At 38.9% G+C, this 57,671-nt stretch carries 41 protein-coding genes and 1 pseudogene (2 of these 42 cut by a window edge); 16 read left to right on the top strand and 26 right to left on the bottom strand.

Features of this window, described 5'->3' with window-relative positions; genetic code table 11:
• Positions 1–4,284: the 5' portion of an RHS repeat-associated core domain-containing protein gene (locus AAV97_RS15870; RefSeq protein ID WP_046761058.1), read on the bottom strand. It extends 732 nt beyond the left edge of the window; the window shows 4,284 of its 5,016 coding nt (coding positions 1–4,284); the start codon lies at positions 4,282–4,284; its stop codon lies beyond the left edge, outside the window.
• A gap of 62 nt (positions 4,285–4,346) precedes the next feature.
• Positions 4,347–7,934 (bottom strand): type VI secretion system Vgr family protein, encoded by a 3,588-nt coding sequence (locus AAV97_RS15865; RefSeq protein WP_046761057.1) that lies wholly within the window; start codon positions 7,932–7,934, stop codon positions 4,347–4,349.
• Positions 7,935–8,238: 304 nt separating this feature from the next.
• Here AAV97_RS15865 and AAV97_RS15860 point away from each other — a divergent pair, with 304 nt between their 5' ends.
• Together AAV97_RS15860 and AAV97_RS15855 are read left to right on the top strand one after the other, a co-directional pair.
• Positions 8,239–9,921 (top strand): arylsulfatase, encoded by a 1,683-nt coding sequence (locus AAV97_RS15860; protein WP_046761056.1) that lies wholly within the window; start codon positions 8,239–8,241, stop codon positions 9,919–9,921.
• Complete coding sequence (locus tag AAV97_RS15855; protein ID WP_046761055.1) at positions 9,918–10,913, top strand: SUMF1/EgtB/PvdO family nonheme iron enzyme; 996 nt, start codon at positions 9,918–9,920, stop codon at positions 10,911–10,913. The genes AAV97_RS15860 and AAV97_RS15855 overlap by 4 nt, the downstream gene beginning before the upstream one ends.
• 131 nt (positions 10,914–11,044) lie before the next feature.
• On the opposite strand, the gene AAV97_RS15850 is transcribed toward AAV97_RS15855, so the two are convergent.
• The 8 genes from AAV97_RS15850 to dsdC form a co-directional block, all read right to left on the bottom strand.
• Positions 11,045–13,735, bottom strand: a complete 2,691-nt coding sequence (locus AAV97_RS15850) for a TonB-dependent receptor domain-containing protein (RefSeq protein ID WP_046761072.1) — start codon at positions 13,733–13,735, stop codon at positions 11,045–11,047.
• Positions 13,736–13,811: 76 nt separating this feature from the next.
• The gene (locus AAV97_RS15845) at positions 13,812–14,276 is read right to left on the bottom strand and encodes a YbaN family protein (protein ID WP_046761054.1); all 465 of its coding nucleotides are present in this window, start codon (positions 14,274–14,276) and stop codon (positions 13,812–13,814) included.
• Between the two features lie 4 nt (positions 14,277–14,280).
• Positions 14,281–14,859: a biliverdin-producing heme oxygenase gene (locus AAV97_RS15840; RefSeq protein WP_046761053.1), complete on the bottom strand. Its 579-nt coding sequence runs from the start codon at positions 14,857–14,859 to the stop codon at positions 14,281–14,283.
• A gap of 71 nt (positions 14,860–14,930) precedes the next feature.
• Complete coding sequence (locus AAV97_RS15835) at positions 14,931–15,902, bottom strand: FecR domain-containing protein (RefSeq protein ID WP_046761052.1); 972 nt, start codon at positions 15,900–15,902, stop codon at positions 14,931–14,933.
• A 1-nt stretch (position 15,903) separates the two neighbouring features.
• Positions 15,904–16,395 (bottom strand): sigma-70 family RNA polymerase sigma factor, encoded by a 492-nt coding sequence (locus tag AAV97_RS15830; RefSeq protein WP_046761051.1) that lies wholly within the window; start codon positions 16,393–16,395, stop codon positions 15,904–15,906.
• Positions 16,396–16,829: 434 nt separating this feature from the next.
• Positions 16,830–17,636: a hypothetical protein gene (locus AAV97_RS15825; RefSeq protein WP_046761050.1), complete on the bottom strand. Its 807-nt coding sequence runs from the start codon at positions 17,634–17,636 to the stop codon at positions 16,830–16,832.
• Positions 17,637–17,703: 67 nt separating this feature from the next.
• On the bottom strand, positions 17,704–19,974 hold the full coding sequence (locus AAV97_RS15820; RefSeq protein ID WP_046761049.1) for a TonB-dependent receptor domain-containing protein: 2,271 nt from the start codon (positions 19,972–19,974) through the stop codon (positions 17,704–17,706).
• Between the two features lie 432 nt (positions 19,975–20,406).
• Positions 20,407–21,336, bottom strand: a complete 930-nt coding sequence (gene dsdC / locus AAV97_RS15815) for a DNA-binding transcriptional regulator DsdC (protein WP_046761048.1) — start codon at positions 21,334–21,336, stop codon at positions 20,407–20,409.
• Positions 21,337–22,059: 723 nt separating this feature from the next.
• On the opposite strand from dsdC, the gene dsdA reads away from it, so the two are divergent.
• On the top strand, positions 22,060–23,406 hold the full coding sequence (dsdA, locus tag AAV97_RS15810; RefSeq protein ID WP_046761047.1) for a D-serine ammonia-lyase: 1,347 nt from the start codon (positions 22,060–22,062) through the stop codon (positions 23,404–23,406).
• A gap of 326 nt (positions 23,407–23,732) precedes the next feature.
• On the opposite strand, the gene AAV97_RS15805 is transcribed toward dsdA, so the two are convergent.
• From AAV97_RS15805 to AAV97_RS15790, 4 genes are all read right to left on the bottom strand, one after another.
• On the bottom strand, positions 23,733–24,599 hold the full coding sequence (locus AAV97_RS15805; RefSeq protein ID WP_042086672.1) for a metal-dependent hydrolase: 867 nt from the start codon (positions 24,597–24,599) through the stop codon (positions 23,733–23,735).
• 683 nt (positions 24,600–25,282) lie between these two features.
• Entirely contained in the window at positions 25,283–26,239 is a 957-nt protein-coding gene (locus tag AAV97_RS15800) for a 3-hydroxyacyl-CoA dehydrogenase NAD-binding domain-containing protein (RefSeq protein WP_046761046.1), read from the bottom strand.
• Positions 26,240–26,440: 201 nt separating this feature from the next.
• Complete coding sequence (locus AAV97_RS15795; RefSeq protein WP_046761045.1) at positions 26,441–27,226, bottom strand: 3-hydroxybutyrate dehydrogenase; 786 nt, start codon at positions 27,224–27,226, stop codon at positions 26,441–26,443.
• 34 nt (positions 27,227–27,260) lie between these two features.
• Positions 27,261–28,685 (bottom strand): GntP family permease, encoded by a 1,425-nt coding sequence (locus tag AAV97_RS15790; protein WP_046761044.1) that lies wholly within the window; start codon positions 28,683–28,685, stop codon positions 27,261–27,263.
• A 616-nt stretch (positions 28,686–29,301) separates the two neighbouring features.
• On the opposite strand from AAV97_RS15790, the gene AAV97_RS15785 reads away from it, so the two are divergent.
• The 3 genes from AAV97_RS15785 to AAV97_RS15775 all read left to right on the top strand — a co-directional run bounded on the left by AAV97_RS15785 (position 29,302) and on the right by AAV97_RS15775 (position 31,681).
• The gene (locus AAV97_RS15785) at positions 29,302–30,183 is read left to right on the top strand and encodes a LysR family transcriptional regulator (protein ID WP_046761043.1); all 882 of its coding nucleotides are present in this window, start codon (positions 29,302–29,304) and stop codon (positions 30,181–30,183) included.
• Between the two features lie 146 nt (positions 30,184–30,329).
• Positions 30,330–31,031, top strand: coding sequence for a CoA transferase subunit A (locus tag AAV97_RS15780; RefSeq protein ID WP_046761042.1), 702 nt, complete (start codon positions 30,330–30,332; stop codon positions 31,029–31,031).
• A gap of 2 nt (positions 31,032–31,033) precedes the next feature.
• A complete protein-coding gene (locus tag AAV97_RS15775; RefSeq protein ID WP_042086687.1) occupies positions 31,034–31,681 on the top strand; it encodes a 3-oxoacid CoA-transferase subunit B in 648 nt (215 codons plus the stop codon).
• Positions 31,682–31,769: 88 nt separating this feature from the next.
• Here the strand turns inward: AAV97_RS15775 and AAV97_RS15770 are convergent.
• Positions 31,770–32,393: pseudogene (locus AAV97_RS15770) on the bottom strand (glutathione S-transferase family protein).
• Positions 32,394–32,798: 405 nt separating this feature from the next.
• On the opposite strand from AAV97_RS15770, the gene AAV97_RS15765 reads away from it, so the two are divergent.
• On the top strand, positions 32,799–34,058 hold the full coding sequence (locus AAV97_RS15765; protein ID WP_009586021.1) for a mechanosensitive ion channel family protein: 1,260 nt from the start codon (positions 32,799–32,801) through the stop codon (positions 34,056–34,058).
• A gap of 279 nt (positions 34,059–34,337) precedes the next feature.
• Here the strand turns inward: AAV97_RS15765 and AAV97_RS15760 are convergent, their stop codons facing one another.
• The 3 genes from AAV97_RS15760 to AAV97_RS15750 all read right to left on the bottom strand — a co-directional run bounded on the left by AAV97_RS15760 (position 34,338) and on the right by AAV97_RS15750 (position 40,735).
• Positions 34,338–35,531, bottom strand: a complete 1,194-nt coding sequence (locus AAV97_RS15760; protein ID WP_046761041.1) for an LLM class flavin-dependent oxidoreductase — start codon at positions 35,529–35,531, stop codon at positions 34,338–34,340.
• Positions 35,532–35,550: 19 nt separating this feature from the next.
• Positions 35,551–37,884, bottom strand: coding sequence for a TonB-dependent receptor (locus AAV97_RS15755; protein WP_046761040.1), 2,334 nt, complete (start codon positions 37,882–37,884; stop codon positions 35,551–35,553).
• 238 nt (positions 37,885–38,122) lie between these two features.
• A complete protein-coding gene (locus tag AAV97_RS15750) occupies positions 38,123–40,735 on the bottom strand; it encodes a TonB-dependent receptor (protein WP_046761039.1) in 2,613 nt (870 codons plus the stop codon).
• 275 nt (positions 40,736–41,010) lie between these two features.
• On the opposite strand from AAV97_RS15750, the gene AAV97_RS15745 reads away from it, so the two are divergent.
• A complete protein-coding gene (locus tag AAV97_RS15745) occupies positions 41,011–42,594 on the top strand; it encodes an ABC transporter substrate-binding protein (RefSeq protein ID WP_046761038.1) in 1,584 nt (527 codons plus the stop codon).
• Between the two features lie 107 nt (positions 42,595–42,701).
• Here AAV97_RS15745 and AAV97_RS15740 read toward each other — a convergent pair whose 3' ends face one another.
• The 4 genes from AAV97_RS15740 to AAV97_RS15725 form a co-directional block, all read right to left on the bottom strand.
• A complete protein-coding gene (locus AAV97_RS15740) occupies positions 42,702–43,106 on the bottom strand; it encodes an ExbD/TolR family protein (protein ID WP_004829703.1) in 405 nt (134 codons plus the stop codon).
• On the bottom strand, positions 43,106–43,843 hold the full coding sequence (locus AAV97_RS15735; protein ID WP_046761037.1) for a MotA/TolQ/ExbB proton channel family protein: 738 nt from the start codon (positions 43,841–43,843) through the stop codon (positions 43,106–43,108). Before AAV97_RS15735 ends, AAV97_RS15740 begins: the two co-directional genes overlap by 1 nt.
• A 31-nt stretch (positions 43,844–43,874) precedes the next feature.
• Positions 43,875–44,702, bottom strand: coding sequence for an energy transducer TonB (locus tag AAV97_RS15730; RefSeq protein WP_046761036.1), 828 nt, complete (start codon positions 44,700–44,702; stop codon positions 43,875–43,877).
• A 191-nt stretch (positions 44,703–44,893) separates the two neighbouring features.
• A complete protein-coding gene (locus tag AAV97_RS15725) occupies positions 44,894–46,027 on the bottom strand; it encodes an LLM class flavin-dependent oxidoreductase (protein ID WP_046761035.1) in 1,134 nt (377 codons plus the stop codon).
• A gap of 313 nt (positions 46,028–46,340) precedes the next feature.
• On the opposite strand from AAV97_RS15725, the gene AAV97_RS15720 reads away from it, so the two are divergent.
• From AAV97_RS15720 to tatC, 7 genes are all read left to right on the top strand, one after another.
• On the top strand, positions 46,341–47,414 hold the full coding sequence (locus AAV97_RS15720; protein WP_046761034.1) for an ABC transporter substrate-binding protein: 1,074 nt from the start codon (positions 46,341–46,343) through the stop codon (positions 47,412–47,414).
• 3 nt (positions 47,415–47,417) lie between these two features.
• On the top strand, positions 47,418–48,257 hold the full coding sequence (locus AAV97_RS15715) for an ABC transporter permease (protein ID WP_046761033.1): 840 nt from the start codon (positions 47,418–47,420) through the stop codon (positions 48,255–48,257).
• Complete coding sequence (locus AAV97_RS15710; protein WP_046761032.1) at positions 48,257–49,045, top strand: ABC transporter permease; 789 nt, start codon at positions 48,257–48,259, stop codon at positions 49,043–49,045. Before AAV97_RS15715 ends, AAV97_RS15710 begins: the two co-directional genes overlap by 1 nt.
• Before the next feature lie 36 nt (positions 49,046–49,081).
• Positions 49,082–49,837: an ABC transporter ATP-binding protein gene (locus AAV97_RS15705; protein WP_046761031.1), complete on the top strand. Its 756-nt coding sequence runs from the start codon at positions 49,082–49,084 to the stop codon at positions 49,835–49,837.
• Between the two features lie 95 nt (positions 49,838–49,932).
• On the top strand, positions 49,933–50,148 hold the full coding sequence (locus AAV97_RS15700; RefSeq protein ID WP_046761030.1) for a Sec-independent protein translocase subunit TatA: 216 nt from the start codon (positions 49,933–49,935) through the stop codon (positions 50,146–50,148).
• A 13-nt stretch (positions 50,149–50,161) separates the two neighbouring features.
• Positions 50,162–50,578: a Sec-independent protein translocase protein TatB gene (gene tatB, locus AAV97_RS15695; RefSeq protein WP_046761029.1), complete on the top strand. Its 417-nt coding sequence runs from the start codon at positions 50,162–50,164 to the stop codon at positions 50,576–50,578.
• Positions 50,575–51,324 (top strand): twin-arginine translocase subunit TatC, encoded by a 750-nt coding sequence (gene tatC / locus AAV97_RS15690; RefSeq protein WP_046761028.1) that lies wholly within the window; start codon positions 50,575–50,577, stop codon positions 51,322–51,324. The genes tatB and tatC overlap by 4 nt, the downstream gene beginning before the upstream one ends.
• 36 nt (positions 51,325–51,360) lie before the next feature.
• On the opposite strand, the gene AAV97_RS15685 is transcribed toward tatC, so the two are convergent.
• Entirely contained in the window at positions 51,361–52,437 is a 1,077-nt protein-coding gene (locus AAV97_RS15685) for a sigma-54 interaction domain-containing protein (protein WP_046761027.1), read from the bottom strand.
• 314 nt (positions 52,438–52,751) lie between these two features.
• Here AAV97_RS15685 and AAV97_RS15680 point away from each other — a divergent pair, with 314 nt between their 5' ends.
• The gene (locus tag AAV97_RS15680; protein ID WP_046761026.1) at positions 52,752–53,840 is read left to right on the top strand and encodes an LLM class flavin-dependent oxidoreductase; all 1,089 of its coding nucleotides are present in this window, start codon (positions 52,752–52,754) and stop codon (positions 53,838–53,840) included.
• 93 nt (positions 53,841–53,933) lie between these two features.
• On the opposite strand, the gene AAV97_RS15675 is transcribed toward AAV97_RS15680, so the two are convergent.
• The 3 genes in view from AAV97_RS15675 to AAV97_RS15665 are tightly spaced (at most 14 nt apart) and all read right to left on the bottom strand, a layout consistent with a single transcriptional unit that may run on beyond the window.
• Positions 53,934–55,199, bottom strand: coding sequence for a lipase family protein (locus AAV97_RS15675; RefSeq protein ID WP_046761025.1), 1,266 nt, complete (start codon positions 55,197–55,199; stop codon positions 53,934–53,936).
• A 9-nt stretch (positions 55,200–55,208) separates the two neighbouring features.
• The gene (locus AAV97_RS15670) at positions 55,209–56,459 is read right to left on the bottom strand and encodes a lipase family protein (protein WP_052945868.1); all 1,251 of its coding nucleotides are present in this window, start codon (positions 56,457–56,459) and stop codon (positions 55,209–55,211) included.
• A gap of 14 nt (positions 56,460–56,473) precedes the next feature.
• A protein-coding gene (locus AAV97_RS15665) for a TonB-dependent receptor plug domain-containing protein (protein WP_046761024.1) crosses the window boundary here: on the bottom strand, positions 56,474–57,671 show its final stretch. Its footprint extends 1,295 nt past the window's final position; the window shows 1,198 of its 2,493 coding nt (coding positions 1,296–2,493); the start codon falls outside the window, past its right edge; it ends in the stop codon at positions 56,474–56,476.

The raw sequence follows: 57,671 nt of genomic DNA, 5'->3' as shown, positions 1-57,671 counted from the left end.
TTTTTTATTTTCTGCCATCAACCCCATCGGATCAATCCACTGATTTGGATCACTTACATAAACCGAGTTATTTAACCCACCAAACAGCCCAATCGGGTCTTTACTCACATACCTTGCACTATACGGCTCGTAATAACGATAACGGTTATAGTGTAAACCTGTTTCTTTATCGTAATATTGACCCTGAAAACGGATATTACTATGTCCAAATGGATTGTCGTGTTCGGTTGTCTTAATTTCTAAAGCTGTGCCCCATGTGTCCTGTTTAATTTCCCAAATACACTCGCCTAACTCGTTGCTTAAAGTTTGCGGAGTACCGACTTGATCACAGTGATAAAACGCAACACGTTCCAATTCAGCTTTGTTCTTTTGGGTGTCTGTTTTCCACACTGGATCTTTATAAATCGAATAAGGGACATCTTGAAATTGACGATAATCAGGTGTTTCTATCAGTTCAATAAAACGGGTATAGCCTGTTTGTAATAATGGTACAAAGCTATCTGGTTCATAGACATAATGTTTGGTGTAGTCTTGTTTGTTTGCTAGATTGGAGTTGGTTTTGTATGACTCCCAGATCATCAAGTCACCATCCCAACCAAATAAGGTCAGACTATCCTCAGTGGTATTTTTCTTAAATAATCGACGTCCAAATACATCATAACCATAGTTTGTAATTTGACCATTGTGATCGCTTTGTATCAGACGATTAAGGTTATCCCAAGTCAGTTTTAAGGTCTGACCTGATTGACTGGTTTCAATCACATTGCCTTGCGCATCATATTTGTAGTGCTTGCCTTGATATTGGGTGATCAGGTTATTTTTGACTTGTGATGTTTGTGTCGCAATCGGGTCGATTAAGTTCCCCGCAGGATCAAAACTAAAACTTTCAGAACTATACGGGTTTTGCGCTTTGATTAAGCGCCCAATTGGGTCGTATTGATAGCTTAACTTACCTAATCGGCTGTCATCCACCTGAGTCAGGAGGTAGTTGTTATCGTAGTGGTAATGTCGTTCTGCTTGATGTTTTGCTTGTTGTAATTGGGGTTGTTGTAAATGATCGAGTGTTTCTTGTTCATGTCGAATGATTTGTGAACTGAGTAAGCCCACATCATTATAGTTTTTGTTTTGTACCAAGCCATTGGCAAGTAGGCGTGTGGTTTCTCGGTGTAAATCATCTCGCTGAAATGCCACCATGTCTTGTTGGTTAAAAGCAATGCCATAAATATGCCCTGAGCCATAGCTGAGATTGGCTTGGACTTGTCCATCGGGTCGGATGGTTTGGGTCAAATTGCCCAATTCATCGTATTCGTAACGTAGCACTGCGCTCAGTGCAGGCAGATTCGGGACTTTGTAGTGTTGGTGTTCTCGTACCAATTGTCCAATTTGATTATAAAAATAATCAATTTGGCTTTCACTATTTTTTAATCGACTGTATTTTCCAGTCAGGTTGTATTCAAATTCTTCAACTTGACGATGTCGAGTCTGCAGATGGGTATAGGTTTTTGATGCAATCGCTCCACCCTGATGGTAGCTAAATTCAGTCAGAATATTCGGTTGGCGGATTTGCGATAGGAATCCATTCTCATCATAACTAAAGTGTTTTTCTTCTCCATCAAAGGCTTGTTCACGGATCAATTGCCCATAACGGTTGTAGTCAAATAAGTATTCAGCATGGTTTTGGTTGATCAGTTTTTGAATCCGACCTTGTTTGTCCCATTGGTAGCCGATTTGATGTCTATTGGCATCAATCCTTTGTTCTAATAACCCAACTGGGTTGTATTGGTATTGGGTGATTAAGCCTTTGCTATCGATATGTTTGAGTAGACGCCCTTCTTCATCGTGTTCAAATTGTTCTTTTAATCCATCAGGATAAATGATGGTTTGCAGCTGTCCTTTGTCTTTGCCTTGAGTGCTATATAGATATTGGACTTGTTGTGCATCCGCAGCAGCTTGTGCTGTCAGTGTTCCGTCTTCATCATATTCCCAAGCACTGCTTTTTCCTGAACAGTCGGTATAGGAGATCATTTGCCCAAGGTCGTTATATTGGATTTTCTTTGAGCCACCTTTGGCATCAATCACTTCAACCAATTGGTTGTCATTGTTATATTTATATTGGGTGGTCTGCCCTAATGGGTTAATGTCTTTGCTGACATTGCCATCAGCATCATATTCTTTCTTCCAGATATTGCCTTCAGGATCTTTGGTTTCGGTCAGGTTGCCTGCTTCATCATAGGCAAACAGGATGATGCCACCATTCGGTTGTACTATTTTTACCAGTTGATCTTGGTCGTTATAGACTTGCTCTGTTTCTAAGCCATTAAAGTCAATTTGTCGGGTAATGCGTTTTTGACGATCACGTGAAATCCACTTTTCTCGACCATCGGCTAAACGGGTACGGTAGGTAAAACCGTCTAAGTCGAAATAGTAATGGGTTGGCACATCATAGGCATCATAGACCGCAACTTGACGTAGGCGTGGATGCCATTCTAAGCGGGTTTTAAAGCTGCCATCATCTGCCCACTCTGCAATCGCTTTGGCTTTGGGCGAGGTCGATTCATAACGGATGTTTTGTCCACGCCCTGTACGATCGGTATAACGGGTCAATTGATGGGCTTGGTTATATTCATAACTGCGCGTATGCCCATTTTGATCCGTGGCTTTGATCAGGTTGCCTTGTGTATCGTATTCATAGCGTGCTAAGGGTTCTGCTTGTTCATCAACAAATGCAGCAATGATTTTGGCTTGTTCGTTAAAAGCAAATTTAAGTAAATGTTTGGCACGTTTCAATTGGAAATCGATGCCCTGCAAGTAGGCAAATTGTTCGTATAATAAATAGGTCAGTACGACTTTTTCATCGGTCTGTTCATTGAATTGTTGGACCAGATGGTAATGTTTTCCAGCATTAAAACTATGAAAATGAAAGTTCCAGTCTGAACCAAAGTTGAGTAATAAATCTCCCTGTTCATAGGGTGCGACACTAAAACCTTCAAAGGAAACTTGATAGCGTTCATCGACAATCGAGGCTGGTAGTTGGTGTTTGCGTCCATTGCTGTCGATAAATAAGTAGCCGTGTGCGTTGTGTATGATCACATTGGAGAATGGCATCATCCATCGTGCACCGATCATACTGTAGTCAAACTCATCCATCTGTGAGTTATATTGTCGGCTAAAGGCAAAACCCAGTTTAGGTAAATAGAAGTCTGCGTGATTGACCCGTTCAGCACCAATCGCATAGCTGATACTGTGTTCTGTTTTGGAGCTTTGATCTTCAATCAATGTTGCGCAAATCGGATCATTTAACGCATCAGGCTGTAAGGTCACAAACTCTAAAATATCACCATTGATGTGTTGTTCATGTTCGCCTGTTTGGTTGAGGGGGACGCTGGCTGTGGCTTTTTTTCCCTGTGTTTGAATGGCGTTTAGGGTTTCTTGAATCAGCCAAGCTAGGCTATATCGTGTACCCGCATTGCTTTGTTGTTGGATCGCTGTAGCAAGTAATGGGGCTGCTTTTTGAACTTCCGTTTGCAAAGTTAAATGAGGCGCTGAAATCTTTGCAGTCATGTCTGCTTGTGCGGGTGCGCCCAACAAATCAATCAATGGCTGCGCCCAATTGCTAAATTGTAGGTTGGGGTCTCGCTTTTCAGCTGTTGCACCTGCTGAAGCGATGCTTGGCAATCCACCTGCCACACTGGTGGTAAAGGCTTGCAAGATTGAAGACCCCAGTGTTGTTGCACTGGACAGTAAGCCTGTGAGTTTGGCTTGTGTTTCTTGTAGGAATTTTTCTAAATCTCCTGCCATCTGTGCATTTAAGTGCAACTGCATACGACGTAAGTCGGCTTCTTTGATTTTGCCATTGGCTGGGTATAAACACCCAGCCATTAACCCCAACATTGGACGTAATGCCATACGCACATGAGCTTCGGTGTTCGGTTGTAAAAATAAACCGATTAAGTTCATGCTCAACAATGCTGCTTGTTGTACACCGGCATCAGCTTGTTTGGGTTCTGCGGCAAATAGAATCAGATCTAAAACACTACCAGACAATGCAAAAATATTGGCAACTGTCGGGACATTGGCACTGGCTTTGATTTGTTCGAGGCTGGTATTTCCGCATGCTTGTAGATATTTCTGAATTTGATGCGCAATAAATTTATGGTCTTCTGTATGCGTCACACTGGCTAAGTTAAATACTGCCAATTCAACTGCTGGCTTTGTATTGTTTGTGCGAGATGTTTCTGTTGTATTGGACCCTGCGGTCTGGTTTTTACTGTCTATAAATGCCATGGGCTTAACCTTAATACGTTTTAATTTTTAATTTCAATCAAGAAAAATCTAGAAATACTCAATCACTTATTGCGTGCACTATATACATCTGGATCTTCAGGCGTAGTTTTGCGTACCGTCACTTGTTTGGTGACATAACGGGATTCTTCTAAATCCATACGCACCACATCTTTATCCATATTATAAATCGACTGCGGTTTTTTCACCTCTTGAGGGGATGAAACTGGCGAAGTGTTTTGAGTCAAGATCGGTGAAGGCTGACTTACAGTTTGAGGAATACTCTGTGCTATGGTCGGTGATGAAGATGCTTCGCCTTTGCGCGTGGTAATGCTATACGTCAAGAACCTAGAAAAATACTCGTCCTTTTTCACAAAATCATCGACCACTTTTACAGGCGTATCCGCAAGGTTTTGACCTGAGCCAAAAGATTCTGCGACAAAGCCTTGCCCTAATCCCGAACCGAAACCTGTTGCTGATGTTAAGTTGGAGAACAAACCACTGCTCTTTTGAGCGAAGGCAGCTGAAGCTTGATCTTTAAAGAAATCGATACCTTGGTCTTTGATGTTTTGTAAGGTTTGGCTTGGATTGGCAATCATCTGTCCAACATTCATCATCTGAGATGGAGACAGGTTTAAATTCATTGCTGAAGAGACTGAACCTAATGCACTTTGAGTAAATTGTTGTTTAAACTGCCCTAGACTTTGTGTTCCAAGGTCTTTTAGAGCATTTTTACCCATGTTTTTTAGGGAATCACCATTCAGTGAGAACAAATTATCCTTGAGTTGAGACATCATATTTTGTCCCATCGATTTTAAGGCATTTTGGGCAAAACCAGTGACGCCACCGACTGCTTCTTCTGACCATGTATAATCACGATTAAAATGACTACCTTGATTCCAAGCACTACGCGGATCGGTTTCAAATTCAACTTTGGCAGGTCCAGGTGCAATACCTGTCACTTTTGCAAAACCATTGCCATCCAATTTGCCAGAAACTTGCTTGCCAAATGAATCAATGACATTAAAGCCTGTTTGCTTAAAGAAATCCTTTCCACCATAACTTTTCAGTAAGTCCAGTGCCCCTTTCATTGGATTCGATGGTGGAAGTTGTGCTGATTTACTGACACTGGCACCCGGCTTAAAGGTATGTTGCCCTGCATTGACTTCGAACTTTCCACCTGTTTTGGGGAAAATTCCTGAGCCATTCAATGCGATTTGCGATGAACCACCAGTAATCAATACTTCTTTCGGGCTACTGATTTCTATTCGGTCTTCAGTCGAAGAAATGGTGATTCCAAGCTTGGCAAATACATCTAAAGCATTTGACTGCGCATGAATATTAAATTTACCCTGTGCCGCAATAAAGTTTATGCCGCCCTGTGCCGCAAATAAACTCACTTTTCCTAACGCATGTCCCAACAGATTTTTTTGGGTACTGAAGTTAATACTGTCGCCTGCACTATGATTGATAATGCCTGTTGCTGAAAGGTGAATATCTTCAGGCGTACTCAGGGCAATGCCATCAGCTGAACTTAACAGCATGATTGCTTTTTTATACTTGGCAATATCTTTTTCAATTGCTTCAGCAAAAGCTTTAAGTTGCTCAATCGACTCAATTTCATCGGTCTTTTGGTTTTTAGCAATATCACTTAAAGCTTTACTATTGGTCTGACTGCTTTCAAGTTGCTTTTGGGCAATCTCACTCTCTAAATGATCACCTTTGGCTTGATCTTGAGCATAGGTCGAAATCAGTAAGCCTTGCCCTGCGCGTACTGCACCCCATTGGTCTGTACGTAATTCAAAACCCTCACCACGATCATCACTTTCTGCTTGATCTTTTGGATGACTGAGCTTTCCAAGATTCAGTTGACTCGCGCCATGACTACTCTGTAGCTGACTGCTAAGTTGCCCTTTAGTATCATCAAAGCGTAGCTGATTGTAACCACTGCCCTGATATTCCTTACTTTTAATCCCTGATAACTTTTTGGTATCTGGCAGTTTGCCTTTGCCATCAAATTGAGTTGGATGACGATATCCTTCATGGATGCGCCCAACGATGAATGGTCTGTCAATATCCCCCGCAAAGAAATCAATAACAACAACCTCTCCAATACGCGGTAAGAATCTTGCCCCATAGCCTTCGCCTGCCCACGGGGTCAGCACATCGACCCAAGCCGAGTCGGTATCATTGTCATTCGAGCCTGCACCACCATCATGCGTATTGTCTTCATTACGGGTAAAAAGAAAGCGGACTTTGATGCGCCCCCATTCATCGACATGGATTTCTTCGCCACTTGGACCCACAACAATAGCGCGTTGTGGTGATGCGATCGGACGGTGTTGCAGTGGATTATATTCAGGAACAATCGCAATATTACGTCGTATTAGCGTCAGTGTATTGGCTTGCCGTTCCTCACTATTGTTTGTGGTGATATTGGTGATTTGCCAATCACTTTGTTTTAACAAAGTTTCGACTTGGTTGGTTAAGTCTTTCGGTAAATTATTTTGGTTATAAAAGGTTTTAGATATGATCAGAAATTGCCGATCAGCAGTATCTTTTAGATTTATGCTTGGATGTTCATTCAGTTCGAAATGATAGCCAACCTGCGCATCTCGTACTGTCGAGATCGCAGTAAATTGTTTGGCTTGCACATTATAGTAATTGCTGAGGTTTTGGTTAAAGCGCTCAACCTGACTGTTGCCCGATGGCGTTGCACCATCTTCTCCATTGAGATCTTGTATCCATGCAGGGCTAAAGTGCCATGCTTGTTCTAAACCTAGGCTGGCATTGTCATAATTTTCACTATGGTTGTGTTTACTTTGAACGCTACCAGCACCTTCATCCGTATCTAATACATCGGCTTGCCAGCGTTGAATATGGACTGAGGTCGGTTGAAGTGAACGTTGTCCTGTAAAATGAATGATTGAATCGCTCGCTTCTACAGCGGAGCTACGATGAAAACGAATATTACGGCGTTCCAAGGCACTAAATTGAGCGTTATCATCGATTAATCTTAACTTTTGTGCTTGAATTTGTTCGGTTGTATTCGGCACTTTCAACTGAGCTTCATCAATTAGCCAATTAATTCCTTCAGCTCTCATCAAACGTGTTAGAAAGTCGAAATCACTTTCAGATTGCTGCATGAGGAATGGACGGACATCATAGTCTTTGGTCAGTCCGCTCTTGTCTAAAGTGAGGCTTGAAGCAAAGAGTGGGCTACGTTGCACCCATTCCTGAAATACGGTTTGAATTACCTCAATAGCCGACTTCGCCATAAACACACGGGAATTTCTACGATGCTTCCACAGTGCGGTTGGGTCTTCAACCTTAAGACGATAGATGCAAAGAGAACCATCACTTGCGCCTGCATCTGCATGGGTGACAATCCCTGAAATTCGATTGAGTTCGGATTGATCATTGACGATATCAACAGCGACTTGAGCACCAATAAACTGCTTTAAAGGTATTGCTGAATTTGTCGAAAGACAGATCAATTGCAGTTGAATTCCCTCATTCAACTGATGTGTGCCCTCAATGCGCTGAAGAAAAACTTGATCATTGAGCGCGGTATTTGAAAATTGCAAATGTATGGCGCGCTTTTGCGCTGTAAGTCCCAACTGCTCTAGAGCAACATAAATATTGTTAGACATGGTTTATTGTTTGATTTTAGATTGTGATGTAGTGTACTAAAAAATAGCGTCAAAGTCTAGACAGACCTGTCTACATTATCTCAATAACATTGATGAGTTTTTCTCAAGTTTCAATTACATAACATGATAAAGAGAATAAAAGTTCACCTTATCACAAATCTTAGAAAGTGCCTTCAATTTTATTTTTAGACTGAACTTTAAGTCTTTTCATTTTTTAAGATTAACAATCAAATTTTAATTATTTTTACCGTAAAAATTAACCCTCTAAACTCAGCTCAATTTTTATAAAATCAAGTCGACACGTATGTCTGGTAAAAATCTTCTTACAACACTTTCTATTGCTTTATTCAGCCTTTCTATTTCAGCCTGTAATGACAGTGATTCAAATGAATCCAATGGCAGTGTGGGAACTCAAAAACAACCGAACATCTTATTTATCATGGCGGATGATCTCGGATATTCAGATCTAGGCGCTTTTGGTGGTGAAATCCACACCCCAAACCTTGATGCACTGACCCAAGAAGGACGTATTTTAACCGATTATCATACTGCACCTACCTGCTCACCGACGCGTTCACAATTGATCTCAGGCACTGATCATCACTTGGCAGGGATTGGAGCGATGGCTGAACTTACTCCTGCGCATTTAAAAGGACAACCTGGATATGAAGGTTATTTAAATGAACGTTCCCTTTCGATCGCAGAGGTACTTAGAGACAATGGTTATCGTACCTATATTAGTGGAAAATGGCACTTGGGTTTAACCCCAGAAACCAATGCACAGGCCAAAGGTTTTGATCACTCATTCACTTTGTTACAAGGCTTGGATTTACATTTTAAACAAGCACCTACAGCCTATAAACGTAATGCCACCTATACCGAAGATGGCAAACAAGTTGCAATCTCATCACTGCCTGATGATTTCTTCTCGACCAATTATTTCACCGATAAGCTACTCAGTTATTTAGAGTCTGGTAAAAACTCAGGTAAACCCTTCTTTGCTTATGCGGCTTATACAGCGCCACACTGGCCAATTCAAGCACCAGCAGAATATCGAGATCGTTATCGTGGCGTGTATGATGTTGGTTATGATGCGATCCGTTATGCCCGTATTGCAAGACAAAAACAACTGGGACTGATTCCTGCCAATTTTACGGCTGCTGAACCGATTGCAACACAAAATGCCCCTCAAAAATATGGCAAATGGAATGAACTTTCCTCTGAACAAAAGGCTTTAGAAGCACGCAGAATGGAAATTTATGCGGGCATGGTGGAAAACTTAGATGCCAATATCGGTCGTGTCATTCAATATCTCAAACGTAATCATTTATATGACAATACCTTAATTTTCTTTGTTTCTGATAACGGTGCTGAAGGTTTTATCCGAGGTAACTATGGTGCAGAGTCAGGTTTTGACAACAACTTAAATAATGTTGGTACAGCCAGCTCTTATCACTATGTTGGTCCCCGTTGGGCTGAAGTCAGTGCAGCACCATTCCATTTATGGAAAGACACCGCAGGTGAAGGGGCAACCACCGCACCAGCCATTGTAAAACTTCCAAACCAAACTCAGGCTCAAGCAATTCATCATGGCTTTGCTTCAGTACTGGATGTTTTCCCAACTGTGTTGGAGTATGCCAATATTGCTGTTCCACAGGGTCAATACAAAGGGCGTCAAATTAATACCCCAAGTGGTTACTCGTGGAAATCTGTACTAGAAAATAAAGCACAATGGATTCGCCCAGCTCAATTTAGTTTTGCGGATGAACTGCATGGCAGTAAGTATGCTCGCCAAGGAGACTGGAAAATTGCTTTACAAGGCAAAGCTGAGTTGGGTACAGGAACTTGGGAACTATATAACTTAAACAATGATCGTGGTGAAACCAAAAACTTGGCACAGGACAATCCAACAAAAGTACAGGAACTCATTGAGGTATATAACAAATACACCCAAAAAAATGGAGTGAAGGAATACAATATTCAATGAAGCTTCAGCCTGTTCCCATTTTATTGTGTAGCCTGTCACTTATGGCAGGCTGTAGTAAGGTACAACCTGATCGCCCTGCACCACAGCAACAAACTCAATTGGCTCAACTTGGCACATTAAAGCAATGCCAAGAATATTCAGGCTTACCAAAGGCGTGGGGGCAAAACCCAACCGCGGGAATGGTACACATTCCTAAAGGTTCATTTCAGCTCGGTTCCAATCAAGCTTATCCAGACGAAATCAATTTTGGAGCAAAACAACGTCAGGTTGAAAGTTTCTGGATCGATCAAACGGAGGTGACCGTTGCCCAATTCTCCAGTTTTGTAAAGGCAACGGGCTACATCACAGATGCTGAAAAACAGCATCAAGCTGCTGTATTTTCTCCGAATACGCAGACGCCTCAACAATGGTGGCAACTCAAAGCAGACTATACGTGGAAAAGTCCAAATGGCGCTAGAGGTCAAGCACCGCTGCCTGCTGAACCCGTTCGCTATGTCACTCAAAATGATGCCGAACATTATGCTGTTTGGTTGGGGCATGATTTACCCACAGAACAAGAATGGGAATATGCTGCCAAAGCAGGATCGACCACAGATACACCATTACACCAAGCGCCAGAAGATGCACATCAACACCCTCAAGCCAATTATTGGCAAGGTGAATTTCCATTTAATAATACACAAGCAGATCACTTTGAAGGCGTTGCTCCAGTGGGCTGTTATGCTGCAAATGCCTTTAAATTGTTTGATATGATTGGTAATGTTTGGGAATGGACCTCATCTATTTATCGAGGGGCACACGATCAACACATGGGGAATTATGCAGATCTTCGTCAACAGCGTATTGCGGGTACTCAGTACGTGATTAAAGGCGGTTCTTTTTTATGTGCTTCTAATTTTTGTTCTCGTTATCGCAACAGCAGTCGCTACCCTCAGGAGTTTGATTTGGCTGCGACACATGTTGGCTTTAGAACTGTTTTACGTGAACCTTAAACACAATATTTCCAACGATAAAAAAATAGAGTCAAAAAGATTACCCATCTTCTGACTCAACCTGTTTTGAATGGATAAAACAAATTCATGATAGTGATCAAGCCCACAATGCGCTTGATCACGACACTGATTTAGAATTTTGCTTCAAATCCGACTTTGATGGTTCGCCCTGGGATTGGCATACCGATCACTGTACCCGGATCAAAATTATAACGGTTGGTTAAGTTATCAACATTAAACGAAAGGTTTAGATTTGGATTCAGCTTATAGCTGGCAAAAAGATCAACGATGGTTTCTGATGAAATCTCAGTCACGGCTCGACCACTCACCCCCGTACCTGCCAACCAGCCTTTCGGATTTTTCTTCTCAGAATGATACTTCGCTCGCGCTCCAATGATCAGTTTGTCTTCTAACAAGTGTTTACCTACGGTGATATTAAAAATCTTACGTGGTGGTAACCGGGTTGAGATTAAACTCCAAGAATCCCCGACTTCGTTACAATCACTTTTGCTTGCTGGGCAGACTTTAGGAGCTTGATATAATGTGCCGTTGAAACTGGTAAAGAAACTTGGATGCTGATAAGCCAGATTAAACTCCAAACCTTTTAAGACCACTTCTTTATAATTGATGAATGTATAAGAGCTTGTGTAGGGAAGAATAAAATCTGGGGTAATCTGATTGGGAATATCCTTGTTTTGTACCCCTTGTGTGAGAAAATCACGGGTTTGATAATGGAAATAATTAATGTTGAATTTTAGCTGATCATTTTCAGCCCAAAGATTGTCACGTTTTCCAATCAAGCCGAATTCAGCAAGGCGTGCATTCTCTGAGTGAATCGGTAAGTCAGGATCATAACTAAAGGTTTGATTGGATACTGTCGATTCGAATAAACTTGGACTACGGTAGGTATTGGATAGCTTTCCATAAATATCAATACCATTCATAAATTGATAGTTCAGTTGCGCCATCCAATCTATTTTCCCGTCAAACTCACGAAGCGCATAGCCTTTATCAGTTAAGTCTGAATTTGCCACAGGCGTCATTGCTCGATGCTGATCGCCATAATCTTTCACTTTTGCCTTGTGCCATTTACTGCCTAAGCTCAATGTATAGTTCTTAAAAAGATAATCTCCGTTGAGGAAAATAGAGGACTCTTGGCGTAAACCATTTCGTGCAGTTTCCCTCTCAATGAGGTTTTGTGGCTTCATTCTTTGTTCATCGTAGGTCAAACCATAATTCAAAGTTAAAGCATCAATTTTACTGGTATTTTCTAAGTTAATACCGTTACGATAATCTTGATAACTTCCCCAGTATTGATCACCGTAACTTGCATTCAACATACCCAGCATACCGTTATGTTGGCGGTACTTGGCGTTGGTATGCCAAATGCCTAACTCTAAATCAATCCAATTATTTTGCTTTGGTTTATAGGTATAACTTCCACTAAAAGCATTGATTGCTGCTGTACCCAGCGACCATTGTGGCATTTTATAAGCACCTTCAATATATTGAGGCAGTACATATTCACCATCAATATAGCCCCACGGTGGCGAGTTAGGATCAATCACTTGAGATCTGTTCCAATAAACAGCCATCACCTCACCCGCCTTTTGCATGTGACGACGCATATTCACTTCGACTCGGTGTTCATCTGTAATGTTTATGCCTGCTTTAATGATGCCTGAATCACTTTTATAACTGGTATTCACCACTTCTTGCCCCGGACCCACATCGACAATATCTCGATCTTGATAGTATTCAATGCCATGTTTACCTGCAAAGTAATTGCCTACTTCCCGTTTACTATACGCTGCAACCAAATCGAATATCTCATTGCGATACGCTGCTGCAATTGTTCCAGCGCCGTTTTGGAAATTGTTGGAAGAAAGTTTATTGCGTAGCAAATAAGACATTTGTTCACGTTCATTATCTGAGATATGTGGCGTTTTATTATTATTATAAAAACTCCCTTTTAACATCACACCTGATTGACGATCAGGCAATAAGATATCATCGGCGTTAAGGGTACGCATTTTAACGATGCCTCCAATTCCACCAACACTGAATTTGGCACGAGAAGCCCCTTTTTCGACTTCAATTTGACTGATTAAATCCATGTCGATATAGGTACGGTCACTTTCTCCTTGATACCCGCGAAAGGTGTGGCTCGATTGCAAACTTCCATCAATCACAATAGGAACACGCCCCTCACCTTGCATTCCTCGAATGCCAATATCAATTGCGCCTGCTTCATTACGTAAGCTATTGCTTTGAACACCAGCCATGTCCGAAAACACATCACCATTCCCCGTTCCTCGAAAGCGACTAATTTGCTCACGATTGAGTTGGGTTGTATTAACCTTATCTTGATAAAGTTCAGCATTGACTTTAATTTGTGCAAGCTTGACATAATCAGTATCAGACGAATCTACATCTATCTGCTGATTTTTAATGCTTTGGCTATGATTTATAAGTCGTTTTGCAGCCGTAGACTTAGGCATCACATGATAAGTCGCACCTTGTTTTTCAACTTGATAGGGTTGCTCCGCCAGTAAATAATCAAAACCATTCTTTACACTGTAATACCCTGTAATTCCTTTACTTTTTAATCCTTTGAGCATATTTGCATCATAACTCAGCACCACGCCCGATTGAGCAGCAAAAGTGGATAATACATAACCCAACTGATTGCCTGTAATTTGATAATATTTTTCAGAGGATGTTTTTGTTGATGCTGCGACATTGGGAGTCAGTTGTGCATAAACACCGCCAATACATAAGCATTGTATTAAAACGGCCAAGCTTTGCTTTTTAAACTTCATATGAGCGCCTACTTGTGAATGATTTTCATTTTCAATAATCATTACCCAGTGACTTTTAAAAATATGACAAAAAAAATTATTTATTTTCTGATCGGGTCCAGATCCAAAACAAACACAGGCTAAACACTGCCAATATGCTGAGTTTCAGATGTAAATGTAATGAAGACAGGAGCAACATCGTTACAGCCAATACCATGCTCACGGTCATCATCCACTTGCGTGACCTTGAAATGTGCTTAAAACCACCCTGATACTGCGCCATTAAAAGACGCATATAACGGTTTTGATGAAGCCAACGATGTAATCTCGTTGAGCCTCTTGAGGCAAAAAGAGTAGCTAAAAAAAGAAAATCAAATGTTGGAATGCCAGGCAATACCACACCGATAATCGCGGCAAAAATACATAAAACAGCCAAGATCACACAGATGATCCTGACTAAATGAGATGAATGTATCCGCTTAGTTTGAGGCTCATCCAAACACTCAACTCGGCTTTTGCGTTTAGACGAATGGTGATCAAAGAGCGAAAGAACTTTCTTCATTGCTTTAATGGATGTTTTTCAATAACAATCCGAAATAATCAAATGCCTGTCGAGCACCCTCGATAACTTGATCTTGTTGTTGTTGAGAAAGTTCTGCTTGATCTAGCTCAGCAATAAAATGTTTCCAAACTTTTGCTCTTCCCTCAGGATAAGCCGCCAAATTGCGTGCACCAAATTCAGCTGAAAAGCCCAAATGTTGTTGTGCTTGTTTAAACAAAAAGGCTGCGCCTAAAGTCGAACCTTCTGAAACATAGATCCAACCTAAGGCTTCAGCAAAGCCAATACCTTCCGTCATTAATTTTAATGACTCGACTTGCTGGTTTAAGTCCTGCAAATCCAGTAAAGCTGACTGTGAACGTCCACGGATATCTAAATCAGAAATCAATGCAGCGACCTCAGCGAGGTCGAATACATTTTCCACATTTTTTTGAAAATAGTATTGTGCCAAAGTAAATTGAGCATAATGCTGAACATCTTTAAAGACCTGTGCCTGTTCCATCAGTTGGTGCATATATTCATGCTGGCTGGCGGTTTCATTTTTTAAACGGAGTGCAAGACTGTTTAATGCGAATGAAGCGGTCATAAAATTTCTCCAATTTCGGTGATTTAACTGTATTACCCATTATGTTTTGAAAAACTGACATTGTTTTTCGATTATTTTTTAGTTTTTTCACGATTCGTTTGAATTCTCAGCAAATGATCACTGAAATACCCTTCAACTTTGACTGGATAACTTAATTCAAGTGCTGTTTTTAAGGTGCTAAAATCGTTTACAGGATATGAACCCGAGACCTTTAAAGATTTTAGATCTGGGTCGATGTCAACATATTGGTACTGATAACGAGCAACTTCTTTCAGCAATTGTTCCAGAGGCATTTCAAAAGCCATCACCATTTGGTTTTTCCAAGCCAAAACGTTTGGATCAAGCTTTTGCACGGTATTAAAATGCTGTTCATCAAAACAAATTTGCTCACCAGCATGCACTGTTTTAGTTTGTTTAGAGCGGTTTAAACTGACTTTGACGGCGCTTTCCATGACGCCCAAACAGGTATTATTTTCATTATTCTTTAAATATTGAACATTAAATACTGTGCCCAGCGCCTGTAAATTTGCTGATTCGGTTTTAACAAAGAATGGACGATAATGAGCATTCTTTTCTTGGGCAGTGTGGACTTGTATTTCACCATAATGCAAATACAAGCTTCGTTGTTGTGCGGTATAACGCACATCTACTGCACTTTGAGTATTTAATTGAAGTTGCGTTCCATCTTCAAGTTCAACCTGTTTCTGTTGACCAACAGAGGTACTATAATCTGCCCACCATTGGTACTTGTAGTCTGTATTCCAAAGCAACATACTGCCAAACCCAAATAAACCCACCACAATGAATAATTTGCTCATGTTAAATTGGGCTTTTTTGTTGGCTTGGACGATGAGCTTTTGTCCATCATCGGGAAAGGTATATAAGCCGTTTAACAAACGTTCTGCCTTAGACCATGCAGCTTGGTGCATTGAACTTTGCATTTTCCATTGCTCAAATTCAGCTTGTTCCGTTTCATTTAATGTGGCTTGTTGAATTTTGATAATCCATTCTGCAGCTTCTTGATAAATTTGCTGATGCTTCATCTCAGCATTCATCCATCAGAGCTAAGCACTGACTTAATACTGTGACTAAATCTCGCATCACTGTTCGTGTTGAAACATTTAAGCGTGTGGCAATTTCTTGTTGGGTGAGACCATCTAATTGCGACCATACAAATACCTGTTGTTGACGTTCAGGCAATTGATTAAGTAATTGGTTGATCAAGCAAAGAGACTCTATAGCTGACAACTTTTGCTCAGGTGTAATCTCATCAAAGCGTGGACTTGCAGACAGCTCTTCTAAGTAGGCTTTTTCAATTGATTTACGTTGATACCAGTTAATCAATATCCCCTTTGCCACGGTTGTTAAAATTGCACGAGGCTGATCAAAATATAACTCATCTTTGCGTTTTAAAATGCGCACAAAAGTATCATGGGCTAAATCAGCAGCATCTTCACTGTGATTCAAACGACGCTTTAACCATTGATATAACCAAGAATGATGGTGGCGATACAGCTGAGTGATAGGATCAGACATACTTAAAAGAGAATGAGAATTATTATTAATATCTTAACAAAAAAATTAGAAAATAGTGACCCCTGTTGTGATTTTCCCGCACTTTTTATGTAAAGCATTTTAATGATAGTCTTAAGTTTGCAAGAACTTTGAATTTGTTATTTTACGCTTAATCACCTGTTGATTTTAGCTCATCTTTAAACAACCTTTTTACCGAATCAATAGAAAAACTTAATGATAGGAAAAACTGAAAACATATGCATAAATGACTCATCAAAAAGAGGTCTAGTCAAACCGGCTAATTATTCATACAAACGATTTTGATATAAATGATTTATATTCAATGATTTTTTGACCACGCATTCGAAAACAGGAAAATTTCCATATTCATCAATGACTTGAAATTTTATACAAAATTACTCAGCCATCCGAAAATGGCTGAGCAAAATAATGACTTATTGACGAATGGATTGATTCAGTTTTTTAGCGAACTGTTGAAGATCAGCATGTTGGATGGTGGTTTTACCTTTACTGATGGCTTGGAATTGTTGCCCTGCAGTTTCCTGCATTTTTAGTTTTCCTGATGCTATGTTTTGGTCAAAGCGTTGCATAAACTCATCAACATATTCTTTCTCAGTCACAATATGATCACCGTTAGCATCGGTGGCAAAATATTGCTTATCTCGAGCAGTCAAATAATCTCCAAGCGTGACATAGTTTTTCCCTTGACCATACTGTGTAATGAATTCTTGTGTATTGCTTGGCATAGGCATCGAAATCGGTAATTTCACTCTAAAACCATCATGAGTTGCATTAGTGTTGTCTGATAATTTTGCATCCTCAGCATTGATCAAACCATCCTGATTTTTGTCAAACTGATTGAAGGTTTTTAGACCCGTTTCTTGAAATTCTTTCAAGGTCAATTTTTGATCTTTGTTGTTATCCAAAATACCGAAACGTACATGCGCCTGTTTTTCAGACATTTCACGACGCTGTTTCAGCAAGGGCTCTAAGCGTGCTTGCTCAAATTGAACAAACTGCTGTTGCGTAACTTTTTTATTTCCCTTAAATAATTCAGCATAATCTTGAGGATACTGTTTAATCAAACTTGGAGCCGTTTGGTCTTTGTTGTTGGAGTGATAAAGCATATACAGTGCATATGCCTGCTGGTAAACATCCGTTTGCTCTACTGTTTCAGCAATGGTTGATACGGAACTGGTCATTGCTGTGATCGTTGCAATCAAGAGTGCCAATTTTTTCATGTTTATATCCTTAAATATACGTATTTGCTGGATTAAAAAAAACTTTCTAGCAGGTGATTAAAAAAAATTAATATTTAAATTCAATACTTGCAACGACATTACGACCAGGTTCTGCAGCACGATCAATGATACTTGCCTGATTTGCGCCGGTAAGCGTACCGACTGCGGCATAGTCCCAATAGGTTTTGTCAAAGATATTATTGAAGGCGACATTCAGCTTGGTGAATTTGTTAACGTTCCAATAAGCGGACAAATCAAAAACGGTGTAACCTGCTACATTTTGATATTTAATATCATCCTGATAAGACGTGACGTCCTTAGTTGCCATTCTTCCGCCAACTGCTGTAGCGGTCATCCCTAATCCAAATACTTTATTCGGATCATCATAAGCAAACGTCAAGCTTCCCTTTTCTGGTTGAACTGAATTCACACCACTTTTGCCGCCATTTTTATTTTTTGCTGAGCCTTTGGTTTTACCCGCAACCAATGCCAAGCTGTAGCCATCAGAGTTTGGGATAAATTGTCCTAAATCAATACGTGTAGACAGTTCACCTCCCCAAATCTGTGCATCAGCTAAATTCTCAGCTCTGTAGTAACCATAAGGATATTGTGGAGTCGTTCCATAGTTGTAATAGTCGATAAAATCTTTGTATTTGGTATAAAACCCTGTCACATCAAATTTGATACCATCAATTGATGTATTTCTTAAACCCAATTCAAATGCATCACTGGTTTCTTTTTTCAAGTTCGAATTACCAATGACGATATAACTCGGATTTCCAGGTGTGGTTTGATAAACCCCACCTATTTCTGTTGGAGATGGGATACGATTGCCTCTTGAATATTTTAAATAGCTATAATTACTCGGCGTAAATTGATAGCTGGCTGAAAAGCTCGGAGATACATAGTTATAGTTTTTCGCCTGAACATCGCTATAAGACGTGATCTCAGGTCTAAATTCTTGGCGCTCTATACGGACAGCAGGTGTTAAAATTAAATCACGTCCCAGCACATCTAGACTAAACTCATCTGATGCATAAGCAGAGTAACGTTTCAATTCAGAGTTTAAGAGATAACCACCTTGATAAATGCTTGAAATGGTTTGACCATTACGTAAGTCAACTTTAGTACTGGCATATTCTTTCTTATCTGCAGCAATACCATATTTTAGCTTTTGATTTTTAAACTCTTTTTTAGCATCTATTTTTAAGCCTGTATTTTTCTCTTTATAAGTTGTTGAAAAATCACGTGCAACCGTTGCACTGTTCATAAAGGCGGTCGCGGTATCGTTATTCGACTCCTGATACCATATTTTGCTATTCAACTGATCGAAAAGCAGAAAATCATTTGGTTTATAAGTATGTAGGATACTGAATTGTGTTCGATCAATATCTTGATGTTGTCTCGCATCACTTTTAAAATTAGAGAATAAGTTTGCAGCAATATCCTTTGTATCAGTTTTTTTCTTATAATAATCAGCGGTAAAATTCAGTTGATGTTGGTCTGATAAATTCCACAATAAACGTGTCAGCACCGCATCTGAAGTCCAATCTGATGGAAATGCGGGAGTTTTTGAGTTTGGCTTGGTTTCATTCCCTTCACGATGTGCGTAGGCGACAAGTGCTTTAACATCATCATTACCTACAGCCCCAGTGACAGATGATAACCATGCTTGATCCGCAGAACTATAACCTGCTTTTACTGTCCCTGCGACTGTTTTACCATTCACCAAATAATCTTCTGGTGATTTATTTTTAAATGAAACTCGACCACCGATACCATCTGTGGAAACATCAGTTGTGCCTGAAACAATATCTACTGTGGTGAACATTTCTGGCTCAATATAATCTCGACCAGCACCACGTTTACTCATACTTTTTGGTGGTACATAAGTACTCACCGTTGCATCTGCTAAATCAACCCCATCGACATCCAAACCGATTCTGTTCGCATCTATACCACGGATGTTATAACTACTGGTTCCAGTTCCATCAAAAAATGTTCCGCCCCCTCCAACAGAAAATGGCGCATTTACCAAGGGTAAATATTTCACGATACCCGCCATGTCCGTGACGCCCGTTTGATCCATGTTTTCTCGATTGATGGATGTCCGACTAACAGGTGCGTCATTTTCATACTGTGCATAAACTGTAATCGTAGCTAAAGAATTATATTGATTATCAGCTTTAGATTTTTCTAAATTGCGTTCTTCTGCAAAACTGCCTGAACTTGCACCTGCTGCCATCAATGCAAACAAACATAATGATAAATAACGCGGTTTTAACTCCAAACGGTGAGACTGAGCGGTTTGGTAAAGTTCAAAAGGATTTGCATTCATGCGGGAGAAGCCTTTTATTAAAATGATATTGATAATCATTAACCATGTGTGTTTTGCTTTAGCCCATCGTAGAAAACTCAATCCCATACGAATTACAAATAGACACATAACTTAATAAATGAGAATAATAATCAATTAGATTATTATTTACAATATGAATTTTTTATGTTTGAACTTCAAAATAAAGATAAGTCACTCAATTTTTTCACTTTAATAATTCATAAATACTAAACAAAACAATATTTTATTTAAAGTAATTTAAATAGAATCACCATAATTTAAATATTAAAAATAATATCAAGAGTATGTAAAACCAGCATATTTTTCGGAATTTAAGCAGTGTCGCCGATGATTCTAGTACGCAATCACAATAAAATTGCTTGGCGCAAATTCGAATTTTCTGCTTAATGTTCTTTTATTGCTCCCTGTTCTTCAATGGGTTGATTGTTTTTTCACAAGCTCTAATAGCCAATCACTGAACACTTTGACTTTGGGCAATACATTATTTTTTAATGAAACGAGATAATAATGCTGTTCACATTTCAACTCCATGTTTTTAAACGGCATAATCAGCGCACCATTTTTTAAGTCATTTTCAATTAATTTTTTGCGTCCCATTGCCATCCCTAAATGATTTTTTGCAGCAGTCAATGCAAGGTCAGAACGATCAAAACTTAACTGAGCTAGATATTCTATAGGAACGCGAAAATGTTGTGCCCAGCTATTCCATTCTTCTGTTCCTGTGCCATTACTCCATGCCTGACAATCATGCAACAATGTACAATCTTTTAACTTCTCTAAGTTATTGTTCAATTTAATCTTTTCAGCATATTCAGGGCTGCATACAGGAATAATTGATTCATCCATTAAATATTGATAATTCAGTTGAGTAGAAGGTTGATGATCAAAATACAAGGCAAGATCAATTCCAGTACGCTGAAAATTCACATTTTCATTACCTGTCAAAATTGAGAGTTGAATATGGGGATAACGCTGAACAAAATCAGGCAAATGGGGTAATAACCAACACTGTGCGATTGATGGTCTTGCATATAGGGTCAAAGCACCAACCAAAGACTGATTTTTTAATGCATTGATTTCACTATTTAATACATCAAGAGAAGACTGTAAAGCATCAAGAATCCGTGTTCCTTCAGGTGTAAGCTTCACTTTACGATGCAATCGTAAAAACAGTTTGATCTCGAGTTCTTTTTCTAACTGGTTTATTTGATGACTCACAGCACTCGGTGTTAAAAACAGTTCTTCTGCTGCCAAAGCAAAAGATTCATGCCGCGCTGCAACTTCGAATGTATAAAGCTTGGAAAGTTGAAAACCCGTTAGATTTTTATGTGCGTTGTTCATGCATTTTCCTTTAGACCTTGAATTAAACTTTTATGCAATAGCTGATTCTGTTTGGTGACCGACATTGATCATACAGCATTGATTTAAAATCAAAATATAGTCAAACTTCCTGATTATTCATACCAGTGATTTGATATTAATCATTTATTCCAAATGAACTCTATATCGTTTATACGAATTTTTAGAAACTTTGGATGATTCGTATATTTTTCACTTTTGAATCATAGATGGTCTTGCTATCGTGAGCTGACTTGAATGTCGCCATGTTAAGCGGGGATAAATGAGCAAAAACAAAGCACTGCGTTGTTTGCAGCGCAAGAATACGATTCTACTAAAAATGGATTGATCAAAGTGAAGTATCGTCTACGTAAATCGATTTAAAGGTTAGCTATAAAGCGTGGCATTACAAGCTTTATATCATCAAATAAAATATCTATCGCATCAATTTTATTGATCTAGAAATTATATTGACTCTATGAGTTTTTCAGCAGTTTGACTATAAAATATCATCCCAATGTGTTCACTGTTCACATGAAAGAGTTTAATGCATAGATCAAATTTCTTCGTTTGACAGATTTTTCAAATTTAACTTCAATAGCCCAATCATCAAAACTTGATCACACAAGCACATGCTACGGAAGTGATTTCGAAGTAAGTGCAAAATAATTGAAAACGATTGACTGATCTATGGCGACTTGCACAGATGATCTCAGGAATAATTTTATGGATGCTCAACATCTTCACCAATTGATCACTCAATATCCTATTGTTGCTGATCTCATTTCGTTAAAAGAAACGATATGGTTCAATCCAAATTTTACATCACTTGCAGAGGGTCTGCCTTATGTTGGATTGACTCAAAAAGATATAGATGATGCCAGTGACCGCTTAACTCGTTTTGCCCCTTATTTGATGCATGCCTTCCCAGAAACAAAGCCCTCCAAAGGCATTATAGAATCAGAACTGGTAAGCATTGCAAATATGCAACAACGATTAGAACAACATTATGGACAATCAATACTAGGACAACTTTGGCTAAAGAAAGATAGCCATCTCCCGATCTCGGGTTCGATTAAAGCACGGGGTGGGATTTATGAAGTACTTTATCATGCTGAAAAACTTGCCATTCAAGCAGGGTTATTGACGTATGAAGATGACTATACAAAACTGGCTAGCCCAACATTTAAAGCCTTTTTCAGCCAATACAGTATTGCTGTCGGCTCCACAGGAAATCTAGGTCTTTCGATTGGAATCATGAGTGCTCAACTTGGTTTCGATGTGACTGTACATATGTCAGCAGATGCACGCCAATGGAAAAAAGATAAATTACGCGCGCACAATGTGACGGTAATTGAGTATGCTGAAGACTATGGTGTCGCCGTCGAGGAAGGTCGAAAATCAGCGCAGAATAATCCAAATTGTTTTTTCATTGATGATGAAAACTCACAAACACTCTTCTTAGGTTATTCGGTTGCTGGACAACGTTTAAAAAAACAATTAAATGAAAAAAATATTCTTGTCGACCAAGAACATCCGTTATTTGTCTACTTACCCTGTGGTGTTGGTGGAGGTCCAGGTGGTGTCGCATTTGGTTTAAAAATGGCATTTGGTGATCATGTGCACTGTATTTTTGCTGAGCCGACCCATTCACCATGCATGTTGCTTGGTGTCGCGACAGGGTTGCATGATGAAATATCAGTTCAAGCATTAGGCATTGATAATATCACTGCCGCGGATGGTCTTGCGGTTGGACGAGCATCGGGTTTTGTTGGACGTGCCATGCAACGATTGCTGGATGGGTTTTATACATTGAGCGATGAAAGCATGTATCTCTTGTTAGGGCTGCTCAATGATTCTGAACAACTGAAATTGGAACCTTCAGCACTGGCAGGCATGCTTGGACCAATTTTGATCCATCAACAGCAAGACTATGCAACGCTCCATCAGCTTAGTCAAAAACAATTCAAAAATGCCAATCATATTATTTGGGGAACTGGCGGAGGTATGGTTCCTGAAGAAGAGATGGAAAAGTATTTGGCTGAGGCACATGCTTTAAACGATAAAGGATAGTACCGCCGTTCTTTATCATTCGATTTGAGCACACAATGTGGGGCATATTCGATCCATGATTTCATTACCGGATATCCCCCCTTTATTATTTTTGAGATTGATTAAACAACTCCTTCATTTACCCGAAGCAATTGAGCATTTATCCAATTACAATAAATACAACTCAAATAAATTCAAGCTCTCCAGCCTCTTTCATTCATATCGTTTTCGCAATTGCATGAGCCAGTTGGAGTTCTTTTAAGAAATGTTTGCATAATTTCTAGACCAGTCATATTGAGCGTATCAATGTATTTATCCTAATGAATAAATTAAGCTAAACCCTCATGCTATTGAATAAATGTAGATTGTTCAGGTGAAATTCCAATCTTTACTTTGCTTTGCGCGACAATTTCAGATTCGTCTGTATCATTCGGATGAAAGTCAAAATGATAATAAGAGAAAAATTGAGGAATAAGCTTTCGATAGGACTGCATTGCAAAACCTGCAAACTTTACCCAAGACTTAATATTCCATAATTGCTTGTCTCTCGACATCAATACCATTTGATAGATATTTGAAAAAGCAGTAATCAGCACTAAACTAAAGGTGAAAATAGCGACTCGAGGAATATAGGCATCTAAACCTTTTCCATATAAATATTCGTACATATCATATGCCACAGCCTTATGTTCAGTTTCTTCTACACTATGCCAAAGCCATAAGTTACGAATTGTGGTATCTGTCATTAACTCATTGACATTTTTCATCATTTCCACCACAAGAACTGCTGTGTAATGTTCCAAACCAACCGTAACCAATAGATTCCATTTTTTCGGAAAAATCTGCTCTATCGCTTTGAGTATTATCCCAGTCACCTTTTCTAAAGATTCAGGATCTAAACCATATTGTTGAGCGCTGACATGAAAAGCGTGATGTTCTTTAGAATGCATGGCTTCTTGACCAATAAATGCGCCAATATCACGGTCTAATTTTGGATTGCTTTTCACCTTGTCTCTTAATGCACGTACTGAGCGAACAAAATAAGACTCACCTTCTGGAAACAAAGTGGATAGACCTGTGAAGTAATGCGTAAAAGTTGGTTCATTATTACACCAATATTTAGGCATATCCTGAAACTCATAATCCATACGGCGTACTGGAAATGATGCAGGTATTTTTTGCTTTGATTTTTCTATCACTGCTGATGTAGACATGACTCACCTCAAGGATTTATCTAAAAATAACAAGTTCCAAAAAAGAACTTAAAAGTTAAAATAGTGAGCATCTTCTCACCTGTCAATCAGTTGAATGCCTGATCAACAGAGATTGTCCTTAAATGATAGCGCTGTTCCTATAAAGATAAACCGAATAGGATTAAATGACATTGAGTCAAACATATCGTACTCACAGGCTTAATAGATTCTTTAATATCAAGATTAAAAAGTGGAATAATATCTGATAAATCACATAAAATTGTTGATCTGTAAATATCATTATCCCCTTGCTTACTAATACAAGTGATTTAATGTCAATCATTCATCCCTAATAAACTTCATGCTTTTTATACAAAATTTTAGCAGCTTTTGCTGATTCATTAATTTTGCACTTTTGAATCCTAGATCATCTTTCTATTTTGAGGTGATATGGATAACGCTATATTCAATTGGATCTAGGATCATCTATTTAAACTTTAGATGTGAGGCGAGACAATCAAAGTTGAATATCATTCAACAGTAGATATGTTATTGATTTTTCTAATTAATAAAAATTATATTTTACTGTTGAATTTTTCAACAGATTGAATAGCGAGCTAAAATCATTTCAAAATCAGCATCGCTATTCATGAGTGAGGCAAAAGTTTTTAAAGATAAATTTTATATTTATTCAACAATAACGATTATGGCAAATCCAATTCAGCTCTCATTTTCAAAGTTTTTAACAATGCTTGATTGCGAAGCAATTGAAGATTTTTATTACCGAGACTGTTAACAAAGTGCTGAGTCGCATCATTCAGCATATCAATTTTTTCTTCAGTTAATGTATAGGGTTTCATATCAGCCCACCATTCTGACATTGGCTCACCTAAATGATGCATCGCCGCTTTAAATCCTTGTTGGTTTGCCAGTTGCATATTGAGATATGGACCAAAGATTGCCCAACGTAATCCAGGTCCATTGGTGATTGCAGTATCAATATCTTCTGCACTGCACACCCCTTCAGAAACCAAATAAAATGCTTCTCTCCAAATCGCAGACTGTAAGCGGTTCGCAACATGTCCTTTGACTTCCTTTTGGATCAAAATCGGCTTTTTACCCAATGATTGATAAAACTCAAAAGCATCCTGTATATACTTTGTATGTGTTTTCTCGCCACCAATAATCTCTACAAGCGGTAATAGATGGGGCGGGTTAAAAGGATGTCCCAAAACAATTCTTTCGGGATAAACACAATCTTGTTGAATATCCGATATTTTTAAACCAGATGAACTCGACGCGATTATGGTATCTTCTGGACAATTTTGTGTGAGTTGCACATATAGTTGTTTTTTTAGATCAATTCGTTCTGGACCATTTTCTTGGATAAAGTCGGCATCTTTAACTGCATCTGCAATATTTTGATAAAACCTTAAATTGTTCAAAAGCCCTGTAATATAACTTTCCGAATCACTTTGTTTTTGTTCTTCTAATTCAAATAGATCAAGTAAGTAGCTTTGAACTCGAGTCGTTAAATTGAGTTCTGCATCGGCGGCTGGATCAAATGCACTGACCTGAAATCCTTTACTCAGATAAAAAGCAGCCCAACTTGCACCAATTACACCCGTACCGATAATGGCAACTTTATTGACGGATTTCATATATACACTTCCTCTTATCCTTGAAAAATGTGGGGAATATCTTGATATTTAATAGTGAAAAATAATGCTTTTATAACGGCAAGACTCACTCAAATTTGTGGAGGAATTCGTCCTCCACAAATAATGATGATGAATAAGCAGATCTTTCCGCAACGATATAAACAGCTAGAAGGGATAATTATGATTGGATGAATATTGACACTATTGCGCTGTATAACCGCCATCCATCACCACAGCTTGCCCCGTGACGCCTGCTGCTTTTTCACTGGCTAGAAAAATTGTATAATCTGCGATTTCTTCAACATTGAGTAAGCGTTTTTGTGGCACCATGGCTAAAATAACGTCCTCAAGTGCGCTTGTTTCACTGACATTACGCGTTTTTGCCAAATCTTTTATTTGACCACGGACCAAGGGTGTATCTACATAACCAGGACATAATGCATTGACGGTAATACCATCTCGTGCAGACTCTAAAGCTGCCACTTTTGTTAAACCAATCACGCCATGTTTCGCGCTGTTATAACCTGCTTTTCCAGCAAAGCCGATTAGACCATTGATCGAAGCCATATTGATAATACGACCATACTTTTGCGCTTTCATGATTGGAAATACATGTTTAATTCCAATAAAAGAACCTACCAACATTACATTTAACAACTTTTGATAAATATCTGTTGGGAACTCTTCGATTGAAGCAACATGCTGAAAACCAGCATTGTTAATCAGAATGTCTAAACGCCCATAGGTCTTTTGCGTTAACTCAATCGCTGCAGCATAAGCATCTTCATTGGAAACATCACAAGGCGCAGATAAAGCGTCATATCCATCCTTTTGTAAAGCAAAAACGGCTTCATTGCATTTATCCGCATTCATATCTGAAATGACGACTTTTGCACCTTCAAGTGCGAACTTTTTAGCGATTTCAAGCCCAATACCACTTGCTGAACCTGTGATAAATGCAACCTTATCTTTGAGAAGTTGACTCATGTTTGACTCCCTGTGTTGCTTCTTCAATATAAACTTAGACAATACCAAACCATGTAAATGCTGCAATCGCAACAAACACCGCAATGGTTTTAATGATCGTAATGGCAAAAATATCTTTATACGATTGTTTATGAGTAAGCCCTGTTACGGCAAGTAAAGTAATGACTGCGCCATTATGAGGTAAGGTGTCCATACCTCCTGAAGCCATTGCGACGATACGATGCATCACCTCAGCAGGAATTCCCATCGCAGCAATTGCTGCATTGTACTGATCAGCCATTGCACTCAACGCAATACTCATACCGCCTGAGGCTGAACCTGTAATCCCTGCTAAAACAGTGGTCGTAACTGCACCATTGACCAATGGATTGGTAAAAGTATGTCCCAAAGCATGACTAATCACCGCAAAACCTGGCAATGCTGCAATGATGGCACCGAAACCATACTCAGATGCAGTGTTCATCACCGCAAGTAAAGAGCCGCCAATACTTGCATTTATCCCTTCTTTAAAACTGGTGGATACACGGCGGTAATCAAACATAATGGCGGTCATAATACCCACGATTAACGCTAAACCGACCGCCCAAATTGCCGATGTTTTAGCGACATCCACAGTATAGTTCGCCAGTCCAATTGCATTAAAATCAAAGCCGTTCGGGTACCATTGTTTAATCGCGGTGGATAAATATTTATTCATCACAGCCACCAAAATCAATGGGACAAATGCCATAAATTGGCGTAGTCCAGAACCATTATCCTGTTGTTGGGATTGACTTTCGAATTGTTGTAATTCAGCCTCAGTCAATGTAATACCAGAAGTAAATCCATCACCATTGCGTGCAGCAACACGGCGACGCCATTCCAAATAACTTAGACCGACACCCAAAACAAAAATTGCCCCAATAATTCCTAAAAAAGGTGCGGCATAAATATTGGTTCCGAAAAATGTAGTTGGAATAACATTCTGAATCTGAGGTGTGCCCGGTAAGGCATCCATCGTAAACGAAAAAGCACCTAGTGCAATTGTGCCTGGAATCAAACGTTTTGGAATATTGGCTTGTCTAAACAATTGGTTTGCAAAGGGATAGACTGCAAAAACCACCACAAACAAACTTACACCACTATAGGTGAGAATCGCGCCTAGAAGCACAACGGTCAACATGGCATTTTTGGAGCCAATGAGCTGGACAATAGTTTTGGCAATTGATTCTGCAATACCAGACATTTCAACAACTTTACCGAAAATTGCCCCAAGTAAAAAAACCAGGAAATAATCTTTAATAAAGCCCACCATTTTTGGCATAAACACACCAGAATAAAATGGTAAAACGTTGGCTGGATTGATCAGTAAGACGGCAAATAAGGCACAAATCGGTGCCATGAGAATCACAGAAAATCCTCTGTAGGCGGTATACATCAACAGCCCGAGAGAAAGCAAAATTATACCCAGTTCCCACATATCTTTTACTCCGTCCCTAAAGCATATATGTCTAAATCCACCTTGTTTTTTATTTCAAATCATCACAAGGCAGTCCCATTCATTGATATGAATGAGTTATTCAATAAATAAAAATGGATAGTTAGAAAAATTAATTTCCATCAATACATTGAGCATTTATAAATCATCCAGATTTATAAATTGGAATATCCATATCCAAATTATCAATAAAACTATAATCCAAATTTTTAGGGATATTATTTGAAAATATTTATCAGTTAATATGAAAAGCTCATGAATAGAAATATATTTCACTTAATGATGCTGCAATCCATGCACTCATAAAAAACAAGCCAATGATTTTGAAGATCATTCACATGGAACGATGTTTTCAGTAAGACTCAATATTTAGATTAACTGAACCAAGATTAAGACAAAAAAATTTTACAATTAAAACATCAACTTAAAAATAAAGAATATTGTTACTTTGGTGGTTGTACTTGTAATGCTGTTGAGATCAAGCCTCTTGATGTTCTTTTTATTATGTTCTGTCATTTGATGAGTCTAATTACTCATTTTAAGATCAAATAGACTGATATTAGCGTATTATAGTCATATAAATCAGTCAGGTTAACTTATGACACTCAAACAATTAAAAGCATTTCTCGTCCTTGCTCGAACATTGAATTATGCCAATGCCGCCAATGAGCTTTGCTTGAGCCAATCTGCTTTAAGTCTAAGTATCAAAAGCTTAGAGGATGAGCTGGGTGGTAAGCTATTTAAACGGAATACCCGTCGTGTCGACTTAACCGCTGAAGGAAACGCATTGATTCCGTTTGCTCGAAAACTTTTAGCCAACTGGGAGGATATGGAAAGAGACGTCAAGCAACGTTTTAAACTACATCGTGGGACACTTAATATTGCCTCAATGCCCTTTGCAACACATGCGGTATTACCTGCTGTACTCAATGAATTTAACAAGCATCATCCCAATATCAATTTTTCTATTCATGATATTCCCAATGAGAAAATCATTGAAAAAGTGCAAGAAGGTATTTTTGAAATTGGCATTTGCTTTGAACCTCAACACAATGATCAGTTGATTTTTAAACCCTTTTTCAATGAAGATTTTTTAGCCTTAGTGCCTAAAGATCATATTCTTACCAAACATAAAACAGTGACATGGCATGAGTTATGTTCTTATCCATTTATAACACTGCAAAAACCATCAATTATTCGACACGTGGTTGAAGAAAAATGTACTCAAAATAATTTAATTTTAGATTTAAAAATTGAATGCCATCAAATCAGCTCTCTTTCCCATTTTGTTGCTTTTGGCATGGGTGTCAGTGCAATTCCACGGCATTTTCAAAATTACATCGACAAAGAAAATAATGTTTTGCTCGAAATTGAAGATGGTCAAGTCAACCTTCCCGTTGGCATTATCTATAAAAAAGACTTTGAACTCTCCAATATCTCGACTCAATTTATTGAGACGATATTGGGTCAGCAGTTTTAAATACTCGTCACAAAAAATAAAAGTGACTGTTGCTGAAAATCATTAGATTAATGAGTTTTACTCATTAGGCATTTGAAAGAATCAATTTCTAAAATAATTTATGCAATGCTAATAATAATGACTCTAAAGGACATAGAGTTAAAACGATGAACAAAGTTGTCGCGAATGCACGTGAAGCTTTAGCTGACGTAGTTGCCAACAACCAAACTTTCGCTGTGGGTGGATTTGGACTATGTGGTATTCCTGAAGCATTGATTGATGCCCTAAAAGAAATAGGTGTAACAGGCTTAACCTGTATTTCAAACAATGCTGGCGTTGATGATTTTGGTCTAGGTAAACTTTTACAAACCAAACAGATTAAAAAAATGATTTCATCCTATGTGGGTGAAAATAAAGAATTTGAACGTCAATATTTAAACGGTGAGCTTGAGGTTGAATTAACCCCACAGGGAACTTTGGCTGAAAAACTCCGTGCGGGTGGTTCAGGTATACCTGCTTTCTTCACCCAAACTGGTGTCGGTACTTTGATTGCAGAAGGCAAAGAAGTCCGTAATTTTGCTGGCAAAGACTATATCCTTGAGCATGCCTTGATTGCAGATATTGCTTTGGTGAAAGCCTACAAAGCAGATAAAGCAGGTAATCTGATTTTCCGCAAAACTGCACGTAACTTTAATCCAGAATGCGCCATGTCTGGAAAATTTACCATCGTTGAAGTTGAAGAAATTGTTGAGATTGGAGAATTAGATCCTGATTCAATTCATCTCCCAGGAATTTATGTCAACCGTATCGTCTTGAATGCACAGCCTGAAAAACGAATTGAACAATTGACATTGAAAACGGAGGTTTAATCATGGCTTGGACGCGTAATGAAATGGCTGAGCGCGCTGCTCAAGAGCTTGAAGATGGCTTTTATGTCAATTTGGGTATCGGGTTGCCGACACTGGTTGCAAACTATATTCCTGAACATATCGATGTCTGGCTTCAATCAGAAAATGGCTTATTGGGAATAGATGAGTTTCCAACTCAAGAAACTGTAGATGCGGATTTAATCAATGCAGGTAAACAGACTGTCACTGCACGTAAGGGTGCTGCATTTTTCTCTAGTGCTGAATCTTTTGCTATGATTCGTGGTGGTAAAGTGAACATTGCCATTTTAGGTTCGATGGAAGTTTCTGAAAAAGGTGATTTAGCCAACTGGATGATTCCTGGCAAGAAAGTTAAGGGCATGGGAGGTGCGATGGATTTGGTTGCCGGTGTTCAAAAAGTTGTGGTTTTGATGGAACACTGTGCCAAAGATGGTAGCCCCAAAATTGTCCCAGAATGCTCACTGCCACTTACGGGCAGATTGGTTGTCAATCGTATCATCACTGATCTAGGGGTTATGGACATCACAGCACAAGGCGTCGAATTGGTTGAACTGGCGAAAGATGTCAGCATTGAGCAAATCAAAGCTGCAACAGGTGTCGAGCTAATCACAAGCCATTTTCAAGCCTCTTAATTAAAAGACTTAAAGAGCTGAAATTATTTTCAGCTCTTTTCTCTTGTTTCGATCAAGTTAAATCACCACACAAACAGCTGCTTTCCAACTAGTTTTGACCATTATTGCCCCACTTCAAATAAGCTTCACGCTGACTTAAACGTTCATAATAATTTTGAACATGCGGAAACGCTATTTTTTCAAATGGTGTAAGGTACCAACGCTGTACAGACAAGCCAATCACAATATCCGCTAAAGAAAAGCGCTGCCCTGCGACATAAGCTCCTGTTTTTTCTAATTATTGATCTAGGATGTGCATGTGTTTGCTCCATGCTTGAATACTTTGTTCCACCCTTTCTAAATCTTGGTGTGCTGGTGAGTGACGAACCAAATGCATCAAGGCATATGTCCAGCTGTTGTTTAATTCAATCCCTTGCCAATCAATCCACTGATCGACTTCAGCACGTTGTTTGGCATCCAAAGGATAAAGGTGTTGTCCATTATATTGATTGGCTAAATATCGAATGATCGAGTTGGATTGCCACAACACAAAATCCTCATCGATTAAAACAGGGATGGTCGCATTGGGATTCAGCTTTAAAAATGCGGTTTCTTGAGTGGATTGAAAGCCACGCCCCCAATCTTCACGCTCATAAGCAATATTGAGTTCGTCACACAACCACAGTAATTTTCTGACATTGATTGAATCAGCTCTTCCAAGAATTTTTATCACAGACCATCTCCTATCCAATGCAAATAATATAGCTGAAAATGATGAGAAACATCTGTGTTGAAGATCGCATCATCATAAAAATATGATTGAAAAAAATCATGATATAAATCTTAAAAATAAATGTGCAGCAATAAGACTAATTTATTCAACTTATTGTCATCTGAGAATTAAAAAAATGAGATATATAAAGCGTATTAAAATAAAACTTATCTAAAAACAAATGCTTCATACAGTCAAATTAAAGTGTAAGCATACATCTATAATCAATGGGTCATTGATACTAAATCATGTGATCATTCAATTGAGTAAATAAATGATGCCCAAATGTAGCTAAAAAGTATTTTTATCTAATATTGTCATTCACAAACAATACAATGACCTATCCGAGATTTTGAGGTTGTACTTTTGGATAACTTTGCTTTTTTTAAAAATATTCAGGAATGGTCTGATCAGTATCCGTGGTTAGAAATGCTGACATCATTGTCCATTTTGCTTTTTTTCGCATTTTTAGCAAATTTTATTGCAAAACAAGTCGTTGTTCGGGGTATACGTAAACTCATTTCAAAGATGAAGTTTGCGTATAGTGAAATTTTCTCTGAACACAGTGTGATTCGAAGAGTGGCAAACATTGTCCCAGCGATTGTTATTTTAAATGGGATTAGCACAGTTCCGCATTTGTCTGTAAAAGTTGTCAGTCTCGTACAAATGGCATCACAAGCATTTATCTTCCTCACGATTGCCCTTGCACTCAGTGAACTTCTCAACGTTTTTAACTTATTTTATCAACGTAACCCAAAGTCACTCAACAAACCTATTAAAGGTTATCTTCAGCTGGTCAAACTGATCGTATTTATCGTCTGTGGTTTACTGGTATTGGGTACATTCCTGAAGAAAGACGTATTTACTCTGCTGGCAGGTTTTGGAGCTATGGCAGCAGTATTGCTATTGGTTTTCCAAAATACCATTCTTTCTTTGGTCGCATCCGTACAAATTTCTTCTTATGACATGGTGCGTATTGGTGACTGGATTGAAATGCCTTCACTCAATGCTGATGGTGATGTGATTGACATGTCGCTACATACCATCACTGTGCAAAATTTTGATAAAACCTTTACTACAATTCCGACCAATAAATTGGTGACGGATACCTTTAGAAACTGGCGTGGTATGAAGTTATTGGGTGCAAGACGGATCAAGCGATCTATCTTTATTGACCAAACCAGTATTCACTTCATTACTCAGGAAGAACAACAGAAATTAAAAGCTTTCTTATTGCTGGATCAATATCTGGACAATAAGCAATCTGAGCTAGAGACTTTTAATCAGCAGTTTGAAAATCAGTCGATCTATAATCAACGTCGCCTGACCAATATCGGAACCTTTCGGGCTTATGTTGAGTTTTACCTAAAACAACATTCAGGTATTGCAAAAAACCAATCGCTGATCATTCGTCAGTTGCAGCCAACCAGTGAAGGCATACCGCTTGAAATCTACGCATTTGCCAATACAACGGTATGGAATGACTATGAAGCAATTCAATCTGATATTTTTGACCATTTGATGGCAATTATTCCTGAATTTGGCTTAAGAATTTATCAAGCACCTTCTGGCTCTGATTTACGTTCATTAGCCAGCCATTCATCTGCAAATACTTTAGAGCATTGATTAGGAGTGATGGGTCAGGAGCATATCTGCGCCTGAACAATCTGTTTATGTATTGCTCGTACATTCATTCAGCGCTTTATTATGCTGAGCTAAATAAGATACTGCACTGATTAAATACGTTATCCAGACTCATGTGAATAATTCGTTTATTCACATGATTACCAATTATTTTTTTGAATATGACATTATTGATCTTTAACAAAGATTAAGATTATGATTTATATAAAATAAATCAAGACTTCTATTCGAAGCCTTGATTCTATATGATTGAGTTAAACTTTAGGCAATACGATACTTTGATTCTTCGGATATACGCTGTAATGTCTGACGTTGGTTTTTGAAATGTGGCAGAACATGTTCACCTAAGCGATAAGCTTCTTCTAAATGCGGATAACCGGCAAGGAAGAACAAGTCGATTCCAATACTGTTATATTCCTTAATGCGTTCAACAATTTGTTGGTAGCTACCCACCAAAGCAACACCCGGAGGGATACCAATGTAGCCAAAGCCAGACCAAACATTGGGATGAATGAAGAAATCATTCACATTTTTGCTGCCATCTTTATCCGCATATTCTTTTTCAAAACTGAGTACTCGCGCTGATCTGAGTCCTGCATGAGCAGCTGAAGCATGCAAACGTTGCTTCTCTGCTGCCTCATCTAAATAACGTTGCGCCTCTGCCAAAGCTTCCTGTTCGCTACGTCGAGCAATTGTATCAATGGATAAACCAAACTTAATATTGTCACGACCATACTTCGCAGCACGTTTACGCACATCCGCAATCAATCCGGCAATCTCACTTGGTTTTTCAGCGCGCATTAAATAATAATCTGCGTGCTTTGCGCCAAACTCTCGTGCGGCTTCAGAAGAGCCAGCTGTACAAATGATGGGTAACTCAGCTTTATTGAGTGGATACTTCAATCCCCCGCCCTCAGCAGAATAATATTTGCCTTGATAATGGAATGATTCGTTATACCAATAACCTTTTACAACATCGAGAAACTCAGTTGCGCGGATATAACGGTCATCATGAGGTGTGACATCTCCAACCTGACGTTGAATCACCTCAGATCCACCATTAATAATATTCCATACTAAGCGGTTACCTGTTGCACGTTGGTAGGTCGCCGCACTTTGTACCGCATTGTATGGACTAAAGTGATAAGGCTGGAATGCGGTCACAAAATTCAGTCGCTTGGTTTCTCTGGCCAATAGCGAACAAACAGTCCAAGGTTCCTCTCCTGTTGGTGCATTGACCATCAAAGCACCTGCGAAACCATTGATTTCTGCAGCGCGGGCCACCTGTGCTAAATAGTCAATATAAGTAAAGTCATCACCCACTTGATAGTTGGACGTTGCGCCAGTATTTTCCACACCAGATACGCGCGCCCAATCACCACGATTACGAGGATCGCCTGCTAAAAATTCAGCTTCGCCATGCAAAGGTAAGCGAGTAAAAAATTCAATTCCCATGATGTTCTCCGTATAAGAATTAGAATTTGGCTGTGAGAGAAACACCAACTTGACGTGGGTTTCCGTAGGTTAAAACATATTGTCCTGCTGGGCCATTTGGACGACCATGTACCTGATATTCTTCATTCAGCAAATTCTTAACATAGGTATTGACCTGATATTTATTATTTGCGCTGTGATAACCAATATTGGCATTCCACAAGGTATACGATTTTTGGCTAAGGATTGGATCAACCGAATAGTCTTGACGATTCACCAAGAAATATTCACGGTCACGATAGCTTGCGTCAGTACCAACAACGATACGAGCACCATCATTTAAATTGAAGGTATATTCACCACCAACACCGATAGTATATTTTGGTGAGCGGACTAAACTGTTCCCAGTATTGTCAGCATTGACTACATTTGTTACCGGGTTCTTGTCAACGAAGTCCGTATATTCACTATCTAAATAAGCACCAGCAAAACGTAAACGTAGATTTTCAGTGGCTAAATAATCAAGCTCTAACTCTGCACCTTTCACTTCTGCTTTTGGTCCATTGGCTAAAACTGAAGTAACACCGCCCCCTTGCCCCTCTGTTGCAACTAATAAATTGGTTTGTATATCTTTATAGTCGTAATAGAAAATGTTGGCATTTGCGACTAAATCCCCATCCAGTAAGCTAGATTTCAAACCAAGCTCGTAACTGTTTAAATATTCAGGGTTAACGTCTGCAAGTTGGGTTAGGCTACTAGATAAACCTGTATTAAAACCGCCAGAACGGAAACCACGTGCAAATCTGAAATATGTATTTAAATCAGGTGTAATTTCATATTCTGGGGTAATGTCATAGGTCAACTCATTCCATGTTTTCTTACGGTTTGTTGAACCATTCGCATTTGGAGTTGGGTTATAGACGGCATTGCTATACCCATCTTTTTTCCACCAACTACCTTTGGAATAATCACCTGTGGTAATTTGAGTCAGGTCGAGATCGATATCTTTTTCTTCACTGGTCCAGCGTAATCCGCCAGTCACCTTAAATTTATCTGTAAATTTATAGGTACTATTTCCAAATACAGCAAAGCTTTGTGTGGCTTGATTATAAGTAATGTCTCTAAATGCAGGGGTTGATGCCGTCTGTGAGGCAGCACCGTTCGGCAATGTTTTGTTTACACGTGCACTCACACCCGTAGAATCTAATTCTTCGTTAAAATAATGCAAACCTGCAATCCAACTTAAACGTTTGTTCGCATCGGACGAAATCCGAAACTCTTGGCTATATTGACGCCATTCATTATCGCTATAACTACGTGCAACATCATAAGGAGTGTAATCACCATCTGAAATCGACTTTTGTGTGGTCTTGTCAAAGGCAGTAATTGAGGTGAAATTGTAGCCTCCGCCTAAATCTCCATTTAAAGTGAATGAAGCACCATCATGCTGAATTTTATTACTTTCATCTAAATCTAAATTGGTGTTGCGTCCCTCTGGTCTTTCATAGACTCCCCAGTATTTCCCAATACTTAAGGAACCATTATTTCCTAAACCATTGTAGGTTTGGCTATGTAAATTAACTAATGCATTCCATTGATCATTCACTTTACCTAAAATCTGAAAACGGAAAGATTTCTTATCGACACCACCATAATCTTCGCCATTCGCTAAATTTTTTGCATAACCATCACGATCTTCAGAATAAAAAGCACCTCGAACCGCGATATTTTCTGATACTTTGCCATTCGCCGCACCCTCAAAGGTACGTAGATTATGATCACCTACCCCTATCGTTGCATAGCCATTTGGTTTTTCTGAAAATGTTGGCTTTTTGGAAATATAATTGACCGCTCCTGCTGTTGTATTTTTACCGTAAAGCGTTCCCTGCGGTCCACGTAGAACTTCTATACGCTCTAGATCAAATAAGTCTCCCGCTCCTGCAACAGGTGCATTCAAATAAACGCCATCTGCATAAATTCCAACAGGAAATACAGTCGATGCAGCAACGTCCCCTGTACCCAAACCACGGATATACCAACGTGGTCGGCTATCACCATCTGGATTTTCCGCTGCTGCATTCGGTGTATACGTTAAAACATCACCAATAAAGGTTGAGCCCTTGGCAGCCAAATCTTTACCAGAAACAGCCGTAATCGCGGTTGGAACTTTTTGAATATTTTGTGCTCGATATTGCGCAGTTACAATCACATCACTTAATTTTTTGACATCCTTTGCATTGGTCACTTGTGCTTGTTGCTCAGCTGTAATGCCTGTATCAATCTCTTCACTTGCCAAAGCCAGTGTCGAAACACTCGCTGTTACTCCCCACATAGCAGTTAAAATACTCTGCCTAATTTTTGTGACCTTAAACATGGTGACTCCATTTATATAAATCTATTCTTATAATCGCAACTTCCATGCCATTCAATTTACTATATAAATATCAATAATTTAAAAAACGAAAGTAAAATTTATGATTAAGTTTTGCTGATAGATAAACACTTTTCTCTGTGTTATTGCTGTTATTTCAACATTGTTTATTTTTGAAATATGTAAGAAAAAATAGCCATACAATTGTATGACTATTAAGCATTAAAAATATTTCATGTATTTAAAATTTATAACTAAATTGTCCCTGCACTGTGAGTGGACGCATTGGCTGTAAGAATTCACTATTTGCGCCAGCTAAACCATTCACAAAATTGCGTTCATTGGTTATATTCAAAATATTTAAGCCCACAGTCCATTGTGGTTGTCGATAATATAATCCCAGATCTAAATTATAGTTATTTGGAACCTTAACCGTCTGGCTTAAATTGGTATACCAGTTACTTGTCCACCACCCTGAGAGATTTACACCAAAACCTGACTGATGTTGATAATCTACATAAGCACTGGCAGAGTATTTTGGAATACCCGCTGCATCATACCGACCTGCTTTACGCTGGTTTAACCCATTACTGTCCCCACAGACAGTCGCATTGTCTGCATGGAAGCCAAAGGGAGAAAATCCTGCTGGAATAATTGAAGTATATTCAGCATTCAAATAGGTTAAGTTCCCACCTATCGCAATATTTTTTTGTAGTTGCCAGCGTAGTGAAGATTCAATCCCTTTGACTTCGAAGCGTGCCATATTGCCATTTGTATCAGGTGATAAATCTCGCTTCTGCTCAAATCCGCTTAATGTGAGAAATAGTTGATCGATGATCGGCTCATATTTAAATCCTAATTCTTTTAATTCACTTTGGCTGTCAAAAGCCAGAGGATTCAATTGATTGCCTGCCCCCCAAATAAGAAATGGACCAAAAACACCTGTGTTGAGTGCGGTACTCTTATCATAAGTAAAATACAGTGTAGTTTTTTCTGTTGGCTTGATAAATGTACTGGCTTGATAACTAAGCAAACTATATTTATTGTGATCTGAATGGACATCTGTCGGCGCTAAGACCAACGGGTTTTCAAGTTTGGCTTTGATTGAACTGTGATTAATCCCAAGATTAATGCCAAACACATCATTAAAAGTAAAGTTTTGCTGACTAAATATACTCCATGTATCCCAAGATCCAGTTCCTGTATAAACAGCACCACCACCATTGGGAGGAAAACCACCTTTTTCAGCATAAAAACCATGCCCGACTGGATACATTTTTGGCAAATTTAAATAACCAAAGTATTGAGAATATTGAGGAACACCAGCCTGTCCAATCCAACTTCCTGTTGAATTACCATTATTGACCAATCCTAGTAAATCCCCTGGATTTTTTTGAGAAGGATCATTGGTCAGATCATAAGGGTTAATATTGAAACTATTATTTGCCGCTAAAGATGTAAATTCCTCACGGCGAAATGCTCCTCCAGTACTGCTTTTATTATTCACCTTAAGACCAAATAGCTCGAAGTCATAATCTGCGAGGAATTCGAGGCGATTATCAAATAACTCATGTTCTAAATCAGTAAAGAAACTCCCAACCGAATCACCTAAATCCTTATTGTTTTGGTAAAGCGTACTATTTGAAACTGACCAATGCGTATTCAGATCTTTAATCAATTTTAATTGAGTGCTGAATCGTTTAGCACTATTTTTATCTTCACTTCGACCAGAAATATTATCATCTAGTTTGACCAATCCATTACCAGGTATAGATGGATCATAGACCCAACCTCGAATTGTTCCAGCCTGATCTGCTGTTGCACTAGGTAATGGTGTTGTTTGAACTGGACCTACAGCAATATATTGGTTCTTATCATTCTTTTGACGGTTCTGCCAACCAATCACTTTGGAATTCGCAGTTCCAGATTCAAATACAGGTGACCAGAAAGCTGAACCATTTTGAATAATTGGCGTAGCTCTGCCTTTGTAATACTGACGGTTATCAACAGATTGTTGTGTTGCCCTATTCCAACCATGTGTCACGTTAAAATCATAATAATCGTCATAACTTATATTCCAATCAACACGTAGACTATCATCTGGACGCCAAGCCAATGCACCATAAAATGCATTAAAATTATTTTTCACATTGTCATAATAATCATCAGTTTTTTGTGCTGTTGCACTGACACGAAATGCAAGTTCTTTAGAGATCGGAGCGGTATGATCAATACTGACAGAAAAATTAGGCTCTGTACCTTTTCCTGCATAGATTGAGCCGACTGAGCCTGAAATCGTTGTCTCTGCTTTATTAAAGTCAGGTTTTTTAGTGAGATAATTAATATATCCACCTGAACCCGAAGTCGGTGCAAAAATCACTCCCGTCGGTCCTGCCACAATATCAGCAGCTTCATATGCATTTAAATTGGTCGGATGACGGGTACTATAAATTCTTTGGCTATCTTGAAAGACTTCTGAATTTTGCCCCCGTATCTGTGGTGCGAAATTGGCATTTTGTCCCCCACCTCGGGTAATACTTGGCGCATATTTAACAAGATCATCTGCACTACGGATCACATCTTCACGAAATTGTTGTTCCGATACTTGGGACACTACACGAGGTGTGTCTAATACTGAGCTATCCGTTCCATAGATTGAAGTCACTTTACGTTTAGGAACAACAGTTAGTTTTTTATTTGCACCAGTCACCACAACATCTGTCAAAGTAATCACATCACTTTCAGTATCTGCCAATGTATTTTGGGTTTCTTCGGCAAAAACATATATGGGTAAAGATGCCCCCGAAAATGCTAAGGCAATCACTAGAGGTTTTAATTGAAAAGGCTGCTTCATATCATACTCAGTAAAGTAAATTTACAGTACGTTACGCAAGCCCTATGCCAATCATTAAACAGCCTCAAAACAACACCCAAGATATTGATTTAATAGTTTTTAATTTTTATATATTTAAATATCAATTTTATAAATGTTTACTTTTTCAACAGATTTGTTGAAATAAAGACAGTAAACAAAAACCACAATAAAATAAGATACTGATAAATATAAATAAATTATTGGCATTTATTCTGCAAGTCCATAAAGATGATTATCCAATATGAGTATTTATAATGACAAGTCGATCAATTCTATTGTCACGTCGAAAGTTTTTAGCACAAAGTCTTACCGCAGTAGGTGGTGTATCTTTAATAGGGAGCTTGTCTGGTTGCGATCAATCACCACAAACGGGTATTGAAGTACAGAGCCCATCTTCACTCACTCCCAAACATGGTGGAACGATTCGATTGGGTCTAATTGGTGGACAACAGTCAGGCAGTTTAGATCCACATCTGTCAACTTCAAGCGCAGGAATTACCCGAGGTTTTGCCATATATAACAAGCTATGGGAATGGGATGAAAATATGCTCCCACGTCTTGCCTTGGCTGAATTTGCTGAACCCAATCATCATGCGAGTGAATGGACCATTCGTCTACGTAAAGGTCTAGAATTCCATCACAGTAAAACAATTACTGCTGATGATGTGATTTTCTCAGTAAAACGTTTAACGGACCCAAAACTTGCTTCACCGTTTCGAAATCTGGTGCAATGGATTGATCGGGATCGCATTCAAAAATTAGATGAATATACCGTTCGAATTCCCTTTAACAATTCAATTGCCGGTTTCGTTGCACTGCCTGAAACTTGGGTGAATTTTGGTGGAATTGTCCCTATCGACTTTGATCCAATCCATAATCCAGTCGGTGCAGGACCTTATAAAGTCAAACAGTTTATTCCTGGTCAACGTTCTGTCTTCACCCGTTTTGAAAACTATTTTAAAGCCGATCAACCTTACGCAGACAATTTTGAAGTGATTGATTTTAAAGATCAAGTCTCGCGTTTAAATGCCTTATTGGCAGGACAAATTGATGTCGCCAATGCCATTTCACCTGAATACATTAAAATTCTGGAGCAGGCGAAACATATTCAAACTATTCGCTCTGAAACCAATACCCATAATGGTTTTGACTTTAATACACAACAAGCCCCTTTTAATGATCCTAAAGTCCGTCAGGCATTTCGTTTAATTGCCAATCGTGAGGAGCTTGTACAACGTGGGTTAAATGGTCAGGGACGTATCGCCAATGATCTCTACTCACCACAGGACCCTGCTTTTCTTAACCTCCCCCAACGTCAGCAAAATATTGAGGAAGCAAAAAAATTATTGGCACAAGCTGGTTTTAAAGATGGTTTAAGTGTTGAACTTGTTGCACTAGCTGGCAGCGCTCAGCCTGCACTGATCTTTGCAGAACAAGCAAAACATGCCAATGTGAATATACGAGTCAAACAAGTCGATGCTGCAACATTTAATGGGTCAGACCGCAATAAATGGCAATTGTCGAGTAACGCAACCAATGTCGGTACACCTTATTTATCTACTGCTGTTGTCAATGATGCACCGATTTCAACAACCAATAAAATCAATTTTAAAGATCCTGAATATAGTGAGTTGTTTTATAAGGCGCTTGCCGAACCAGATTTAACAAAGCGAAAAGTGTATTTGATCCAAGCACAGAAAATTCAACATGAACGTGGTGGAATGCTGATCTGGGGATTTAGCCATACCATTGATGCAGCAACCAAAAATATTGGAGGCTTAGCGCCAGAACATACTATTTTCCCAACATGGCGTTTTGAGAAATTATGGAAGGCTTAAGTACATCCGTTTAACTTTGCTTCCCCTCTTTATAGAGGGGATTTTTATTCTGTCAGCAGAATAAATTAAAGAAGCTGCCGAAGCAGCTATTTAAGATACGACTAGAATTATTGAGGAACAGTGATCACCGATAATTTATCTACACCAACTCGTTCAATACTTGCCAATAATTTTGCCACAGTTCCATACGGAACAGTTTCATCCGCATTCAGGTTCAAAGCCAGCTTCGGGTTACTACTCTTACGTGACTGAATTTCTTGTTCAAAACTTGCAAGCGACACTTTGTCCTTATCCAAAAATATCTCACCCTGTGGATTGACACTAATCACGACAGCTTTATTCTGATCAGTGGACTGAGTCGGTGCGGCCTTAGGTAGATTGACTTTTACCGTATTGGTCAGCAAAGGTGCTGTGACGATAAACACGATGAGCAAAACCAACATCACATCCACCAACGGTGTAATGTTGATTTCACTAACCACATCATCATCTTGAGAGGTAGAAATTGCCATTATGCAAATACTCCTTTCTCTTTCACTTCTTTTGTTGAAGCATCATTCAGAATCGTACTGTCTGCTGGATTTTTGGTTTTAGCTGTCGGCAATTGAAAACCAGCCTTTTGATTTAAACTGACAAAATCTGTTGCAAAATCATCCAAGTCTGCACCAATCGCTTTGACTTTACGTACAAAGTAGTTATATGCAAGCACAGCAGGTACAGCAACGGCGATACCAATTCCTGTTGCAATCAATGCTTCACCAATCGGTCCAGCAACGACATCCATACTTGCGTTACCTGAATGGGCAATCGCCTGTAATGCATGAATGATCCCAAATACTGTCCCAAACAAACCAATAAAAGGTGCATTGTTACCAATAGACGCCAATAGCGCTGAACCTTTCTCCAATTGACGACGCTCAGTTAAAATTTGTTTGCGTAAGTGACGTTCCAGTAAGTCCTGACGGCTCCAACTATTTTGCAAGTCATGATGTGTTTTTTCATCTGCTTCAATTAGAGTTTTAAAACCTGCATTTGCAACACGTGCTGCTGGTCCTTCACCCGATTCAGATTTAATTAGGGCATCAGATAAATTTTTTGCTTTCCAAAATTCTTCTACGAAGCGTTTATCTTGTTTTGCTGCTCTTTGAGTCTGAACTACTTTAATTACAATCAGTGCCCAAGTCACAATAGAGAAAGCAACCAATAACCAAATGGTGCCATCATGGATCAACGAATTAATGTCAGTCATGTAAATATCCTCTTAATCTATAAGTTTAAATTTATTTCGGTAATTGATAATGAATGGGAACATCGACCCAACCTTCTACAGGTGTTTTACCTTTTAAAGCGGGTGAAAACTTCCATTGCTTTACTGTTCTCACAGCAGCGCTATCTAAAAGTTTTTTGCCACTACTTTGCTTAACACTGACGGTATCAGGGCTACCATTTGCCAATACTTTGACTCTTAAAATCACGGAACCTTCCCAACCACGTTCGAGTGCTTGTTCTGGATATTCGGGTGCAGGATTACTCAGATAACCTGCATATCCTTTCGCTTCAGTCACGGGTAAGTTGTCATCGACCGGCTTCACAGGTTCAACTACTTTCTGTACGGGTGCGGGTGCTACCTCTTTGGTCACGACAGCCTCTTCAACTTTTTTCGGTGTTGGCTGAGTGACTGTTTTTGCGACTGGTTTAGGTTGCTCCACCGTTTTCTGTACAGGTTTGGGTTGTTCGACCTGCTTAGAAATTGGTTTTGGCTTTTGCACAACCGGTGGAATTTTAGGTTTCTCTGTGACAGGAGGAATTTTAGGTTCAATCACTTTGGGTGGTTCTTCAGGTTTTACAATTTCAATCACCACAAGTTCTGGCTTATGAATGTCCAAAGTCGGTGTAGGCAAGTGTTTTGCGATATACCAAATTCCTAAATGCGCAGAAGCAACTGCAATAATCGCAATCAACACTTTATTCAAGCGAGGTGGTGATGGCTGGGTAAGCTCCAAGGAATGCTGTGTAAACGGATCTGCTATGTTGTTTGAACTAGCTTCAGGTGCATATTGTTCAAATAACAGCGCCCGTTTATGCGAGTTAAATATTAGTTCACTCATAGGGTTTTAAACGAAAAATAAAATATTGAATAAAAAATTGCACAAGTCGTGCCAACAAAATAAGTATTTGATTTATAGATTTTTAATAGATGTTTTTTTAAATTTTCTATATTTAATATGTTGGTTTTCAGACAGTGTTATGCTGTTCAAACAACAAGATCCCTTTGATATCTCAAAGGGATCTAAATTTATTATTTTAATTTATATCCAACCAGTGGTATGACCTCTTCTGCTACCCGATAGGCTTCTTCCAAATGAGGGTTACTGGCTAAGATGAAATGACCAACACCAATATCAATATATTCTTGCAAACGCTCTGCAACCTGTTCATAGCTACCTACTAAAATACAGTTAGGTCCGCCACGTACATTGGACATACCCGCCCAAACATTTGGACTTACAAATAAGTCTTCGAAACGATTGCCCTGTGCCAAAGCCTGTTGACGTTTTGCACCAACCGACTCTGTATCTTTTCGTTCAAATGCATGACCATCAACAGTAATAGTTTCATACATCTGTTTAAGCTCCTGAAAAGCTTGCTCTTGTGTAGGCCGTGCCAGTATATCAATACGCATACCAAATTTAACTTTACGATCAGGCGAGTTTTGTTCAAAAAATGCTAGCGCCTGTTCAATGACTTTTTTCTGCTGCTCAACAGGTTCACCCCAAGTTAGGTGAATATCAGCATGACGTCCTGCGACTTGTAAGGCGGCATCACTCGCACCAGCCAACCATAACCGAGGTACATCATATTGATTCATTGGGTATCTCAACCCACCCTGCTCAACATGAAAAAACTTGCCATCATAGTCAAATGGAGCATGATGTGAATAACCTTTTACAAACTCCAAAAACTCGTTGGTCCGTGCATAGCGCTGGTCATGTTCAATAAAATCACCGTAAGCACGTTGCTGCGCACCGCCTCCACCTGAAATGACATTCCACTCTACTCGCCCCTGACTTAACCGCTGTAAACTGGCAGCCATTTGGCTGGCATAGGCTGGATGAATAAACCACGGCTGAATCGCTATCAACAGTCGAAGTCGTTTGGTTTCCCTTGCTAATGCTGAAGCCAATACCCAAGGCTCTTCAGTATGAGGAAAAGCGGGAATCAATGCGCCATGGAAGCCAACAATATCAGCCGCTTTTGCCACTTGTTGTACATAATCATAGTAGGCAAACAAATGATCTTCATGTTGCGGTGCTACGCGTTGTGGAGATTGAATTGCTGGATTTAACTGATTCCATTCACCACGAGTATGTAACTGATGTGCTCGACGACCATCCCCATGAACAGGAATTCTCCATAAAAACTCAACTAACATAATAGTTCTCAATAATTAAACATTTCACGACATCGTGTTCGTTAGCTATGTCATGAGCAGAAATCATGCCGCTTTTTATTCGATAATTTTTTAACATATATTATTGTTTTATTTTAACTTTATAAAAACATACTAAAACGTGGTGTTGAAATTTCAACACTTCTATACATTTAAATGTCTGTTTCACAGCATAGATTACTGACTCAATAACAATAATCCGCATAAAAAATAATAAATAATTGATTTTTATATTTTAATTATTTTGGCTTAGTTCTTGCTCTATTCCTCTATATTTTTTAATTCTTATGACGATATGCGTATTCTTCCTAGCTTATTTTTAAGTTTTAGTCTTTTAGGACTAGTCGCTTGCGATGCAAAACAAAACCAACAAGCATCTGAGAGTAAATCATCTCAGCAGCAGTTGCGTATTGCTGTCGTAGCAAATGGAACATCAGGTAATCTGGACTTTATTGGCGTACCACAACTCATCTCTCAAGACCCTATTTTTCTCAAGACCTTAAAGCAACAACATATTGAGTTGAAATGGGAGCCAGTAACAACTGCTGCTGTAGCGACTTTAGTGAATGAAAGTTTCCTGAACAATAAAATTGATTTTGCTTTTTATGGCAACTTACCAGCTGTCGTACTAAATGCAACTGGGGTAAGAACACAAATTGTTGTGCCTGGGGGGATTGGTAATAATGTCTATCTGATTGTGCCACCTGATTCACAGGTAAAAAGTATTGAAGATTTAAAGGGTAAAAAAATTGCTTTACATCGTGGCCGTCCTTGGGAAATCAATTTTGGTCAACTTATACAAAGCAAAGGTTTCAACCTCAAAGACTTTCAAATTATTAACCTCAACCCTCAAGCAGGTGCAGCAGCTTTATCTGCAAAAAGTGTGGATGCATTTTTTACTTTAAGTGATGCGCTAACTTTACAAGACCGCCATCTTGGTAAAATTATCTGGTCATCTCAATCCTTGCCAGCTGACTGGAAAATGCGTGCAGAATTATGGGGACGTAAAAACTATATTGAACAATACCCTGAGACCACTCAGTTACTTGCTGACGCAACAGTTAGAGCAATGAACTGGATATCCCTACACAAAGATGAATTTCAGCAAAGTCAAACCAAGTTCGGTCAACCTTTAGATGTGATTCAACGAGAAAGTCAGAATAGTGCAAGTACATGGCAACAGGATTGGTCACCTGAATATAAAGTTGATTTCCTTAAACAGCACTATGCCAAAGTCATTGACCATGCTGTGAAAAACCAGTTGATTCAAACGCCGTTAAAAGCAGATGAGCTGTTAAATCCAAAATTTGCCGAGCAAGCAATTCAAAATTTACATGTAAACGATCAGCAGAAGAAACAGGGAGACTAAGCGATGAAAACGCTCGTGAATCCCCCACTTGAAAAGAATATCGTTGTGAATAGACTGCCGTTATGGAGGAGGATTTCCACTGAGCAGTTGTATGGGTTGCTCTCGCTGATTTCCCCCTTATTGGCTTTACTTACTTGGCAATTTATTTGCTCTTTACAAATTTTTCCAACTCAAATTCTGGTGCCACCCGAGACAGTCTGGAATACATTTATTAGTTTATTGCAAAGTGGTGAACTACAACTGCATTTAAAGGATAGTCTTGCTCGATTATTTTTTGGATTTTCTATTGCAGCACTCAGTGCCATTGCTTTTGGAGTTGCCTATGCTTCAATCACCACATTCCGTAATTACACTTATATCTTATTTAATCTGCTTTACCAGATTCCGATCTTTGTTCTTATTCCTATTTTTATTCTCATTTTTGGGATTGGCGAACTGTTTAAAATTTTACTTATTATCAAAGCATGTTTTTTCCCAATTGCTTTGGCAACAGCAGATGCAGTGAAAAATATTCCTAAACAATATATTGAACTCGGTCAAATCTACAAACTTAAAACGCGAGCGTGGCTTAGGTACATCGTCATCCCATCAACATTGCCACCCTTGATCAGTGGACTACGAATTGCATTAGGCCGAGCATGGTTGATTTTAGTTACCGTTGAATTACTTGCAGCGGGTACTGGCATTGGTCAGATGATGGAGCTTGGACGGCAAATGCTTCGTCTGGATGTAGTGATGGTCGGAGTATTTATCACAGGCATGATTGGTTTTAGCCTCGATAAACTTTTACGTTTGATCGAACAACGCTTTATATCACCTGCGCTCAGTTCAAGGGGGAAATAATGTCGTCACTATCTCTTAGTTTGAAAGGTGCATTGCAACAGCCTGTGGTCCTATTACAAGGTCTCGTACTTCCAGTAATATTACTAGCGTTATGGCAATACAACTCTGGACTAGGCTCTAGCCATGCCTATGCCTTTGTCCCTTTACAGAATATATATTCTGCTTCTCTTCAACTTCTAGAAACAGGTGAATTGTGGGTGAATACATGGGGTAGTCTGAAGAAAGCGGGATTAGGCTTTTTAATAGGTTCAACAGCTGGACTAATTTTAGGCGCCTTACTCGCCTATTCAAAAGTTTTTAATGCGCTCGTTTCGCCACTGTTTAACAGTGTCCGACAAGTTCCACTGCTCGGTTTAACCCCATTAATTGCTTTATGGTTTGGCAATGGTGAAGAAGCCAAGATTTTTATTATTGCACTGGCTTCTTTTTTCCCCATGGTTATTAATACCTTTCAAGGACTCAGCCACTATGATGAAAAATATAGTGAAGTCGCACGAATCTATCAGTTTTCATTTTGGCGTGAATTTAAAAGAATCCGCTTGCCACAAGCCTTGCCACATATTTTAACGGGGTTGAATTTAGCGGTACCTTTTACTTGGATCACCACCACAGCAAGTGAGTTGCTATTCAATGCAGGCGCAGGCTTGGGCAATCTCATGATGAAAGCTGAAATTAATGCCGAAATGGACATCCTATTGGTGTGTGCAATGACCGTTACGATGAGCGGTATTTTTATGACCGCATGTCTCCACTTCATTTCAAAACATCTGCTGCAATGGCGAGCTTAGTCACCTCTAATTTAAAAATACAATCAGGATTTCAACATGTCTTTTCCTTTACTCTCGATTAAAAAACTCAATAAATCATTTCAACGTGATCAAAACAACTTAACTGTTTTAGACGGTATTCATCTCGACATTGAGCAAGGCGAATTTATCTCCATTGTCGGCAGCAGTGGTTGTGGAAAATCAACTCTACTCCGTCTAATTGCAGGACTAGACCCAGACTATCAAGGTGAAATTTTACTTAATAAAATTCCTATCCAAGGGACAGATTTAAAACGAGGATTAATTTTTCAGGAACATTGCTTACTGCCTTGGCTCACCGTTTCCGAAAATATCCATTTGGCACTGGAAGAAACGGGGTTAACCCGTTCAGAAAAAAATACCCGTGTGAAAGAGCATCTCGAAATTGTGGGACTGACTGGATTCGAGCATGCTTATCCTCATGAATTGTCTGGCGGTATGGCGCAGCGGGTTGCCATTGCACGAGGGTTGGTCAATAAACCTGATATTTTACTTTTAGATGAACCGTTTGGTGCTTTGGATGCCATGACCCGAAGTCATTTACAGGCTGAACTGCAACGTATCTGGCAACATGAAAAAATCACCATGATTCTTGTGACGCACGATATTGAAGAAGCCGTCTATCTAGGAGATCGTGTGATTGTGATGTCAGCTCGACCAGGGAAAATCAAGGAAATTATACCTATTCCTTTACCTCATCCAAGGCACAAGGACAGTGAAAGCTTATTCAATTTCCGTAATCAAGCACTTCATCTACTGGATCACACCGCATAATTAAATCGAATATTGATCGATATTAATATGATTTAGAAAATAGACGATGTCGTGATATTAATAGTCTTTATCATATATTATTTAGGAGCTTTACCATGGGTTTATCTATTTGGCATATTCTATTATTTGCCGTTATCGTTATTTTATTATTTGGCACTTCAAAGCTAAAAAATCTAGGAAAAGATTTGGGTGGTGCAATTAAAGATTTTAAAGACTCTGTTAATTCTGACGATCCAAAATTAATACAGAATCAACAATACAAAGATATTCATCCTTTAGAATCAGATAGTGAGAAGCAGACCAAATTATAAGTGATATATTGCTATGTTTAATATCAGTTTTGGGGAACTATTTGCTTTTAGCATTATTGCCCTCATCATTTTAGGGCCTGAAAAGCTTCCTCAAACATTAAGAACGGTACTATTTAAATATAGAGCAATTAAAAACCACCTCAATAAAATCCAGAATGATCTGGAAAATGAACTGGAATTGATTGAACTCAAAAGAATCATGCAAGAAGAGCTGCAAAAAATAAAACAAAATGAAGAACAGCTCAAACAACAACTCACGCTCATGCAACAAGAAATTGAAAATGTGCAATCAACTGTTTCCTTGGAACAAACAACCAAAGCACCGTACACCAAGGATTATGTCTATATCCAATCACATGACAAGTTAAGGACGCCATTTTTAACTCGTTTTAAAGTAATCCATAAATTCGATGAGGATCAAGCCGCATGACTGAACATCTTGTCCGTGAAAACCTCACTGAAATGAAATATAGCGAGCACCTGAAAGAGTTAAGAAAGCGTTTGATCTATAGCATTTGTGCGGTTGTTGCTATTTTTTTAATGCTTCTTCCGCTTGCCCAACAAAACTACCATGTTCTTGCCCGACCATTAATTTCATTGCTACCAGTTAACTCAACCATGATTGCAGCGGATGTTATGGGTACATTTTTAGCTCCGTTCAAACTGAATATTTATCTGGCAATTCTAGTGAGTATTCCCTTTATCCTGTATCAGTTTTGGCAATTTATTGCTCCTGCACTCTACCAAAACGAGAAAAGATTTGGTGTCGCTCTAGCCCTTTCTAGTATTTTTTTATTTTATCTCGGTCTCTTGTTTGCTTATGGCCTGATCTTACCCTTGGCGTTAAAGTTCTTTGTATTGGCTTCTCCTGAAAATGTATTGCCGATGACGGATATCAATAGCTATCTGGATTTCTGTTTAAAGCTTTTTCTTGCTTTTGGTCTGGCATTTCAAATTCCAGTATTAACTTATATTCTTATTTTTATTGGAATTTTATCTATTCAACAATTAGAAGAACATCGTAAACACATCATTGTGTTCTTCTTTTTTATTGCAATGTTCATTACCCCTCCAGATGTGTTTAGTATGCTTGCTCTTGCCATCCCGATGTGGCTATTATTTGAATTAGGCTTATGGATCACTAAATTAACAACAATAAAAAAAGAACATCCATAGGTCAAAGATGGATGTTCTTAAAATAGAATATTTTTTCTATGCAATTTCATTTTCATTCTTATTGGGTAATAAATTATATCGAGACAAAAGGTTACGCAAAACATTGCGCGAAAGACCTAGCATTTTTGCAGTCTTGACCTGATTATTCCAACAACTTGAAAATGCCGTATTCACAATCTTATCTTCAATAATATGCCAAGCTTCCCCATCATATTCCTGAAATAAACGCTTCAGGATATCTTCAAACTCCTGAATTAAATCATTATCAGGTAATGCTGCTGACCCACCTTCTTCTGAAAAACGCAGATGTTCAATATCAATCGTTTTACCACTGCTCATCAGCAAAGCATAATGGATATTGTTTTCCAATTCGCGAATGTTCCCTGGCCAACTATAATTGAGGAGTGCATTTCTTGCTCTATCACTAATATTTGGCTTGGTGGTAATCAGCTTCTGAGAATACGAATTTAAGAAAAAATCAACTAAAGGTAAAATATCGCCTTTACGTTCCCGTAATGGCAAAATATTCAATACCACGACATTCAAACGGTAGTATAAATCGAGTCTAAACTTGTTTTCAGCCACCGCCTTACGCAAATCTACATGCGTACCAGATAGAATACGTACGTCGATTGGAATTGGTTTACGACCGCCTACCCGCATCACTTCTTTTTCTTGTAGTACACGTAATAGCTTGACTTGTAGAGACAATGGCAACTCCCCCACCTCGTCCAAGAACAAGGTGCCACCATCTGCTGTTTCAAAAATACCAGCACGTGTCTTATGTGCTCCAGTAAAAGCACCTGCTTCATAGCCAAATAATTCAGACTCCGCTAAGGTTTCAACCAGAGCACCACAGTTCACCGCAAGAAAAGGTTTGTTTTTACGGTCACTTTTCAAATGAATTTCGCGTGCAATCAACTCTTTACCTGTGCCCGACTCACCTTGAATGATAACACTGGCAGAGCTTGGGGCAATGGTTTCAACTTGATTTAACAATTTACGGGAGTTTTGATCTGAGAAAATAATTGCTTTTGCTCGAATTGGTTTTACTGGTACTCCGTTATCAGGCAAAGTAATTACTTTATAATCATTATCCAAATAGGATTTCATAATTAATCCTTTAAATAGATTAGGATGATATTAAAATAGAATAGTACAATTCAATTACAAAACTGATAAATAATAATTATAGATAATTAATCCATAATTTAAATATTTATTACTTTAAAAAATCAAAATTATAACTTTATTAAAAATATAATTCTCATTTTATGAAATGTTGATTTCCAAGCATAATAAAAATACTTTTGATCAAATATAGACACCTGATTAAAATACTATTCCCTAATCACTTATTTTATATAAGTTTAAACTTGGCATTTAATTTGCTCATTGGTTTAAAAATCCACGAAGTAGGTTTAATAATGAGCATCGAATTTGTTGGTATGGTTTTCCCTAATCAATGGTCAGAAACCAAAGGTACACGTATTGGTCATAAAATAGACCTCGACTATCTACGTTATCATGCACGGGCACATGAATATGCGGGTTTTGATAAAGTTTTAATTGCCAGCGGACCAAGTAGCCCTGACAGTGCACAAATCGCAGCTTATCTGGCACAGCATACAGAGCGACTCGGGTTTATGATTGCCCATCGTCCTGCACTTGTAACACCAAATCTGGCTGCACGTTCTTTTGCGACACTTGACCATACTACAGGTGGTGGAAGAATCCGTTTACATGCAATTACGGGAATTACAGCTGAGCCTCAAGAAGGTGATTATATTGTCGATAAAATTCAACGTTACGAACGAACTGGTGAATATCTAGATATTATTCAGAAGCTCTGGCAAAGTGATCAACCTGTTAGTTATGAAGGTAAGTACTTTAAGTTAGAAAATGCTTTCTGTCCGTTAAAGCCAGTCAATGGAACAATCCCGATTTCATTCGGTGGCTCATCCGATATTGCTTATGATATTGCAGTCCGCCATGCAGACCTTTATTCGCTTTGGGGGGAACCACTGGCTGGTGTAAAAGATCAAATTACAAAATTAAAGCTCGCAGCAGAACAAGCCAATAAACCGCAGCCCCCTGTGAGCTTATCCGTACGTCTTATTATTGGTCCAACTGAAGAACTTGCTTGGCAGCGTGCAGCACAGATTCTTACAGATATTCAAAACAATCCAACTTTTCAAAATAATGGAACTTTGTCAGGACACAAAATCAAGGGGATTGGTTCACAACGCTTATTGGCAGCAGCGCAACAAGGTGATCGACATGATCGTGCCTTATGGATGCCCACAGCAACTGCTGTAGGGGCTTATGGTGATACCACTGCCTTAGTTGGTACACCAGACACCATTATTGCTGCATTACTCGATTATGTAGATTTAGGTGTTACCACCTTTTTAAATCGAGGCTACGATCCTATCTATGATACAGTCGATTATGGTCGCTATATCATCCCTGCTGTACGTGAAGAGGCTACAAAAAGATTAAAGCGTATCGCTTAAACATTTAAAGTATAAAGTCGCGCTTCAATATCTTTGAAGAGCGACTTTTTAAAATAAAGATTTTCTTCAGTACGAAAATATTTAAGTCATCTTTTATTGCAAGTCAGGCTTGCAAATAGCCTGAATTTTCTCTCCTGCAATCACCTTTTTAGCAAAGGGAATTGAATCTTTTAAAGAGGCATTTACCGTTTCACTATGACCTAAACCATGATAAAGATGTCCTTCAACTACAGTTCCTGCTTTACATGCATCTGCAACAAGTTTCATCTGATTACGAGCATCTGGTGTAACATCATTTGCTCCAGTACCTATAAATAACGGATGATTAATTTTTAAGGTTGGATAATACCCATAAGCATTAGATTGTTGCTCGAGTGCTTCTTTGTAATATGCAGGGATATTTGGCTTATACGCTTTTGCTGGAGATAAGCCAGAAGATTGAATATCAGACATAAAACCCACTAAACAGGCATTTTGTCCTTGTTCCACCAACAGCAATGCTTCTGGTGTAAAAATATCTTCTGCTTTAATTGCAGGGTTTAAGCTTTGAGCAACTAAAAAACTATAAATTCCATAAGCCAATGAAGGACTCACTTCATATGGATTTAACTTCAGATCATTTTCAGCGGCTGTTGCTTGTGGATCTTTATAAATCACACCTGTACCAATTGAACCTTTAATATTCAGATCAGGTGCGTAAGTCGCTGAATAGGATGAGGCAGCAACTGCACCTGCCCCTCCTTGGGATTGACCAACGATCACAAACTTGTTTGCCAATGGAAGCTTGGTTTTTAAAGCCGCTCGTCCACTGTCTAAAATACTATATGCCAACATCGGATTATTGATGAGTAGATGTGGACCTGCTACCCCTAATCCTTCGTAATCAGTTGCAACGACTGCAAAACCTTCGCTCAACCAGCGATTTAAATATTTAACATCCCGATAAGAACGACCATTCCAAGACGGTGCACAACTATCCGCTAGCCCTACAGTTCCATGCGCCCATAAAACTACAGGCCATCCACCTACAGGCGCTTTACCTTTGGGAATATGAACTGTACCAGATACTACAATCGGTGTTTTACTGTCTTTTCCACTTCTAGAACTATAGAGAACTCGTATTGCCTCACTTGCGTTATCCAATGCAATATATGGGGTGGTTATAAGTTCAGAACGTAATAACTCCCCAGGTTTTGTAGGAATACTTTTATTCCATGTATAAAACTCAGATACGCGACCATCACCATATTTTTCTTGAGCTTGTAACGCTGTTTTGGCCTGTAACTGTGTTGTAGATAAAATAACTGTACTACTGAGCACACTTAAACCAAAAACACTAAACCACTGATTAAATTTCATAAATATCTCTTATTTTAAATTGATTGAACAAGTATTTGGAATGGCTTGATCACTTAAAGCCAACTGAGCAAATGGGATGGCATCTTTTAGCGAACGAGGAACAGCCTCACTATGACCAAGACCATGATATAAATGGGCTTGTACTTGAGTTCCTGCTGCACATACATCTTTAACAAGTTGCATTTGATTACGAGCATCAGGCGTACGATCATCCACCCCTGTACCAATAAATACTGGATGACTAATTTTTAAGGTTGGATAGGCACTATACTGCTGATCAAATTTAGCCAGAAGCTTTTGATATTTCTCAGAAGGCTCTGCCAAGAGAGCATCATTGAAACTTAACTTTTCAAAACTTACGTCAGCGAAAATATCTGCTGCGCATTGCGCTCGTGAATGCTCAACCAAGTCAATCGCCTTAGGAGTAAATACATCCGCTGCTGTTAAACTTGGGTCATATTGTTGTAAAACATGAAAACCCAGTATTTGGTATGCTAAGGCTGGATTAGGAACATTACGATTGGTAATATTTAATGTTGGTCGGTCCGCTTGCTTGGGTTTATAAATCACACCTGTCGCAATAGTTCCTTTAATATTTAAATCGGGTGCATAAGTCGCGGAATACGATGCTGCACCGAATGCTGCTGCACCACCTTGAGATTGACCTGCAATAATTATTCGATTAGAAATATTATGCTTTGCTTGCAATGCTGCTCGAGCACTATCCAAAATATTAAACGAAAGCTGTGGTACGTTAATTAACAAATGTGGCCCAGCTACGCCAAGTCCCTGATAGTCAGGCTCAACTATGGCGTACCCCTGTTTGAGCCATTGGTTTAAATAATGCGCATTGCGATAAACTCTCCCCGTCCAAGAAGGTGCACACTGATCTGCCAATCCAACTGTGCCGTGTCCCCAAACTAGAAGTGGCCAGCCACCTTTTGGAACTTCACCTTTTGGAATGAATAATGAACCCGAAACAATAGTCGGAGATTTACTGTCTAGCCCATTGGTTGAACTAAACAATATTCGGTATTGATCAGAGGCTTCTTTTAGACGAATTCCTTCATTTAAAGGCTCTGTTCGCAATAAAAGTCCTGGTTGAGTTGGTATTTTTTCATTCCACTCATAAAAATTAGACAGTTTTTTATCGCCATACAAAGGGTTAGATTTGTATTCAATAACAGGAGAATTTGCAAAACTACTCTGCAAATCCAGCAGCAGATAAAGTGAACTTGCAACAAGCATTTTAAGTTTCATATTGATTCCCTATCTTAAAAGTCATAACTAATACGACCAAACAAATAGGTGCCAAAAGAACCTTCTGGTGCATTAAAGCTGTATTTCACTACGCCATATGGATCTTGAGAAATTGTACGGTCCGGATGACTATTAAATAAGTTCACTGCACCGACATTAAGTTTTAAACCTTTCACAAATTGGTCAGCATTATACCCAATATCCAAATCAATCACCCATTGCGGATCAAATGTTTGATCTAAGTTTGGATTGGTATTATTTTGAATGGTCCATTTGTCATAACGGCGTAAGTTTGTATTGACACTCCACGCGTTTTTCTCCCAATTTGTACCTAGAGTTAATTTATTTTTAGGTGCTGCAGATTCAATTAGACTTTGAGTATTACGACCAGCAATAGCATTGGATGAAATCACATCACCTTTAGAGGTAATGGCATCTCGTGCTTTCGTAATTTCATTATCATTGGTTGCAAAGCCGAGGTTTAGCCTCAAATTCCCATAATCATTTAAATCTAAATCATGCTTCGCAGTAATTTCTAAACCACGAGTTCGAGTGTCTAAGAGGTTATTAAAAAACGCGACATTATTAATATTGGCGTAAGGAGTTCCTGCAAAAGCATTGGTAATTAAGCTACCTGAAATATTATCAGAAAGTAAAATACGGTCTTTGATATCAATCTGATAAACATCTAAAGTGACAGCCGTTTTAGCAATAGGTTCCCAAACAAAGCCTAAAGAGAAGTTGGTCGACTTTTCAGGCTTTATTTTATTACCGCCAACCAATTGTGCTGCTTCACTACCTGCAACTAAAGTACGCTGCTGGACATCCCGCCAAATGCCATCTGAGCCTTGGACAGTTTGCACACTATAAGTTGAATAGCCTAATTGTGCTAAGGATGGTGCACGATATCCAGTACTTGCAGAACCACGAATACTAAATTGAGGGTCAAAATTATATTTTAGTGTGAGTTTTCCATTGGTGGTGCTACCAAAATCTGAATAGTGTTCAGATCGCAAAGCAACACCCGCATTTAAATCTTGAATAAGATCAGCTTCTAAATCGAGATATGCACCATACACATCACGACTAATACTTCGTACATCTTGGTCAGTGATACCTGCATAAATTTCAGGTGCATTCGCAGCATCATAGTAAGGACCACGAGTATAAGCGACTCGATCACCAGCCTGCTGTTTATACTGCTCCCAACGA

Origin of the sequence: Acinetobacter sp. Ag2 (genome assembly GCF_001005515.1) — a bacterium.
In the GTDB taxonomy this organism is placed as follows: Bacteria; Pseudomonadota; Gammaproteobacteria; order Pseudomonadales; family Moraxellaceae; genus Acinetobacter; species Acinetobacter bereziniae.
This window is presented reverse-complemented; position numbering and strand designations above follow the sequence as displayed.

What these genes read in the sequence shown, in the direction of transcription:
- AAV97_RS15855 (WP_046761055.1), top strand. Translation starts at nt 9,918, where the DNA reads ATGAAGCTTCAGCCTGTTCCCATTTTATTGTGTAGCCTGTCACTTATG.
- dsdC (WP_046761048.1), bottom strand. Translation starts at nt 21,336, where the DNA reads ATGAACAACGCACATAAAAATCTAACGGGTTTTCAACTTTCCAAGCTT.
- tatC (WP_046761028.1), top strand. Translation starts at nt 50,575, where the DNA reads ATGACTGAACATCTTGTCCGTGAAAACCTCACTGAAATGAAATATAGC.
- AAV97_RS15680 (WP_046761026.1), top strand. Translation starts at nt 52,752, where the DNA reads ATGAGCATCGAATTTGTTGGTATGGTTTTCCCTAATCAATGGTCAGAA.
- AAV97_RS15715 (WP_046761033.1), top strand. Translation starts at nt 47,418, where the DNA reads ATGAAAACGCTCGTGAATCCCCCACTTGAAAAGAATATCGTTGTGAAT.
- AAV97_RS15785 (WP_046761043.1), top strand. Translation starts at nt 29,302, where the DNA reads ATGACACTCAAACAATTAAAAGCATTTCTCGTCCTTGCTCGAACATTG.
- tatB (WP_046761029.1), top strand. Translation starts at nt 50,162, where the DNA reads ATGTTTAATATCAGTTTTGGGGAACTATTTGCTTTTAGCATTATTGCC.
- AAV97_RS15825 (WP_046761050.1), bottom strand. Translation starts at nt 17,636, where the DNA reads ATGAAAAAATTGGCACTCTTGATTGCAACGATCACAGCAATGACCAGT.
- AAV97_RS15750 (WP_046761039.1), bottom strand. Translation starts at nt 40,735, where the DNA reads ATGAAGCAGCCTTTTCAATTAAAACCTCTAGTGATTGCCTTAGCATTT.
- AAV97_RS15720 (WP_046761034.1), top strand. Translation starts at nt 46,341, where the DNA reads ATGCGTATTCTTCCTAGCTTATTTTTAAGTTTTAGTCTTTTAGGACTA.
- AAV97_RS15860 (WP_046761056.1), top strand. Translation starts at nt 8,239, where the DNA reads ATGTCTGGTAAAAATCTTCTTACAACACTTTCTATTGCTTTATTCAGC.
- AAV97_RS15755 (WP_046761040.1), bottom strand. Translation starts at nt 37,884, where the DNA reads ATGTTTAAGGTCACAAAAATTAGGCAGAGTATTTTAACTGCTATGTGG.
- AAV97_RS15710 (WP_046761032.1), top strand. Translation starts at nt 48,257, where the DNA reads ATGTCGTCACTATCTCTTAGTTTGAAAGGTGCATTGCAACAGCCTGTG.
- AAV97_RS15700 (WP_046761030.1), top strand. Translation starts at nt 49,933, where the DNA reads ATGGGTTTATCTATTTGGCATATTCTATTATTTGCCGTTATCGTTATT.
- AAV97_RS15780 (WP_046761042.1), top strand. Translation starts at nt 30,330, where the DNA reads ATGAACAAAGTTGTCGCGAATGCACGTGAAGCTTTAGCTGACGTAGTT.
- AAV97_RS15840 (WP_046761053.1), bottom strand. Translation starts at nt 14,859, where the DNA reads ATGACCGCTTCATTCGCATTAAACAGTCTTGCACTCCGTTTAAAAAAT.
- AAV97_RS15845 (WP_046761054.1), bottom strand. Translation starts at nt 14,276, where the DNA reads ATGAAGAAAGTTCTTTCGCTCTTTGATCACCATTCGTCTAAACGCAAA.
- AAV97_RS15685 (WP_046761027.1), bottom strand. Translation starts at nt 52,437, where the DNA reads ATGAAATCCTATTTGGATAATGATTATAAAGTAATTACTTTGCCTGAT.
- AAV97_RS15730 (WP_046761036.1), bottom strand. Translation starts at nt 44,702, where the DNA reads ATGAGTGAACTAATATTTAACTCGCATAAACGGGCGCTGTTATTTGAA.
- AAV97_RS15790 (WP_046761044.1), bottom strand. Translation starts at nt 28,685, where the DNA reads ATGTGGGAACTGGGTATAATTTTGCTTTCTCTCGGGCTGTTGATGTAT.
- AAV97_RS15760 (WP_046761041.1), bottom strand. Translation starts at nt 35,531, where the DNA reads ATGGGAATTGAATTTTTTACTCGCTTACCTTTGCATGGCGAAGCTGAA.
- AAV97_RS15865 (WP_046761057.1), bottom strand. Translation starts at nt 7,934, where the DNA reads ATGTCTAACAATATTTATGTTGCTCTAGAGCAGTTGGGACTTACAGCG.
- AAV97_RS15850 (WP_046761072.1), bottom strand. Translation starts at nt 13,735, where the DNA reads ATGAAGTTTAAAAAGCAAAGCTTGGCCGTTTTAATACAATGCTTATGT.
- AAV97_RS15775 (WP_042086687.1), top strand. Translation starts at nt 31,034, where the DNA reads ATGGCTTGGACGCGTAATGAAATGGCTGAGCGCGCTGCTCAAGAGCTT.
- AAV97_RS15745 (WP_046761038.1), top strand. Translation starts at nt 41,011, where the DNA reads ATGACAAGTCGATCAATTCTATTGTCACGTCGAAAGTTTTTAGCACAA.
- AAV97_RS15820 (WP_046761049.1), bottom strand. Translation starts at nt 19,974, where the DNA reads ATGAATGCAAATCCTTTTGAACTTTACCAAACCGCTCAGTCTCACCGT.
- AAV97_RS15675 (WP_046761025.1), bottom strand. Translation starts at nt 55,199, where the DNA reads ATGAAATTTAATCAGTGGTTTAGTGTTTTTGGTTTAAGTGTGCTCAGT.
- AAV97_RS15835 (WP_046761052.1), bottom strand. Translation starts at nt 15,902, where the DNA reads ATGAAGCATCAGCAAATTTATCAAGAAGCTGCAGAATGGATTATCAAA.
- AAV97_RS15830 (WP_046761051.1), bottom strand. Translation starts at nt 16,395, where the DNA reads ATGTCTGATCCTATCACTCAGCTGTATCGCCACCATCATTCTTGGTTA.
- AAV97_RS15670 (WP_052945868.1), bottom strand. Translation starts at nt 56,459, where the DNA reads ATGAAACTTAAAATGCTTGTTGCAAGTTCACTTTATCTGCTGCTGGAT.
- dsdA (WP_046761047.1), top strand. Translation starts at nt 22,060, where the DNA reads ATGGATGCTCAACATCTTCACCAATTGATCACTCAATATCCTATTGTT.
- AAV97_RS15705 (WP_046761031.1), top strand. Translation starts at nt 49,082, where the DNA reads ATGTCTTTTCCTTTACTCTCGATTAAAAAACTCAATAAATCATTTCAA.
- AAV97_RS15725 (WP_046761035.1), bottom strand. Translation starts at nt 46,027, where the DNA reads ATGTTAGTTGAGTTTTTATGGAGAATTCCTGTTCATGGGGATGGTCGT.
- AAV97_RS15805 (WP_042086672.1), bottom strand. Translation starts at nt 24,599, where the DNA reads ATGTCTACATCAGCAGTGATAGAAAAATCAAAGCAAAAAATACCTGCA.
- AAV97_RS15800 (WP_046761046.1), bottom strand. Translation starts at nt 26,239, where the DNA reads ATGAAATCCGTCAATAAAGTTGCCATTATCGGTACGGGTGTAATTGGT.
- AAV97_RS15795 (WP_046761045.1), bottom strand. Translation starts at nt 27,226, where the DNA reads ATGAGTCAACTTCTCAAAGATAAGGTTGCATTTATCACAGGTTCAGCA.
- AAV97_RS15735 (WP_046761037.1), bottom strand. Translation starts at nt 43,843, where the DNA reads ATGACTGACATTAATTCGTTGATCCATGATGGCACCATTTGGTTATTG.
- AAV97_RS15740 (WP_004829703.1), bottom strand. Translation starts at nt 43,106, where the DNA reads ATGGCAATTTCTACCTCTCAAGATGATGATGTGGTTAGTGAAATCAAC.